General features: G+C 61.2%; 53 protein-coding genes and 1 tRNA gene (2 of these 54 only partly in view). 14 read left to right on the top strand and 40 right to left on the bottom strand.

Translation table 11 applies throughout. The features are described from left to right. From JAB1_RS18610 to JAB1_RS18640, 7 genes are all read right to left on the bottom strand, one after another. Positions 1 to 775: the 5' portion of a sulfate ABC transporter ATP-binding protein gene (locus tag JAB1_RS18610; protein WP_034747519.1), read on the bottom strand. It extends 296 nt beyond the left edge of the window; only the first 775 of its 1,071 coding nucleotides appear in the window; its start codon is at positions 773 to 775; its stop codon lies beyond the left edge, outside the window. A gap of 1 nt (position 776) precedes the next feature. After that, a complete protein-coding gene (gene cysW, locus JAB1_RS18615; protein ID WP_034785420.1) occupies positions 777 to 1,703 on the bottom strand; it encodes a sulfate ABC transporter permease subunit CysW in 927 nt (308 codons plus the stop codon). Then, entirely contained in the window at positions 1,700 to 2,509 is an 810-nt protein-coding gene (cysT, locus tag JAB1_RS18620; protein ID WP_099408869.1) for a sulfate ABC transporter permease subunit CysT, read from the bottom strand. The genes cysW and cysT overlap by 4 nt, the downstream gene beginning before the upstream one ends. A gap of 299 nt (positions 2,510 to 2,808) precedes the next feature. Further along, on the bottom strand, positions 2,809 to 3,447 hold the full coding sequence (locus tag JAB1_RS18625) for a peroxiredoxin (protein ID WP_034785187.1): 639 nt from the start codon (positions 3,445 to 3,447) through the stop codon (positions 2,809 to 2,811). Positions 3,448 to 3,492: 45 nt separating this feature from the next. Then, positions 3,493 to 4,059, bottom strand: a complete 567-nt coding sequence (locus tag JAB1_RS18630; RefSeq protein ID WP_070281336.1) for an alpha/beta hydrolase — start codon at positions 4,057 to 4,059, stop codon at positions 3,493 to 3,495. A gap of 44 nt (positions 4,060 to 4,103) precedes the next feature. Continuing rightward, positions 4,104 to 5,108: a sulfate ABC transporter substrate-binding protein gene (locus JAB1_RS18635; protein ID WP_034785183.1), complete on the bottom strand. Its 1,005-nt coding sequence runs from the start codon at positions 5,106 to 5,108 to the stop codon at positions 4,104 to 4,106. A 260-nt stretch (positions 5,109 to 5,368) separates the two neighbouring features. After that, entirely contained in the window at positions 5,369 to 5,752 is a 384-nt protein-coding gene (locus tag JAB1_RS18640) for a diacylglycerol kinase (RefSeq protein WP_070281337.1), read from the bottom strand. A 151-nt stretch (positions 5,753 to 5,903) separates the two neighbouring features. Here JAB1_RS18640 and JAB1_RS18645 point away from each other — a divergent pair, with 151 nt between their 5' ends. Then, positions 5,904 to 6,683: an IclR family transcriptional regulator gene (locus JAB1_RS18645; protein ID WP_070281338.1), complete on the top strand. Its 780-nt coding sequence runs from the start codon at positions 5,904 to 5,906 to the stop codon at positions 6,681 to 6,683. A 35-nt stretch (positions 6,684 to 6,718) separates the two neighbouring features. Here JAB1_RS18645 and pbpG read toward each other — a convergent pair whose 3' ends face one another. The 3 genes from pbpG to JAB1_RS18660 form a co-directional block, all read right to left on the bottom strand. After that, complete coding sequence (gene pbpG / locus JAB1_RS18650) at positions 6,719 to 7,792, bottom strand: D-alanyl-D-alanine endopeptidase (protein WP_034785177.1); 1,074 nt, start codon at positions 7,790 to 7,792, stop codon at positions 6,719 to 6,721. A gap of 177 nt (positions 7,793 to 7,969) precedes the next feature. Continuing rightward, positions 7,970 to 8,689 carry a nitroreductase gene (locus JAB1_RS18655; RefSeq protein ID WP_070281339.1) on the bottom strand — a complete coding sequence of 240 codons (720 nt, stop codon included), beginning with the start codon at positions 8,687 to 8,689 and terminating at the stop codon, positions 7,970 to 7,972. A 26-nt stretch (positions 8,690 to 8,715) separates the two neighbouring features. Further along, on the bottom strand, positions 8,716 to 9,567 hold the full coding sequence (locus JAB1_RS18660) for a DMT family transporter (RefSeq protein ID WP_254672202.1): 852 nt from the start codon (positions 9,565 to 9,567) through the stop codon (positions 8,716 to 8,718). Positions 9,568 to 9,983: 416 nt separating this feature from the next. Here JAB1_RS18660 and JAB1_RS18665 point away from each other — a divergent pair, with 416 nt between their 5' ends. Beyond that, on the top strand, positions 9,984 to 10,550 hold the full coding sequence (locus JAB1_RS18665) for a phasin family protein (protein WP_034785173.1): 567 nt from the start codon (positions 9,984 to 9,986) through the stop codon (positions 10,548 to 10,550). Between the two features lie 122 nt (positions 10,551 to 10,672). Here JAB1_RS18665 and JAB1_RS18670 read toward each other — a convergent pair whose 3' ends face one another. The 7 genes from JAB1_RS18670 to JAB1_RS18705 form a co-directional block, all read right to left on the bottom strand. Further along, positions 10,673 to 11,392 carry an ABC transporter ATP-binding protein gene (locus JAB1_RS18670; protein WP_070256673.1) on the bottom strand — a complete coding sequence of 240 codons (720 nt, stop codon included), beginning with the start codon at positions 11,390 to 11,392 and terminating at the stop codon, positions 10,673 to 10,675. Continuing rightward, a complete protein-coding gene (locus JAB1_RS18675; protein WP_070281341.1) occupies positions 11,389 to 12,162 on the bottom strand; it encodes an ABC transporter ATP-binding protein in 774 nt (257 codons plus the stop codon). Before JAB1_RS18675 ends, JAB1_RS18670 begins: the two co-directional genes overlap by 4 nt. A 12-nt stretch (positions 12,163 to 12,174) precedes the next feature. Next, complete coding sequence (locus tag JAB1_RS18680; protein ID WP_070281342.1) at positions 12,175 to 13,392, bottom strand: ABC transporter ATP-binding protein; 1,218 nt, start codon at positions 13,390 to 13,392, stop codon at positions 12,175 to 12,177. 22 nt (positions 13,393 to 13,414) lie between these two features. Next, positions 13,415 to 14,344, bottom strand: coding sequence for a branched-chain amino acid ABC transporter permease (locus JAB1_RS18685; protein ID WP_034785168.1), 930 nt, complete (start codon positions 14,342 to 14,344; stop codon positions 13,415 to 13,417). Positions 14,345 to 14,641: 297 nt separating this feature from the next. After that, positions 14,642 to 15,589 (bottom strand): 4-hydroxy-3-methylbut-2-enyl diphosphate reductase, encoded by a 948-nt coding sequence (gene ispH / locus JAB1_RS18695; protein WP_034785166.1) that lies wholly within the window; start codon positions 15,587 to 15,589, stop codon positions 14,642 to 14,644. A 9-nt stretch (positions 15,590 to 15,598) separates the two neighbouring features. After that, the gene (locus JAB1_RS18700) at positions 15,599 to 16,054 is read right to left on the bottom strand and encodes an FKBP-type peptidyl-prolyl cis-trans isomerase (RefSeq protein ID WP_034785165.1); all 456 of its coding nucleotides are present in this window, start codon (positions 16,052 to 16,054) and stop codon (positions 15,599 to 15,601) included. A 134-nt stretch (positions 16,055 to 16,188) separates the two neighbouring features. Continuing rightward, positions 16,189 to 18,060, bottom strand: coding sequence for a LamG-like jellyroll fold domain-containing protein (locus JAB1_RS18705; protein WP_034785163.1), 1,872 nt, complete (start codon positions 18,058 to 18,060; stop codon positions 16,189 to 16,191). Positions 18,061 to 18,305: 245 nt separating this feature from the next. Here JAB1_RS18705 and radC point away from each other — a divergent pair, with 245 nt between their 5' ends. The 3 genes from radC to rpmG all read left to right on the top strand — a co-directional run bounded on the left by radC (position 18,306) and on the right by rpmG (position 19,654). Next, positions 18,306 to 18,980: a DNA repair protein RadC gene (radC, locus tag JAB1_RS18710; RefSeq protein ID WP_070256677.1), complete on the top strand. Its 675-nt coding sequence runs from the start codon at positions 18,306 to 18,308 to the stop codon at positions 18,978 to 18,980. Positions 18,981 to 19,227: 247 nt separating this feature from the next. Then, on the top strand, positions 19,228 to 19,464 hold the full coding sequence (rpmB, locus tag JAB1_RS18715) for a 50S ribosomal protein L28 (RefSeq protein ID WP_010400928.1): 237 nt from the start codon (positions 19,228 to 19,230) through the stop codon (positions 19,462 to 19,464). 22 nt (positions 19,465 to 19,486) lie between these two features. Continuing rightward, positions 19,487 to 19,654, top strand: a complete 168-nt coding sequence (rpmG, locus tag JAB1_RS18720; RefSeq protein ID WP_010400929.1) for a 50S ribosomal protein L33 — start codon at positions 19,487 to 19,489, stop codon at positions 19,652 to 19,654. A gap of 154 nt (positions 19,655 to 19,808) precedes the next feature. On the opposite strand, the gene JAB1_RS18725 is transcribed toward rpmG, so the two are convergent. The 6 genes from JAB1_RS18725 to JAB1_RS18750 all read right to left on the bottom strand — a co-directional run bounded on the left by JAB1_RS18725 (position 19,809) and on the right by JAB1_RS18750 (position 27,439). Beyond that, positions 19,809 to 21,941 (bottom strand): hypothetical protein, encoded by a 2,133-nt coding sequence (locus JAB1_RS18725; protein ID WP_139144604.1) that lies wholly within the window; start codon positions 21,939 to 21,941, stop codon positions 19,809 to 19,811. Between the two features lie 169 nt (positions 21,942 to 22,110). After that, the gene (locus tag JAB1_RS18730; RefSeq protein ID WP_034785142.1) at positions 22,111 to 23,319 is read right to left on the bottom strand and encodes a fatty acid desaturase; all 1,209 of its coding nucleotides are present in this window, start codon (positions 23,317 to 23,319) and stop codon (positions 22,111 to 22,113) included. Positions 23,320 to 23,452: 133 nt separating this feature from the next. Next, on the bottom strand, positions 23,453 to 24,811 hold the full coding sequence (locus tag JAB1_RS18735; RefSeq protein ID WP_034785139.1) for a mechanosensitive ion channel domain-containing protein: 1,359 nt from the start codon (positions 24,809 to 24,811) through the stop codon (positions 23,453 to 23,455). A gap of 123 nt (positions 24,812 to 24,934) precedes the next feature. Next, positions 24,935 to 26,254, bottom strand: a complete 1,320-nt coding sequence (locus tag JAB1_RS18740) for an RsmB/NOP family class I SAM-dependent RNA methyltransferase (RefSeq protein ID WP_070281345.1) — start codon at positions 26,252 to 26,254, stop codon at positions 24,935 to 24,937. 21 nt (positions 26,255 to 26,275) lie between these two features. After that, positions 26,276 to 26,884, bottom strand: a complete 609-nt coding sequence (gene purN, locus JAB1_RS18745) for a phosphoribosylglycinamide formyltransferase (protein ID WP_034785137.1) — start codon at positions 26,882 to 26,884, stop codon at positions 26,276 to 26,278. A gap of 156 nt (positions 26,885 to 27,040) precedes the next feature. Beyond that, positions 27,041 to 27,439, bottom strand: a complete 399-nt coding sequence (locus JAB1_RS18750; RefSeq protein WP_070281346.1) for a barstar family protein — start codon at positions 27,437 to 27,439, stop codon at positions 27,041 to 27,043. 401 nt (positions 27,440 to 27,840) lie between these two features. Between JAB1_RS18750 and JAB1_RS18755 the strand changes: the two genes are divergently transcribed. From JAB1_RS18755 to JAB1_RS18770, 4 genes are all read left to right on the top strand, one after another. Further along, positions 27,841 to 28,353 carry a glycine zipper 2TM domain-containing protein gene (locus JAB1_RS18755; RefSeq protein ID WP_034785134.1) on the top strand — a complete coding sequence of 171 codons (513 nt, stop codon included), beginning with the start codon at positions 27,841 to 27,843 and terminating at the stop codon, positions 28,351 to 28,353. A 130-nt stretch (positions 28,354 to 28,483) separates the two neighbouring features. Continuing rightward, complete coding sequence (locus JAB1_RS18760; protein WP_070281347.1) at positions 28,484 to 29,272, top strand: spermidine synthase; 789 nt, start codon at positions 28,484 to 28,486, stop codon at positions 29,270 to 29,272. Between the two features lie 47 nt (positions 29,273 to 29,319). Continuing rightward, the gene (locus JAB1_RS18765; protein ID WP_070281348.1) at positions 29,320 to 31,074 is read left to right on the top strand and encodes a GspE/PulE family protein; all 1,755 of its coding nucleotides are present in this window, start codon (positions 29,320 to 29,322) and stop codon (positions 31,072 to 31,074) included. A gap of 68 nt (positions 31,075 to 31,142) precedes the next feature. Beyond that, positions 31,143 to 31,218: transfer RNA gene (locus JAB1_RS18770), tRNA-Lys, on the top strand. A 73-nt stretch (positions 31,219 to 31,291) separates the two neighbouring features. Here the strand turns inward: JAB1_RS18770 and JAB1_RS18775 are convergent. Together JAB1_RS18775 and JAB1_RS18780 are read right to left on the bottom strand one after the other, a co-directional pair. Beyond that, a complete protein-coding gene (locus JAB1_RS18775) occupies positions 31,292 to 32,560 on the bottom strand; it encodes a caspase family protein (protein ID WP_070281349.1) in 1,269 nt (422 codons plus the stop codon). A gap of 90 nt (positions 32,561 to 32,650) precedes the next feature. Next, positions 32,651 to 33,490: a hypothetical protein gene (locus JAB1_RS18780; protein WP_139144605.1), complete on the bottom strand. Its 840-nt coding sequence runs from the start codon at positions 33,488 to 33,490 to the stop codon at positions 32,651 to 32,653. 235 nt (positions 33,491 to 33,725) lie between these two features. On the opposite strand from JAB1_RS18780, the gene JAB1_RS18785 reads away from it, so the two are divergent. After that, on the top strand, positions 33,726 to 34,136 hold the full coding sequence (locus tag JAB1_RS18785) for a hypothetical protein (protein ID WP_070281351.1): 411 nt from the start codon (positions 33,726 to 33,728) through the stop codon (positions 34,134 to 34,136). On the opposite strand, the gene JAB1_RS18790 is transcribed toward JAB1_RS18785, so the two are convergent. Together JAB1_RS18790 and JAB1_RS30130 are read right to left on the bottom strand one after the other, a co-directional pair. Beyond that, entirely contained in the window at positions 34,137 to 34,604 is a 468-nt protein-coding gene (locus JAB1_RS18790; RefSeq protein WP_139144606.1) for a hypothetical protein, read from the bottom strand. 39 nt (positions 34,605 to 34,643) lie between these two features. Next, positions 34,644 to 35,690, bottom strand: a complete 1,047-nt coding sequence (locus JAB1_RS30130) for a lysozyme inhibitor LprI family protein (protein ID WP_083299812.1) — start codon at positions 35,688 to 35,690, stop codon at positions 34,644 to 34,646. Positions 35,691 to 35,863: 173 nt separating this feature from the next. On the opposite strand from JAB1_RS30130, the gene JAB1_RS18800 reads away from it, so the two are divergent. Then, entirely contained in the window at positions 35,864 to 38,032 is a 2,169-nt protein-coding gene (locus JAB1_RS18800) for a S9 family peptidase (RefSeq protein WP_070281354.1), read from the top strand. Between the two features lie 157 nt (positions 38,033 to 38,189). Here the strand turns inward: JAB1_RS18800 and JAB1_RS18805 are convergent, their stop codons facing one another. The 3 genes from JAB1_RS18805 to JAB1_RS18815 form a co-directional block, all read right to left on the bottom strand. Then, positions 38,190 to 39,482: an MFS transporter gene (locus tag JAB1_RS18805; protein ID WP_070281355.1), complete on the bottom strand. Its 1,293-nt coding sequence runs from the start codon at positions 39,480 to 39,482 to the stop codon at positions 38,190 to 38,192. A gap of 157 nt (positions 39,483 to 39,639) precedes the next feature. Then, a complete protein-coding gene (locus JAB1_RS18810) occupies positions 39,640 to 40,371 on the bottom strand; it encodes a BON domain-containing protein (protein WP_070281356.1) in 732 nt (243 codons plus the stop codon). Between the two features lie 104 nt (positions 40,372 to 40,475). Beyond that, positions 40,476 to 41,168 carry a hypothetical protein gene (locus JAB1_RS18815; RefSeq protein ID WP_070281357.1) on the bottom strand — a complete coding sequence of 231 codons (693 nt, stop codon included), beginning with the start codon at positions 41,166 to 41,168 and terminating at the stop codon, positions 40,476 to 40,478. Positions 41,169 to 41,361: 193 nt separating this feature from the next. Here JAB1_RS18815 and JAB1_RS18820 point away from each other — a divergent pair, with 193 nt between their 5' ends. Then, positions 41,362 to 42,330 (top strand): IS1595 family transposase, encoded by a 969-nt coding sequence (locus tag JAB1_RS18820; protein ID WP_070281358.1) that lies wholly within the window; start codon positions 41,362 to 41,364, stop codon positions 42,328 to 42,330. Positions 42,331 to 42,387: 57 nt separating this feature from the next. Here the strand turns inward: JAB1_RS18820 and JAB1_RS30360 are convergent, their stop codons facing one another. From JAB1_RS30360 to JAB1_RS18830, 3 genes are all read right to left on the bottom strand, one after another. Continuing rightward, entirely contained in the window at positions 42,388 to 42,582 is a 195-nt protein-coding gene (locus JAB1_RS30360; protein ID WP_254672163.1) for a hypothetical protein, read from the bottom strand. Next, positions 42,563 to 44,125, bottom strand: coding sequence for a hypothetical protein (locus JAB1_RS18825; protein WP_254672164.1), 1,563 nt, complete (start codon positions 44,123 to 44,125; stop codon positions 42,563 to 42,565). Before JAB1_RS18825 ends, JAB1_RS30360 begins: the two co-directional genes overlap by 20 nt. A gap of 111 nt (positions 44,126 to 44,236) precedes the next feature. Beyond that, on the bottom strand, positions 44,237 to 44,836 hold the full coding sequence (locus JAB1_RS18830) for a short chain dehydrogenase (RefSeq protein ID WP_070281359.1): 600 nt from the start codon (positions 44,834 to 44,836) through the stop codon (positions 44,237 to 44,239). A 112-nt stretch (positions 44,837 to 44,948) separates the two neighbouring features. On the opposite strand from JAB1_RS18830, the gene JAB1_RS18835 reads away from it, so the two are divergent. Next, positions 44,949 to 45,866 (top strand): LysR family transcriptional regulator, encoded by a 918-nt coding sequence (locus JAB1_RS18835; protein WP_034786568.1) that lies wholly within the window; start codon positions 44,949 to 44,951, stop codon positions 45,864 to 45,866. Positions 45,867 to 46,032: 166 nt separating this feature from the next. Here the strand turns inward: JAB1_RS18835 and JAB1_RS18840 are convergent, their stop codons facing one another. From JAB1_RS18840 to JAB1_RS18850, 3 genes are read right to left on the bottom strand one after another with little or no spacing between them, the layout of a single operon-like run. Next, positions 46,033 to 47,463: an efflux transporter outer membrane subunit gene (locus JAB1_RS18840; RefSeq protein WP_083299865.1), complete on the bottom strand. Its 1,431-nt coding sequence runs from the start codon at positions 47,461 to 47,463 to the stop codon at positions 46,033 to 46,035. A gap of 40 nt (positions 47,464 to 47,503) precedes the next feature. Then, positions 47,504 to 49,102 carry a DHA2 family efflux MFS transporter permease subunit gene (locus JAB1_RS18845; protein WP_034786566.1) on the bottom strand — a complete coding sequence of 533 codons (1,599 nt, stop codon included), beginning with the start codon at positions 49,100 to 49,102 and terminating at the stop codon, positions 47,504 to 47,506. Positions 49,103 to 49,108: 6 nt separating this feature from the next. Then, positions 49,109 to 50,302, bottom strand: coding sequence for an HlyD family secretion protein (locus JAB1_RS18850; RefSeq protein ID WP_034786565.1), 1,194 nt, complete (start codon positions 50,300 to 50,302; stop codon positions 49,109 to 49,111). 144 nt (positions 50,303 to 50,446) lie between these two features. Between JAB1_RS18850 and JAB1_RS18855 the strand changes: the two genes are divergently transcribed. Beyond that, positions 50,447 to 51,163: a TetR/AcrR family transcriptional regulator gene (locus JAB1_RS18855; RefSeq protein ID WP_070281361.1), complete on the top strand. Its 717-nt coding sequence runs from the start codon at positions 50,447 to 50,449 to the stop codon at positions 51,161 to 51,163. Positions 51,164 to 51,186: 23 nt separating this feature from the next. On the opposite strand, the gene JAB1_RS18860 is transcribed toward JAB1_RS18855, so the two are convergent. From JAB1_RS18860 to aceE, 4 genes are all read right to left on the bottom strand, one after another. Then, positions 51,187 to 52,356 carry a hypothetical protein gene (locus JAB1_RS18860; protein WP_070281362.1) on the bottom strand — a complete coding sequence of 390 codons (1,170 nt, stop codon included), beginning with the start codon at positions 52,354 to 52,356 and terminating at the stop codon, positions 51,187 to 51,189. A 255-nt stretch (positions 52,357 to 52,611) separates the two neighbouring features. Next, the gene (gene lpdA / locus JAB1_RS18865) at positions 52,612 to 54,396 is read right to left on the bottom strand and encodes a dihydrolipoyl dehydrogenase (RefSeq protein ID WP_070281363.1); all 1,785 of its coding nucleotides are present in this window, start codon (positions 54,394 to 54,396) and stop codon (positions 52,612 to 52,614) included. 10 nt (positions 54,397 to 54,406) lie between these two features. Then, positions 54,407 to 56,071: a dihydrolipoyllysine-residue acetyltransferase gene (aceF, locus tag JAB1_RS18870; protein WP_070281364.1), complete on the bottom strand. Its 1,665-nt coding sequence runs from the start codon at positions 56,069 to 56,071 to the stop codon at positions 54,407 to 54,409. Between the two features lie 94 nt (positions 56,072 to 56,165). Further along, positions 56,166 to 56,673: the 3' portion of a pyruvate dehydrogenase (acetyl-transferring), homodimeric type gene (gene aceE / locus JAB1_RS18875; RefSeq protein ID WP_034786560.1), read on the bottom strand. It continues 2,189 nt past the right edge of the window; 508 of the gene's 2,697 nt are visible here — the last part of the coding sequence; its start codon lies beyond the right edge, outside the window — the gene reads right to left on this strand; the stop codon is at positions 56,166 to 56,168.

A 56,673-nucleotide genomic window follows, 5' to 3' on the forward strand; every position in this document is an offset into this window, starting at 1 on the left:
AGCTGGCGTCGCCCGTGGCCATCACACCGTCGTGCACGCGGCCGTGGAACAGGTTGACGTTGCCGAGGAAGCCATACACGAAGGGCGAAGCCGGGTGGTTGTAGACTTGCTCCGGGGAACCGAGTTGCTCGACGGTGCCCTTGTTCATCAGCACCACCTGGTCCGCCACTTCCAGCGCTTCTTCCTGGTCATGCGTGACGAAAATGCTGGTGACGTGCAAGTCGTCATGCAGGCGGCGCAGCCAGCGGCGCAATTCCTTGCGCACCTTGGCATCCAAGGCGCCGAACGGCTCGTCGAGCAGCAGCACGCGGGGTTCGACAGCCAGCGCGCGCGCCAGGGCGATGCGCTGGCGTTGCCCGCCCGACAGCTGCGGCGGATAGCGGTCGGCCAGCCAGTCCAGCTGCACCAATTCCAGCAAATCCTTCACCTTGCGGCGAATCTGGTCTTCCGACGGGCGCTCGCTGCGCGACTTCACGCGCAAGCCGAAGGCGACGTTCTCGAACACCGTCATGTGCTTGAACAGTGCGTAATGCTGGAAGACGAAACCGACTTGCCGCTCGCGCACGTGGCGGTTCGACGCGTCTTCCGCGTCCAGCAGCACCTGGCCGCTGTCCGGATGTTCGAGGCCCGCAATAATGCGTAGCAAGGTGGTCTTGCCGCAACCGGACGGGCCCAGCAGGGCCGTCAATTCGCCGGCGGGAAAGTCCAGCGAGATATTGTCGAGGGCGACGAAATCGCCGAAACGCTTGTGGATGTTTTTAACTGCGATGGTCATATCAGTGCTCCGTAGAACGTAAGGCGGAATCGTCGGCGTCGCTCTCGTTCAAACGCCACTCAATGAAAGCTTTCAAGGCCAGGGTCACCAGCGCTAGCAGGGCCAGCAGGGAGGCGACGGCGAACGCGGCGGCGAAGTTGTACTCGTTGTACAGAATCTCCACCTGCAGCGGCATGGTGTTCGTTTCGCCGCGGATATGGCCGGACACGACGGACACGGCGCCGAACTCGCCCATGGCGCGGGCGTTACACAGGATCACGCCATACAGCAGACCCCACTTGATGTTCGGCAAGGTGACTCGGCGGAAGGTATTCCAGCCCGACGCGCCCAGCACGATGGCGGCCTCTTCCTCTTCGCTGCCCTGCGACTGCATCAGCGGGATCAGTTCACGCGCCACGAACGGGAAGGTAATGAAAATGGTGGCCAGCACGATGCCGGGCACGGCAAACAGTATCTTGATGTCGTGCGCCTGCAGCCACGGGCCGAACCAGCCCTGGGCGCCAAACATCAGCACATAGATCAGGCCGGAAATCACGGGCGAGACGGAAAACGGCAAGTCGATCAGGGTCAGCAAGATGCTCTTGCCGCGGAAGTCGAACTTGGCGATGCACCAGGATGCAGCCACGCCGAACACCAGGTTCAGCGGCACGGCGATGGCTGCCGTGATCAGGGTCAGCTTGATGGCGGAAATCGCGTCCGGGTCGATGATGGCGGCGATATACGCTTCCCAGCCCTTCTTGAACGCTTCCGCAAACACGGCCACCAGGGGCACGATCAAAAAGGTCGTCAGGAACAGCAGGGCGATGGTGATCAGTACCGTGCGCACCCACAATGGCTCCAGCACGACGGGGCCGACATTCGGCTCGAAGCGGCGCGCCGTCGGGCGCGCATTGTCCACGCCAGCGATGGCAGTCGTATTCGTACTCATGATTTCTTCGCCTTTCCGCGCGTCCATGCTTGCAGCAGGTTAATCGTCAACAACAGCAAAAAGGAGACCACCAGCATCACCACGGCGATGGCCGTGGCGCCCGCGTAATCGTATTGCTCCAGCTTGGTAATAATGAACAGCGGCGTGATTTCCGACACCATGGGCATATTGCCGGCGATAAAGATCACGGAACCGTATTCGCCCGTGGCGCGGGCGAAGGCCAGCGCAAAGCCCGTCAGCAAGGATGGCAAAATCGTGGGGAAGATGACGCGGATAAACGTTTGCAGGGAATTGGCGCCCAGGCTGGCGGCGGCTTCTTCCAGTTCCTTTTCCGCGTCTTCCAGCACCGGTTGCACGGTGCGCACGACAAACGGCAAGCCGATGAAGGTCAGCGCCACCACTACGCCCAGCGGCGTGAATGCCACCTTGATGCCCAGCACGCCTTCGATGAACTGGCCGAACCAACCGTTCGACGAATACAAAGCCGTCAGGGTGATGCCGGCCACGGCCGTCGGCAAGGCGAACGGCAAGTCGACCAGCGCGTCGATGATGCGCTTGCCAGGGAATTTATAGCGCACCAGCACCCAGGCCAGGATGCCGCCAAACACCACGTTCAGCAGCGCGGCGATCAGCGAAGCGCCAAACGTCAGGCGGTACGACGCCATCACGCGGTCGGACGTGACGGCGCTGAAGAAGGCGTCCCATGTCATGGTGAAAGTTTTCAGGAACACCGACGACAGCGGAATGAGGACGATCAAGGCCAGGTAAAAGAGCGTGAAGCCCAGTGACAGCTTAAACCCCGGCATGACCCGAAACGGCGCTCCGCGCGCCTTGAGCGGTGCTGCTGATGCTGCAGACATAGAAACTCCTTCTTATTACATTTTTGAGTTATAGGCCGCAATAATCACATGCAATCGTTATAAAAAGAACTAACCATTTCTCATTTGCTTAGATGGATTTTGCATACTTGCCGATGGAAATGCTGGGCGGAAAAAAAGGGGTCGGACCCTGTGGGTCCGACCCCGGCTTTTGGGGTGGGGTTGGGCACACACTTAACCCAACACCTTGACGGCTGAGGTCAGACCCATAGGATCTGACCCCGTTCTTACTTGTTCGGCTGCGGCGTGAGGCGCAAGTATGGTTTCGCGGCCGTAAAGCCCTTCGGATATTTCTGCTTGATCACGTCCGGGTCTTGCACGGTCAATGGAATGATGACGTCGTCGCCATCTTTCCAGTTGCCGGGCGTGGCCACCGTGTAGCCGTCCGTCAGTTGCAGGGCATCGATGACGCGCAGGATTTCATTGAAGTTGCGGCCCGTGCTCAGCGGGTACGTGAGGATCAGGCGCACCTTCTTGTTCGGATCGACGATGAAGACGGAGCGCACGGTGGCCGTGACGGACTGTTCCGGGTGGATCATGTCGTACAGCACCGATACTTTCTTGTCGACGTCGGCGATGATGGGGAAGCCCACCACCGTGTTTTGCGTCTCTTCGATATCCTTGATCCAGCTCTTGTGCGATTCGGCCGCATCCACGGACAGCGCGATAGCCTTCACGTTGCGCTTGTCGAATTCCGGTTTGAGCTTGGCCGTCAGGCCCAGTTCCGTCGTGCACACGGGGGTAAAGTCGGCCGGGTGGGAAAACAGCACCACCCAGGAATTGCCCGCCCACTCGTGGAACTTGAGCGGGCCGATCGAGCTGTCTTGTTCAAAATCAGGGGCGACATCGCCCAAGCGTAAAGTCATCGTGATCTCCTTGTGAGGTTGTGTGGCAATGGGATGTGCGTCGAATCAGGCTGCCTGACGGTGGCGCTTGTCGCTTTGCGCCAGATCAAACAGTGTTTGCAGTTGCGCCTGGCCGTAGACCCAGTCACCGAGGCGCGACTCGGCGTTGATATGACCCAGCGCACCGCCATCAATATACTTGCAATTCCAGCGCCGTGCCCACTGCGCCGCGTGTTCGGCCGTCATCCATGGGTCGGTCTGGCTGGCGATCAATATGCCGGGGCAAGGCAGCCGCTTTTGCGGCAATGCCTTCGCCACGCCAAACTTGTCGGGATCGGCCGGCCCCACCAGCAGCACGCCAGCCACGCCCTGCGGGTCGCGGGCCAGGCTGTGCACCGTCGTCAGGCAGCCGAAGCTGTGGGCCACGATCAGGGTCGGGCGCGCATCCTGCCGCCGTACCTGGTCCAGGCGCGCCGACCAGGTGGCCAGGTCGGGAGCGTTCCAGTCGTCCTGCTCGACCCGCTCGAATTGCGGATACAGGCGCTGCCAGCGGCTCTGCCAGTGCTCGGGACCGCTGTTATGCAAGCCCGGCACGATCAGTACCCGGTAATCGGAAAAGCTGCGCAGCGCCATGGTGGATCCTTTTAGTAACGGTCTGGCAATCGTGCCATCCGATATTATTTAGGCTGGTAGATCTGGTCGAAGATGCCGCCGTCGGCAAAGTGCGCCTTCTGTGCCGCCGTCCAGCCCCCCGCCACTTGCTCGATGGTGAACAGGTTGACCTTGGCAAATTGCGACGCGTATTTCTTCGCCGCCTTGTCCGTTGCCGGACGATAGTAATTCTTCGCGATGATGTCTTGCGCTTCGTCCGTGTACAGGTAGTTCAGGTAAGCCTCGGCCACCTTGCGCGTGCCGTGCTTGTCGGCAAACTTGTCGACGACGGCAACAGGCGGTTCGGCCAGGATGCTGACGGACGGCGTGATGATGTCAAACTTGGTCGGGCCCAGTTCCTTGACGGCCAGGTAAGCCTCGTTTTCCCAGGCGATCAGCACGTCGCCGATGCCGCGCTCAACAAACGTGGTGGTGGCGCCGCGCGCGCCGGAGTCGAGCACGGGCACGTTCTTGTACAGTTTGCCAAGGAAATCCTTGGCCTTCGCTTCGTTGCCGCCCGGCTGGCGCAGCGCGTAACCCCACGCTGCCAGGTGGTTCCAGCGGGCGCCGCCCGAGGTTTTCGGGTTCGGCGTGATGACGGAGACGCCCGGCTTGATCAGGTCATTCCAGTCCTTGATGCCTTTCGGGTTACCCTTGCGCACCAGAAACACGATGGTCGAGGTGTACGGCGAGCTGTTGTGCGTCAAGCGCTTCTGCCAGTCGGCGGCCAGCAGCTTGTGCTCGGCCAGCGCATCGATGTCATAGGCCAGGGCCAAGGTCACGACGTCCGCTTCCAGGCCATCGATAACGCCGCGCGCCTGCTTGCCGGAACCGCCGTGCGATTGCTTGATCTTGACGTTGTCGCCCGTCTTGCCTTTCCACTCCTTGGCAAATGCCGTGTTCACATCCTGGTACAGCTCGCGCGTCGGGTCATACGACACGTTGAGCAGGGTGATATCGGCAGCCTGCGCCGTTTGCAGAATGGCAAACGCGCTGATGGCGGCGGCAATGATGATTTTTTTCGACAGCATCTAAGATCCCCGAGTGGTTGAACTTTCAGAACCACCAGATTACGGCGCTATGGCCGCAAAGAGAACGAAGCGTTTCGCCGTTTGATATGCGATTTTCGCATATGGATGGCGCACAACGGGGATAAAGCAGTTAAAACCAAGGACACCTGACAAAACCGTAGCGAGCGGAAGGGAGAGGCGGTCGAGAAGCGCAACTGTGCTTTAGTACAGTGAGCATCGCAGGCTGCCTATACCGACGCGCAGTAGGTTTTGACAGGTGTTCAATAGAAACGGTTGAACAGGACCACTGCCCAGGTGGCGAAGGCCAGGATGCAGGTCAGCAACACGGCCGCGCTGCCGAAGTCCTTGGCGTTCTTCGACAGCGGATGGCGCTCCAGCGAGATGCGGTCGACCACGGCTTCCAGCGCGGAATTGATCAGCTCGACGATCAGCACCAGCAGCAGCACGCCGATCAGCACCAGCTTCTCAAAGGCGGAGATGCGCAGCAGCAAGGCGATCACCGTGCCGACGACGAACAGGCCCAGTTCCTGGCGGAACGCGTGTTCATGGCGCCAGGCCGCCTTCAAGCCATCGAGCGAGTAGAAAAAAGCGGAAAAGATCCGCTTCAAGCCACTCTTACTTTTGAATTCATTTACAGGTTGCATAGTTTTCCATATGTAAATCAAGTGCAGTGGGCACATTATGGGGGCGACATAGCACTGTGACCATTTATTCGCTGAATATCTCGGAACATTTCACTATTTTTTCACATTATGGTATAAAGAAGCATGAATACTGCATTGCACCAAATCCATCATGAAAATTGAACCGGTCGCGGCCCCCAAGACAACGATACAGGTGATCGAACGCATGGTCGCCCTGCTTGATGCCCTGGCGAAATATTCAGACCCGGTCAGCCTGAAGGAATTGTCGAAGGTTTCCGGCCTGCACCCCTCGACGGCGCACCGCATTCTCAACGACATGGTGCTGACGCGCTTTGTCGACCGCATCGAACCGGGCACGTACCGGCTGGGCATGCGCCTGCTGGAACTGGGCAATGTGGTGAAAAGCCGCCTCAGCGTGCGCGAAGCGGCGCTGGACTTCATGCGCCAGCTGCACAAGAAAACCCAGCAAACCATCAACCTGTCCGTGCGCCAGGGCGACGAGATCGTCTACATCGACCGCGCCTTTTCCGAGCGCTCGGGCATGCAGGTGGTGCGCGCCATCGGCGGCCGCGGCCCGCTGCACCTGACCTCGACGGGCAAGCTGTTCCTGTCGGTGGAGGAGCCGAAAGCCATCCGCGCGTATGCCACGCGCACGGGCCTGGCCGGACACAACAAGAATTCCATCACGGATCTGCAAAAACTCGAGCGCGAACTGAGCCTGGTGCGCGAGCGCGGCTATGCGCGCGACAATGAAGAGCTGGAACTGGGCGTGCGCTGCATGGCCGCCGGCATCCGCGACGACTCCGGCAAGCTGATCGCCGGCCTGTCGATCTCGGCGCCAGCCGACCGCCTGCAGGATGAGTGGCTGGTGGACCTGGTGGAAACGGCGAACCAGATTTCTGTGACCTTGGGATTCATTCCTCAAGAGTAATAAGAATGCAGGGCGGCCATGCCGCCCTGGACACCTTACCCCCCTGGCAGGCTCATGTTGGCAGGTTTCAAAGCTTCCAGCCACTTGCGCATGCGTCCCGCATCGGCCGTACGCGACTGTTTTCCCTTGGAATCGAGGAAGACCATGATCACGGCCCGTCCTTCGATGACCGCCTGCATCATCAAACAACGTCCCGCCTCATTGATGAATCCCGTCTTTTGCAAGCCGATCTCCCAGCCGGGGTTGGCCACCAGGTGATTCGTATTGCCAAACTGCATGGGCTGGCCGCTGGCTTCGACGATGGCTTTCGGGTCCGTCGAGTATTCGCGCAGCAGCGGATGGCGGAAAGCGGCCATGGCCAGCTTGCCCAGGTCGCGCGCGCTGGCCACGTTCATTTTCGACAAGCCGCTGGAATCGACATAATGCGTATCCATCATGCCCAGCTGGCGCGCCTTGCTGTTCATGGCATCGACAAACGCCGGCAAGCCGCCCGGATAGTTACGGCCCAGCGCCGAGGCGGCGCGGTTTTCCGAGCTCATCAAGGCGATGTGCAGCATATTCGCGCGCGTCAATTGCGAACCCACTTTCAGGCGCGAACTGCTGAACTTGGCGCGGTCAACGTCCTCGTCCGTGATCGTCAGCAATTCATCCATGTCCTGGCGCGCTTCGACCACCACCAGGCCCGTCATCATCTTGGTGATGGAGGCGATGGGCAAGGCCACATTGGAATTCTTTTCAAACAGCACTTCCGCATTGGCCTGGTCCAGCACCAGCGCCACGCTGGACTTGAGGTCGAGCGGATCGCGCGTCAGGTTCAGGCCGGCCAGATCGCCCATGGTCGGCATCGGTGCGGCCATGGGCACGGCCACGCTGCTGACTTTTTGATAGATGACTTTGCGCTTGCCGCGCACCATGACGACCCGGCGCACGGTCTTTTCGCGCGGCGCGGCCGTCGCGCCCTTGCGCAGCACGACTTTGACTTTCTTGGTATTTTGTTTCTTGGACGCAGAGGATTTGCCGTTCGCTTCCTTGGCGTGCACGGCAGCAGCCGGCGCCAGCGCAAACAGCAGGGAAGCCAGGATACCCAGCGCAAGTTTAAACTTAGCCATTCGATAATTCCCCGTGAAGCTGTTGCCTTATTGCAGTGTAGCGAAATGCAGAGTAATCGCAAGTCTATTTAACAGTTAGGACAGTATTTATTGCAGCAATGAAATACAAATCGTTGGCGATCAGCAAACAAACTCATCCTTAAGCGCTTGTTTGACCGTGTCCGTCGCCAGTAATGTCTATTTGTCCATGAATTTAACAAAGCCGGCCAGCGGCTCGCGTTCCGTGTTCAGGCGGTTCTCGACCTTGTCCGGGTCGGCATAGCCGAGGGCCATGCCGCACACCACCATTTCGCTGGCCGGCACGCCCAGCTCGTCGCGGATGATGTCATGGTAATGGATGAAGGCCGCTTGCGGGCATGTGTCGAGTCCCCGCGCGCGCGCTGCCAGCATGATGTTTTGCAAGAACATGCCGTAGTCGAGCCAGGAACCCTGTTCCAGCACCCGTTCGATGGTAAAGATCAGGCCCACGGGCGCATCGAAAAACTGGAAATTGCGTCCATGCTGGGCCGCCATGCCGGCCGTGTCGCCACGCTCCAGGCCCAGCAGCTGGTACAGATCCAGGCCGATCTTGCGGCGACGCTCGATGAAGGGCGCCGTCCACTGGCGCGGGTAATAGGTGTACGACGCCGTGCGCGCGGGCGCATCGGCTGCCTTGGGCGCGTCGTAGGCGGCCAGGATGCGGCGCGACAGGCGCAGGCGCGCTTCGCCCGACAGCACATACACTTTCCACGGCTGCATGTTGGCGCCCGATGGCGCGCGCGCCGCCACTTCCAGGATGCGCGCAATATCGTCCTGCGCCACCGGCGTGGGCAAAAAGGCGCGGATCGAACGGCGCGACACGATGACGGCGTCTACGGCTTGCTGCGCCGACTGTGTTTCAGATGCTTGCTTGCTCACTGCCCTGCTCTCCCGCTATATCTAGTCTATTTCTTGACCACGAACACCACGCCGACCACGGCCACCAGCATGCCGGCGATACCCAGCATATTGAACGCTTCGCCAAACATCAGCCAGGCCATCACGGCCGTCGTGGGCGGCGTCAGGTACAGCAGGCCCGTCACTTTTGTCGCATCGCTGCGGCGGATCAGGGCGAACAGCAGGAAGATGGCGCCGATGGACAGCACGAGTACCGACCACAGCAAGGCGCCGATAAAATTCGCCGTCCATTGCACATTACTGAAATGCAAGTCCAGTCCTTCGTAATACAGGGCGAACGGCAAGACCACCACGATGGAGGCGGCAAACTGCACCACTGTGCCGGTGCGCAAGTCGAATTGCGGGCAGTGGCGTTTTTGGTACATGGTGCCGGCCGTCATCGACAGCAGGGCGAACACGCACAGCAGCACGCTTTCCACCGTCAGGCCCACGAGGTTGATCTTCGCATACACGACGAGGGCCACGCCCAGCAAGCCAAAGAACAGGCCCATCCACTGGCGCGGGCGCACGGATTCGCCGATCAGGGGCGCGGCGCAGGCCGTCAGCACGGGTTGCATGCCGACAATTAACGCAGAGAGGCCGGCCGGCATGCCCAGCTTGATGGCGCACCAGACGCCGGCCAGGTAGCCGGCCTGCATCAATATGCCGGCCACGGCGATCTGGCGGAACTGGCCCACGGGCCACGGCGCGCGCAAGAGCAGCACCAGCGGCAGCAGGATCACCAGCACGCCCAGGAAGCGCAGCAGCAAAAAGTTCAGCGGCGGCGCATACGGCAAGCCGAACTTGGCCACGATAAAACCTGTGCTCCATAACAACACGAAGAAGCCGGGCAAGGCCATCGGCGCCAGGGTCGTCAGGAAAGAGGCTTTGCCGCTGGCGCCAGCCGCGGCGGGAAGATTGGACATGGTATCGACTCGGGAAACAGGATCTGCACCGGAGCGCTGCGCCAGTGCGGGAGGCAAAGTCTAGCATGCTGCGCCGCACCCGTCCTGAAAGGCGGGGAAATAATGGTTTAGGGCTAAACCATTAACACTCAGAAATCAAATATTTCCGTTTAGAAACAATGGCTTTTGACGCAAATCTATTCAATTGTTGCATCGCACAAGAATCGCTTGACTTCGTTTTTTTTCGCCGTAGAATAGGGTTTGTTGCGTTGCACAATTCTTGTTCAGCTTGAAAAATTTAGATTCACCTGCTTTCCCAAACGGTACACGCAGCATCAAATTAACCAGATTTCGATTTTTTGGAGATTTATATGTTTTCAATTCCTGAGCAATTTTCGTCCGCTACCAAAGCCAACCTGGAAGCCCAATTCGCCCTGTTCTCGTCGTTGACGGGCAAAGCCTTCGAAGGCATCGAAAAGATCGTCGAACTGAACCTGACCGCTGCCAAGGCAACGCTGGAAGAATCGACCGCCGCCGCCAAGCAATTGCTGTCGGCAAAAGATCCACAAGAATTCTTCTCCCTGACCGCTGCCCAAGCCCAGCCTGGCGCTGAAAAAGCCATCGCTTACGGCCGTCACCTGGCTGCCATCACGTCCGGCACGCAAGCCGAGTTCAGCAAAGCTGCTGAATCGCAAATCGCTGAAACCAACCGCAAAGTGCTGTCGCTGGTGGAAGAAGTCACCAAGAACGCGCCAGCCGGTTCGGAAAACGCCGTCGCCATCCTGAAAAGCGCCATCGGCAACGCCAATGCAGGCTACGAGCAATTCTCGAAAACCAGCAAGCAAGCCGTCGAAGCCATCGAAGCGAACCTGACCTCGGCCGTGAACCAGTTCACGCAAGCGGCTGAAAAAGTCGTGCCGCGCGCTGCCGCCAAGTAATTATCAAGCGACCGCCACGGCGGTCTGCTGTTATCGGCTCCTCCAGGCATCCATCCCGTACTTCCCCGACGGATGCCATTATGCCCCAGCCCAGCTGGGGCATTTTTTATGCCTGATCCCTCTTACTCCCCCAGATACGCCGCCTTCACGCGCGGGTCGTCGAGCATGGCGGCCGCGTTGCCGCCCATGGTGACCAGGCCGGAATCCATCACATAGCCGCGGTGCGCCGCCTGCAGGGCCAGGCGGGCATTTTGTTCGACCAACAGAATCGTGATGCCTTCGGACGACACCTTGCGGATCACCTCGAAAATTTTCTCGACCATGATGGGCGACAGGCCCATCGATGGCTCATCGAGCAGCAGCAGTTTCGGATGGCTCATCAGGGCACGCGCCATGGCCAGCATCTGCTGCTCGCCGCCCGACAGGGTGCCGGCCATCTGCGCCGCCCGTTCCTTCAGGCGGGGAAACACGTCGAACCAGCGGGCGATATCGTCCTCGACGCCCGCCTTGTCCGTGCGCGTGTAGGCGCCCATCATGAGGTTTTCGCGGATCGACATGCGGGTAAACACGCCCCGCCCTTCCGGCACCATGGCCAATTTCCTTTCTACCAGATGAAACGATTTCGTGCCCTTCAGCGATTCGCCCAGGTAGCTGATCGTGCCCTCGATCTTGCAGGCAGGCAAAGTACCCGTGATGGCTTTCAGGGTCGTCGTCTTGCCGGCGCCGTTTGCGCCGATCAGGGCGATCAGCTCGCCCTCGTTCACTTCCAGGTCGATGCCTTTCACCGCCTTGATGCCGCCGTAGGCCACGTGCAGGCCCGCCACCTTCAATATATTACTCATGCGTGCGATCCCCCCAGGTAAGCCTCGATGACGGCCGGGTTTTGTTGTATTTCGGCCGGCAAGCCTTCGGCGATGCGCTTGCCATACTCGAGCACCGTGATGCGGTCGCACAGTCCCATCATCAGTTTCACGTCGTGCTCGATCAACAGCACGGTCTTGCCTTCGGCCTTGATTTTCACCAGCAACTCGCGCAAGGCCAGCTTTTCCGTCGCATTCATGCCCGCCGCCGGCTCGTCGAGGGCCAGCAGGGTCGGATCGGTGGCCAGCGCGCGAGCGATTTCCAGGCGCCGCTGGTCGCCATACGACAGGAAGCGGGCCGTGCGGTTGGCGAACTGGGCGATGCCGACGAAATCGAGCAGCTCCATGGCCCGCTTGCGGATGGACGCCTCTTCCTCGCGCGCCGCCTTGTGGCGGAAGATGGCGCCGAAGACGCCCTGGTGCGAGCGCACATGGCGCCCCACCATGACGTTTTCCAGCGCCGTCATGTCGCCAAACAGGCGGATGTTCTGGAAGGTGCGCGCGATGCCCGCCTTGGCCACCTTGTGCGGCGCGGACGGCGAATACGGCTTGCCGGCCAGTTCGAAGGTGCCCGTATCGGGCTGGTACAGGCCGGTGATCACGTTGAAGAACGTCGTCTTGCCGGCGCCGTTCGGGCCGATCAAGCCGTAGATCTGGCCTTGCCGGATGGTGATGCCCACGTCGGTCAGCGCCTGCAAGCCGCCGAAACGCTTGTTCACGCCGGCAATATTGAGAATGATCTGTTCGCTCATGCTATCCCTCCCTTAAGCGGACACGACGCCGGTGGATTTGTTCGGCTGGTCCACATCGTGGTCGGGCCGGTCTTCGTGCTTCGGCGATGGCCACAGGCCGGCAGGACGGTTGAGCATGATCAACACCATGGCCAGGCCATACAGCAGCTGGCGCAGCACTTCCGCCTCGATCACCACGTGGCCGAACAGCGCCTGCTGGGCCGGTTCCACCACGTGGCGCAGCACTTCCGGTATCGAGGCGAGGATCACGCCACCGAGGATCACGCCGGGGATGTGGCCGATGCCACCCAGCACCACCATGGCCAGCACGGCGATCGACTCCGTCAGCGAGAACGATTCCGGCGAAACAAAACCCTGGAACGAGGCAAACATGGCGCCCGCCACGCCGCCGAACGAGGCGCCCATGGAAAAGGCCAGCAATTTCACGTTGCGCGTATTGATGCCCATGGCCTTGGCGGCGATCTCGTCTTCGCGGATGGCTACCCAGGCGCGGCCCAGGCGCGAATGCTGCAGGCGCTTGGTGACGAACACGACGGCGATGCACAGGAAGAGGAACAAAAAGTAATAGGCGTTCACGGACGGCATGGAAAAACCGGCCACCATGACGGTGCTGTTGGTGCCCGCCTCGCCCGCCAGGTTGACGCCGAAGATGCGGATGGGGTCGATCAGATTGATGCCTTGCGGCCCATTCGTGAAATTGATCGGGTCGTTCAAATTGTTCATGAAGATGCGGATGATCTCGCCAAAGCCCAGGGTCACGATGGCCAGGTAGTCGCCGCGCAGCTTCAACGTGGGCGCGCCCAGCAGTGCGCCGAACAGGCCGGCAACAAAGGCGGCCAGCGGCACGATGATCCAGATCGACAGGTGGATGCCGTTTTCGCGGATTTCCGGACCCATCAGCTGCACCAGGGTTTCGCCCAGCACCGGATACTGGTTCACCACCGATTCGAGCAGGATGGCGAACTGGGGCGAGGCCAGCAAGGCCGTCAGGTAGGCGCCCACGGCATAGAAGGCGATGTAGCCGAGGTCAAGCAGGCCGGCAAAGCCGACGACGATGTTCAGGCCCAGGGCCAGCATGATGTACAGCAAGGCCATGTCGATGATGCGCACCCACGAGTTGCCGAACTGGGCGGCAAAGAACGGGAACACCATCAGCAGCGCGGCCAGGACCAGCATGCCGGCGTAGGCTTTGGTCGGATTTTTCTTAGCGTCAAAATCGAGTAGTGCCATGATTTAATCTCCCAGTTTCACATCAGGCACGGTCGGCCACACGTTCGCCCATGATGCCGGACGGGCGCAGGGTCAGCACGATGATCAGCACGACGAAGGCAAAGATATCCTGGTAGTGGCTGCCCAGGAAACCGCCCGTGATGTCGCCGATATAGCCAGCGCCCAGACTCTCGATAATGCCCAGCAAGATACCGCCCAGCATGGCGCCATAGATATTGCCGATGCCGCCCAGCACGGCCGCACAGAAGGCCTTCAAGCCGGGGATGGCGCCCATGGAGAACTGGATGGACGCATAGTTGGCGCCCCACATCACGCCCGCCACGGCCGCCAGCGCGGCGCCGATGGCAAAGGTGGCAACGATGACCTTGTCGGAATCGACACCCATGAGTCCAGCCACACGGGGATTTTCCGCCGTGGCGCGCATGGCGCGGCCCATTTTCGTTTTTTCCACCAGCAACACCAATCCGCCCATCGACAGCGCGGCCAGGGCCAGCAGCAGCACTTGCGTTTGCGAAATCACGGCGCCGCCTATGTTGATGGGGTCGGTCGACAGCAATTGCGGAAAGGGCAAGGGATTGCGCGTCCAGATCATCATGGCGAAGGTTTGCAGCAGGATGGAGACGCCGATGGCGGTAATCAGGGGGGCGAGGCGGGGGGCGTTGCGCAGGCGGCGGTAGGCGACCCGCTCGATGATGATATTGACCAGAATACAGATGGGAATGGCGCCGAGGATGGCGGTGGCCAGTTTCAGGTAACCGGGCCAGTCCGGCACATAGATGCCCAGCAGCTTGAGGATGGTCAAGCCCACCATGGCGCCGATCATGAGCACGTCGCCGTGGGCGAAGTTGATCAGGTTCAGAACGCCGTACACCATTGTGTAACCGAGGGCGACTAAGGCATACATGCTGCCCAACACCAAGCCGTTAATGATCTGCTGGATGAATGTATCCATGATTGCCCTATCAAATATGCATTTTTCGGGAACAACTTCCGCCAGAACATGGGGCGCTGATACAAAAACGGCACCGGAGGAAGAATTCCTGCAGTGCCATCCCTGGACCGTTCTCACCAGCATGGTGCACGCACTGAAAACGGGCGTGACCTTGCTTAGTCATAACGACAACATATTCAAGCTTGAGGCAATCATAACGATCTTTTGCAAAAACTAAGCTTGGAATAAATCGATCATTTCCGAATTAAATTCGGTTTTGAGGTAACTATTTCATCGATACTCAACAGCCATACAGACTCAGGCGACGTCGCGCTTGATGCCATCGAGGCCTTTCGGCATCGGGAACGTGACGGCTTCCTGCACGCCGTCGAGCGGACGCACGCTACGCACGCCGCACTCTTTCAAGCGGTCGATGACGGCCTGCACCAGCACCTCGGGCGCGGAGGCGCCAGCCGTCACACCCACGCGCAGCTTGCCTTCCAGCCAGGCGGGGTCGATTTGCGAGGCATTGTCGACCATATAGGCAGGCGTGCCCATCTTCTCGGCCACTTCGCGCAAGCGGTTCGAATTCGAGCTGTTCGGGCTGCCGACGACGATCACCACTTCCACTTGCGGCGCCATGAATTTCACGGCTTCCTGGCGGTTCGTGGTGGCGTAGCAGATGTCGCCTTTTTTCGGCTCGGCGATATTCGGATATTTCGCTTTCAAGGCCGCAATAATGTCGCTAGTGTCGTCAACTGACAACGTTGTTTGCGAAACATAGGCCAGGCTCTCCGGATTGGCGACCTGCAGTTTCGCCACATCTTCGAGCGTTTCCACCAAATGCATGCCCATATCGGCCTGGCCCATGGTGCCTTCGACCTCGGGATGGCCATCGTGGCCGATCATGATGATCTCGCGGCCTTCGCGGCGCATCTTGCCCACTTCCATGTGCACCTTGGTGACCAGCGGGCAAGTCGCATCAAAAATGCTCAGGCCACGCGATTCCGCCTCGGCGCGCACGGCTTTCGACACGCCATGGGCGGAAAACACGAGCGTATTACCAGCAGGCACGTCATCGAGGTCGTCGATGAAGATGGCACCCTTGTTGCGCAAGTCGGCCACCACATAGGCGTTGTGGACGATTTCATGGCGCACATAGATCGGTGCGCCAAATTGCTGCAAGGCGCGTTCGACGATTTCGATCGCCCGGTCGACGCCAGCGCAGAAACCGCGGGGCTGGGCCAGTAACAGTTCTTTATCCATCGCTACTCCTTACAGGACCGAAATGAGCTTGACTTCAAAGCGCAGCGGCTGGCCAGCCAGCGGATGGTTGAAGTCGAACAGGGCCGAGTCGTCGCGCATTTCGCGCAGCACGCCGGCAAAGCGGCCGCCGCCCGGGGCGGCGAAGTCGACCAGGTCGCCGATCTTGTAGTCGGCACCGGGCACGGAGTTCTCGTCCAGGGTAGCGCGCGAGACGGACTGCACCAGCTCGGGATTACGCTCGCCAAAGCCTTCGCCGGCCGCCAGCTCGAACGTCTGGTGCGTGCCTTCAGGCAAGCCCAGCAAGCGCTGCTCGAGGAACGGCGCCAGCTGGCCCTGTCCCAGCATCAAGGTCGCGGGATTGCCGCTGAAGGTCGTGACAATGTCAGTACCGTCAACAGTAGCAAGACGATAATGCAGGGTGAGGTAAGCCGCTTCGGTGACGACTGCTGGTTGCTCGTTGGACATAGTAGTTTTCAAGTAACTGGTGCAAAACGATATTGTAAGCCACCCTGAGCCAGCGCGCCCCATGCCATCTCGGCGCGGCCATGCTTTTGTCAAAAAACATGGCCGCGCAACACATCCGACGCCGGATCGGCGAATCAGACGTTGACGTACGTCAACCCGCCCGCCGTGCTGGCGTGATTGCCGAAGCCGGAGCTGTCTTCCAGGTTGCCGTCGAGCTTCCAGCGTCCCACGGGCCGGTGCACGATGCCATACTGGCCATAGTCATACACTTCCTTCGGTGTCAGCACGCGGTCGTACAGGATGACGTCCGACAACTGCCAGGCGGGCGCGCCCTGCTCCAGCGCATGCACGGCGCGGCCGATCACCAGCGGAGTGCCAGTGGCATTCAAGAATGGCGGCGCCATGTTTTGCAAACTCTGATACATGAGGAAATCATCCACATACAGGCTGATGCGTCCATCATGCTTCACAGTATAAGTACAGCGGAACCAGCGGTTGGGAATGTCCACCTTCAAGCCATGCCCATTGCTGTTGGCGCCCAGGCCATTGTCGCCAACGCCATTGAATAAATACAGGAACGTCTTGATATCCTGCGTCAGCAGCCCCCATCCTTTCTTGTTCGCCTGATGCGCGATAAAAGCCTGCGCCAGAGCAACGGTCGAGGAGAAGTCCTGTTGCCGGATGCAATACGAAAGCGAAAAATCCGCGCTCTCGTAGCGCACGGACGACGGCACGGTGAGCAGCAGGCCAGGCTTGAATTGCAAGGTCTTCGTCACGCCGAAACAAGGCTTGGGCGGTGCTGGACGCATGGCATCTTGGCCGCGCAAGGCGTCCCAGACAGCCTTGCGTTTGTTACTGTACCCCGGCGTCTCCACCAGGTTCAAACCGGCGCGCTCCATGGTTTTCCCCGCATTCCAGGCCCAATAGCATGCCAGTTGCACGCCCGTACGGCGTATGGCGCTCAGCAAGGCATGCAGGTTGTCTTGTCGTTCGGTATCTTGCAACGCCGTTTCCTGCTCTTTCGACAGGCAAAAGCTGCCAAGGTAATACGGCTTGCCCAAGGCATGGGCAGCGCGCTGCATCACTTGCAGGTAGGCAAGCGAAGACGAGACGAAGTCGGCCGGCAGATCCGCGTTGCTGTTCATGGCGCTGCTGACATATTCATTATTCAAGAACAGGTTTTCACAAATACAGTCGACGGGATCCGGATTTATCAATGGCAGGGTTTCCGCAATGTATTGTTCGAGGGTACCCTGGTGCGGTATATACGCGGGGATTCCTGCATTACCCGAGGAAATCATCCGCCCCAGGGCATCGTTGTCGCGCAGCGCTTGCGCCGTTTCCTGGATGATTTCGCGGGTGGTAGCCAAGTCTATCTTGGCAATGGCCATCAGTTCCTGTGCAGCCATCCAGGCGGCGATGCCGGCGTGGTTGCTGTAGCGCTGCGCAAACGCCTTGGCAAAGGCACGCATGTAGTGGCGTGTTTTCGATTGTGGATTGGCCAGTGCGGCACGCGCGGCGGCATCGTGCTGGTCCGGCGTAGCTCCCGTAGCGCCCGCTTCCCCCACCAACTCCGGCACGGCAAAGGGATTCCAGAATGGACAGGCGATGATGCCGATGCCATTGGCTAACGCATAGTCAAGCAGCGCCTGCACCGCAGCCCAGTATTCGGGCTTGATATTGAGCGCGGTTAGCGTGTTGTCGGTTGCAAACTTTGGCTCGCCAACAACATAGTCCCAGGTCTGGTAGCCCGTGTCGCTAGCCATTCTTCCGTTGAAGGGCGCCACCATCACTTGGATGTACTTGAAGCCGTTGGCCGCAAGATAAGGCAAATCGGTACTGTAATCAGGATGTTCCACTTCCGGCGCCAGCGGTGCGGTAGCGCTCCATTGACGGCGCTCCAGATACGCGTGCGCATTGAGGCCGATGCCGCTGACCTTGCCCGTGTTGACGCCGGCGGCGTTGAACTCTTGCATGACTCCATTGATAACTTTGATGTACGGCATGACGACTCCTGTAAAACAAGTGGAAGACATTGAGTTCAGGGCCCTGACTCCCCGCCGCTGCAACTTACATGAAGTGCAACGACAGGCAAATCATAGCGCTTGAAAATGGCCAGGCCGGGCATCTTGGTTTTTGTTTTTTTCATATGATTCGCCATGAAGACGAGCTAGCGCAGCATGGCCGCCCGGGGAAGGCGCGACAATCGTTGGCAGGCGCCACGACGAGCCGGGCGCGAACGGGAGGCAAGATGGGCATCAAGGATTGGCCGGCCGGCGAACGGCCGCGCGAACGCCTGATCGAGGATGGCGCGCAGTCGCTGTCGGACGCGGAATTGCTGGCCGTCTTCCTGCGCACGGGCGTGCGCGGCAAGAGCGCCGTGGAGCTGGCGCGCGACACGGTCGAGCACTTCGGCTCGCTGCGTGGCCTGTTTGGCGCCAGTCTCGTGAGTTTTTCCGCCGTGCACGGCATGGGCAGCGCCAAGTTTGCCCAGCTGCAAGCCGTGCTGGAACTGGCGCGGCGCGCCATCATCGAAGACTTGCAAGCGGGCCAGGCCCTCAATTCGCCGCACGCCGTCAAAGATTATTTGCGCCTGACCCTAGGCCACCTGGCGCATGAAGCATTCCACGTGTTGTTTTTGGACGTCAAGAACCGCCTGATCACCACCCAGGAAATGTTTCGCGGCACCCTCACCCACACCAGCGTGTATCCGCGCGAAGTGGTCAAGCAAGCCCTGCTGCACAACGCGGCCAGCGTCATGCTGGCGCACAACCACCCGTCCGGCACGCCGGAGCCCAGCGAATCGGATCTGTTGCTGACGCGCGCGCTGGTGCAAGCCTTGTCGCTGGTGGACGTGCGCATCCTCGACCATTTCGTCGTTGCCGGGCGGCAAGTACATTCCTTCTCGGAACACGGCCAGATCTAGGCCGGGGCTGGCCAGGCAGCAGTTAACCATGTGTAAACAAGGACATACGTGACAGCAGCAAGACGCTTATCTAACAGTAAACAGCACTGTTTACCAGTGCTTCCCCCTATGAGGAAGGGGAAAAGTCAAATTGTTAAATTATTTCAATACAACACGACACAATTGTTTTTCGCAAGTCATTGATAAATCGGCTTATTTTGGATATACTCTCGTTTTTCCAATTTGGAATATCTTTAAGGAGTGCGCCATGGCACGTGTTTGCCAAGTCACTGGGAAGAAGCCGATGGTCGGCAACAATGTTTCCCATGCAAACAACAAAACCAAACGTCGTTTTTTGCCTAACTTGCAGAATCGTCGTATTTTTGTTGAATCTGAAAACCGCTGGGTCTCCCTGCGTTTGTCCAACGCCGGTCTGCGCGTCATCGATAAAGTCGGCATCGACGCCGTATTGGTCGATATGCGCGCTCGTGGCGAAAAAGTCTAATTAGCAGAATAAGGGAGCTATCATGGCAAAATCAGGCCGCGACAAAATCAAGTTAGAATCGACCGCCGGTACGGGTCACTTCTACACGACCACCAAAAACAAGCGTACGACGCCTGCAAAAATGGAGATCATGAAATTTGATCCTAAAGCACGCAAGCACGTAACGTACAAAGAAACCAAAATCAAGTAATTGATATTGTGTTCTCTGATGAAAAAGCCGCTCCGATGAGCGGTTTTTTTATTGCCCAAGCACCCAGGCCTGCAAGCCGACCACCCCGGCAACCCGCCTCGAATCGCCCGACATCGGATTGGGGACATACGCCGTACGCCCCCGCAGCCGGATGCTAGCGAATCTTCATGCCTAGAATATACCGTGGATAGAAACCGACTGGCGTGGTATAGCCGACAGGTACGCCGCTTGGCCGTAACAAGGTATAGAAATAACGCTCGCCCTCCGATACTTCCATGAATGCATAACCATCATAGTCCGGCCCCATTTGCGTTTCATAGCATGCTGCCGGGTTGGACGCTGGTCCATAAAATGTCAGCTTCAGGCGGAACAGGTTGGCCTTCGAATCGGGAGAAATGGGGGCAATACGCCCCTGGACCCGGCAGCCAGCCTCTGTCGTGCCACTGATGCTGCCATCCGGCGCAATGTAACTGGCGCCGTCAGCAACATAGGTGCCAGTGATATCGGCCAGGCTCAACGCCAGCGCATTCTCAATGCCATAAGAATCGAAGGACAACGTCACCGTCTTGCCAGCAGCGGCAGACATTGTGCCCACGATGCGCGTTTTCGGCACGATGGTGCCAGATGCCTGAATGCCCTCAATCGACGTGGAGGTGTGAACCGTGCTCTTGTTTCCAAGTTGCCATGTAGAACCTTCACTGAGAAACTCGCCAAATACATGCACCATTCCGCTTGAAAACGGCGAGCCGGTTTGCCAAGCCGTTTCGCCGCCGGGTAATACCAGCGCGAACTCAGGATAGATTTTTGTCGATGGGCGGCGCCAGACGCCTGCCGCGGCATCGGTTCCGAGGGCAAACGAGCCCGCATCGGGATTTGCCAGCGTCACGCTGCGATAGGGCTGCCGGCCAATATAGCGCGTTGCGGTCCAGGCACCGTTTGCAGCGCTGTTTGGAATACTCCACGTACCCGTCCCGGTCCCGTCCTGCCCGAATACGCCACGAAAGATGGCGGCAGTTTGCGTACTTTCGGGAATATGCGGATTGACCCGCATATTCAGCGTGACGCTTCCAGTTTTTTCCACATCACCACGCAGTGCAAAGTCGCCCAACAGTTTTCCGTTGGAAATACACATACCCGGCGTATAGCTGCTGCCAGAGGGAGAGACAAACAGCACGTCGCAAAAACCGGCATTCGCTCCGGTAAATTCCAGCTTCCAGTAGTCACCATACATGCCGCCATTCGGCGCGCCGCTGACGGCCGGCGTGGTTTGATATGGCGCGTCCAATTGCGCCGTTACTTCAACAATGGCAGTACTCACATAGCGCTCGCCCGGATAATCGACGAGAACACTGAACATGTAGCTTCCGGGCTTATCCGCGACAAAAGTTGGCTTGGCGGTGTTCGCCAGGCTCAGCTCCGCCACACTCGTGGCAGGCTTGCCAATAATAGACCAACGGAAATTTGCCGTGACACCGGGTGCAATCTGGCTGGCGCTCGCATCCAACGAGACTGTCGCCCCAGTTGCTACCGCTTGCGGCTTTCCGGCATGCGCCACCGGTACGGCCTTGAGTTCAACGATGAGCTTTTTGATGTCGTCAACCGTCTGCCCCGATACCAGCGCCTGGTTAATCAATCCGAGCTGAATGGAATTAAAATAGGAACCCAAGCGGTCCAGCAACCTGTCATGGGCATCCCCGCCAGCCTTGTCAGCCGCAGTCGCGGCCTTCAATGGCGTGCCGATAAAGTCTTGCAAGAAGCTGATACTGAACTTTGCCTGCAACAGATTCACGATATCCGACTGTGCGGCAAGCACATTGGCGGCATTGACTGTATTGACCAGCGATGCCGCGTCGATGTCCGGGAACAAGGCACTGAGATCACGGCCAAACAACCGCGAGCTGAGCATGTCGGTCAGGGGCGTGATATTGGCAGTTGCCGAACTCCCCGCTCCGACCACAACGGAATGCAATTTGATGCCACTGACGGGAGTGGTCAATTGCAGGAGACATGGAAATTTCCCTTCGACAATCTCCATTTGATAAGCACCATCCGGTCCGGTGCGCGCCTGTGCACTGCCCACCTGGCATTTCGCCTGAATGGAGGCATCGACAAGGGCCAGGCCGGTCGCCGCTGTGCCGCTGAGCGCGAGGCTGCTTTTTACAACGGGTGGAGAATCGGGAATGCCAGGATTGGGACTCGCCGGTTCTGGCACCGAGGCACCGCCACCGCAGGCAGAGAGCGCCGCCATGACACATCCCATAAACGCACTTCGTATTAACATTGCCATGCAAACTTTCCTATTTTAACTAATTCACAAGGAAAGTATTTCATGAAATTATTATTTTAGCAAATCAACATTCTCGGGAAATGCCACGCGAAGCCCCCATCGCCTTCACGCTCAGGGCAAAAAAAAAAGGCCCCGCAAGCGGAGCCATTTATGTCACCTCACCGTGCGATCAAGCATAGCTGCGCAGGCGCAGGGAGAAATCTTGCAGCGACTTGATGCCCGACGCTTCGGCGCGCGTGCACCAGTCTTGCAGCTTTTGCAGCAATTGCTCGCGCGTAAAGTGCGAACGTTCCCAGATGGCACCCAGCTCCACGCGCATGTGGTGCATGGTTTCCAGCGCCTTGCTGTGCTGGAACAACTCCGACAACTGCTCATGGTGCGCATCGGCCAGCTTGCCCGGCTCGCGCTGCATCAGCTTGCGCGACGATTTCAGGAAGCGCTTTTCCAGCTCGGCCTTGTGCTTCAGGTGTTCCAGCTCTTCCTTCCAGGCATGCTTGATCGATTTCGCATACTTGGCCATCACGTCGTAGCGGTTGGCGATGACGGACTGCAAGGTCTCGAAATCCGCTTCCAGCTTGCCGTGCGAGAACTTCGGCTCCGGCGCCAGCTTTTTCACCTTCGCCAAGCCCAGCATTTCCAGCGCGCGGATATACGCCCAGCCGATATCGATTTCATACCATTTCGACGACAGCTTGGCCGACGTCGCATAGGTATGGTGATTGTTGTGCAACTCTTCGCCGCCGATCAGGATACCGAACGGAATGATGTTGGTGGCCGCGTCCGCGCAGTCGTAGTTGCGGTAGCCCCAGTAGTGGCCGATGCCGTTGATGATGCCGGCTGCCGTGATCGGGATCCACATCATTTGCACGGCCCACACGGAAATGCCGATCACGCCGAACAGGATGAAATTGATGACGAACAGGGACACCACGCCCAGCCAGCTGTATTTGGTGTACAGGTTGCGCTCGATCCAGTCCGTCGGCGTGCCATGGCCGTACTTGGCCATGGTTTCCATGTTCTTCGATTCAGCGCGGTACAGCTCGGCGCCTTCCCAGAAGACTTTCTTGATGCCGCGCGTCACGGGGCTGTGCGGATCTTCTTCCGTATCGCACTTGGCGTGATGCTTGCGGTGGATGGCCGCCCATTCCTTGGTCACCTGGCCCGTCGTCAGCCACAGCCAGAAACGGAAGAAATGGCTGGGGATGGCGTGCAATTCCAGCGCCCGGTGGGCCTGGTGGCGGTGCAGGTAAATCGTGACGCTGGCGATCGTGATATGCGTGACCACCATGGTGTACAGGAAAACTTGCCATGCGGACAGATCGGTAATGCCAGTTGCCATGAACTGCAAAACGTCGTGTAAAACGGAACTCAATGTCATTACTGCTACTCCAAGTGGACAGGGCATGCGCACGGTCGCTCCAGTGATTCTGGAGGTCCGGCAGAGTTAATTTTAGGCGTGATTGTACGCCCTAATGGGTGCGGTCAGGCAAAATCGGAGGCAGGCAGCGAGGTTAAGGCTGGGTGCCGGATGGGGCGGACTCACCCTCTGCCGCGCTGGCGAGCGGGGCAGGAGGCGTACCAACAATACGCAATTCGCGTTGCGGAAACGGTACAGTGACCTTATGTTCCTGCAAGGTGCGCCAGATGGCGCGGTTCACATTCGACTTCACGCCGCCGGTGCCGTTTTCCGGGTCCGCGATCCAGAAGCCGATCTGCACGTCGAGACCATCGGCGCCGAAACGCACGAGGGTGGCCGATGGCGGATTGCTTTGCGACACACGCGGCACCTTGGCCGTCGCCGCTTCCAGCAAGGGGAAGATGACATCGAGATCCGTTTCATAGCCCACCGACACGGCCGTCGACAGCCAGACCATGCGGTTGCTCAGCGACATGTTCTGCACGCCGCCGGAAATCAGCATTTCATTCGGCACGATGGATTCAACGCCATCGCCACCCAATAACACAGTATAGCGCGTATTGATTTGCGTGACCTTGCCCGTGAACTGGCCCACCGTGATCATGTCGCCGATGGTGAGGCTGCGGTCCAGCAGGATGATGAAGCCGGACACGAAGTTCGCGGCGATCTTTTGCAAGCCAAAGCCCAGCGCCACGCCGAAGGCGCCGCCAAACACGGACAGCACCGTCAGGTCGATGCCCACCAGCGACAGGCTGACCAGCACGGAAACGAGGATCAGCACGGCGCGGCCCATGCGCGACATCACCACGCGCAAGGAAGTGTGCAGGCCCTGCATTTTCATCAGGCGCTCGTCGAGCGAGGTGCCGGCCCACATGGCCAGCACCAGCAGCACGGCCACGGAAATAGCGGCTTGCAAGATGGCAGCCACGGACACCTTGTTGCGTCCCAGCGGCACGACGATGCTTTCCAGGAAGGTATGCAATTCCGGCCACAGGCCCGTGATGTACAGGGCCATGCCGGCCCACACCACGACTGTAAATATCTTTTCCAGCAGCAGCATGGTGGGACTGATGTCGCCATGGCGGGCAAAAATGCGGCGCAGCACATAAAACCCGAAGCGCACCAGCGCCATCGAGGTGCACAGGGGGATGGCAATGCTGAGCAGATTGACCGACTGGAACTTGGCCAGGAAATGCTGCGCAATGCCCAGCAGCATGGCCGCCAGCACGGGCGTCAGGATGCGGATAAAACTATCGGTGCGCTGCAAGGTTTCCGGCGTGGCCGGCGTGGCGGCCGCTTCCGCGCGCTGGTGCAGGAACACGCGCAACTGCCGCACCAGCAGCCAGCTCAGCGCCAGGCAGGCGACGATGACCAGCGCCTGCCACAGGATGGCCGGTTGACGGAAATCGTCGACAAAGTCAGTGATCAGGTTGAGCAGCGGGGTTTCGTTCATGGCGGATGGCGTCTGGAAGATGGTGCGGGGGAATAACCGGGCGGAGTGCCCACAGCTTGCGCCAGACAGGCTGGCGCAAGTGCATGGCCACCGCTGCGATGCTGCAGCGGCGGCCCGTGAGCCTTATTCGGCTGGTTCAGCGTCAACGTCGTCGGCCGGCTTTTCATCGGCGTAGACTTTTTTCGGCATGACCTTGCGTTCGAACACGGCGGCGAAGAAGCCATCGGTCTGGTGCAGATGCGGCAACAATTTCAGGTAGTCGCCCATTTCCAGCTCGATCTTCTGTTCGGCCAGCACTTTGCTCATCGGCACCAGGGTGAAGTCCGGATGGGCCGCGAGGAATTGCTCGGCGATAAAGTCGTTTTCTTCGTTCAGGAAGCTGCAGGTGGCATACACCAGGCGGCCGCCGCCCTTGACCAGGCGCGCCGCGCCGGCCAGGATGGCTGCCTGCTTGGCTTGCAATTCCACGATCGAGTTCGGCTGCTGGCGCCATTTCACGTCCGGATTGCGGCGCAGGGTGCCCAGGCCGCTGCACGGGGCATCGACCAGCACGCGGTCGATCTTGCCGGCCAGGCGCTTGATCTTGGCATCGCGCTCATGCGCGATCTGCACCGGATGCACGTTCGACAGGCCGCTGCGGGCCATGCGCGGCTTCAGCTTGGCCAAACGCTTTTCCGACACGTCGAATGCGTACAGACGGCCCGTGTTGCGCATCAGCGCGCCCAATGCGAGGGTCTTGCCGCCCGCGCCGGCACAGAAATCGACCACCATCTCGCCGCGCTTGGCGCCGACGATCTGCGACAGGATCTGGCTGCCTTCATCCTGCACTTCGATGGCACCGCTCTGGAACAATGGCAGGTTTTGCAACGATGGTTTCTTGATCACGCGCAAGCCCAGCGGGGCATACGGCGTCGGCGTGCTGAGGATAGGCGCTTCGGCCAGGGCCAGCATCACGTCCTCACGCGTGGCCTTGAGCGAGTTCACGCGCAAGTCCAGCGGCGCCGGTGCGTTCAGCGCATCGGCCAGCTTCATGGTTTCCGCTTCGCCGAACTGGGCGATCAGCTTGTCGAACAGCCAGGTCGGCATGTTGGCGCGCATATTCGACGGCATCAGGCTGCGGTCGATCTGCGTGATGCGTTCCAGCCATTCCACTTCTTCTTCCGTCAGGCCGCCCAAGGAGTCGGCGCCGACGGCTTCGGCCAGGCCGAGGATGGTCAAACGGCGCATGGTCGGGCCACTGCCCGCTTCGGCGAAGTCCGTGAAGAACGATTTGTTGCGCAGCACGGCATAAATGCCTTCGGCGATGGCGCCGCGTTCGCGCGAACCGAGGCGCGGATGATCGCGGAAATAGCGCGACAGGGTGGTGTCGGCCGGGGCCGTGAAACGTAAAATTTCGCGCAATACTTCTTCAGCATTGGCAAGTATCGCTGGTGGCAATCTCATTGTTATTCTTCCTGTAATATTTTATTGAGGGTCCACGCGGACCTGGCCATGCTCGACTGACAGTTTATCGTCAATGAACAGGCGGATGGCGCGCGGGTAAAGCAGATGTTCCTCTACCAGCACGCGCGCCGATAAGCTCTCTTCTGTGTCGCCTGGCAAGACGGGGACTTTCGCGCTCGCCACGGCCGGGCCATGATCGAGCTCGGCAGTCACGAAATGCACGGTCGCGCCGTGTTCCGTTACGCCCGCCTCGAGCGCCTGGCGGTGCGTCGCCATGCCCGGGAACAGCGGCAACAGCGACGGGTGGATATTGAGCATGCGCCCCGCGTAATGCTCGACGAAGGGCGGCGTCAGGATGCGCATGAAACCGGCCAGCACGACCAGGTCGGGGGCAAAGCCATCGATCACGGCTTGCAGCGCCGCATCGAACTGTTCGCGGCTGGCATAATCCTTGTTGGCAACGACTGCCGTCGCTATCCCGTGTTCCGCGGCAAAAACCAGTCCCTGGGCATCGGCCCGGTTACTGATGACGGCGGCAATACGGGCTGGCCATTGCTCGGCTTGCGCCGCGCGCACGACCGCTTCCATGTTGCTGCCGCGTCCGGAAATGAGGATAACGATATTTTTCATAGCGCGCATTGTACCCGCTATGGCGATGCGAATCTAGAAAGGCCGGTATTATTGTTGCGGCGCAACATGAGCGCCGGCGCGCCGCAGCCGCCCGAAAATGACGATTCTCACCTGCGCGGGAAGCCGGTTTGACGGCGCCGCGGCAAGAGTAAGTATTTACTCGAACGAATAGAAGACGCGGAACGGGACTTTCTTCTCGGCCCAGTAGTCGGCCGCGTCGCGGAACACGTCGAGCAGGATCTCGCGCGCTTCCTTGTCGAATTTTTGCGTATTTGGCAATTGCTCGAGCACCACCAGGAAACCCGTCTGCGTGCCGGCCTTGCACATGGTGTCCGTCAGGCACAGGCGCAGGGCATCAAAATTCTTCGCCAGGTTTTTCGGAAACAGGAATGCTTCTGCAATAATGCCGATGACTTGTTGTTTGGTCTGTCCAGCGTTGCAATGCGCATATAAAAAGTGCTGCCCGAGACGGATCGCCTCGTCTTGTAATTCGGTCACGCGAAAGGCACGGATGGACTGGACAAGGTTGGGCGGCACGGTTAGTAACAAACTCATTTTTCCCTCAAATCGACCTGTTATGTATGGATCTCTTCTAGCTGCTCTTCTTATTGCATCCCCGCACGCGGGTCAATGCGCACGCGGTGATTCGATCTGTATCAACTTTTATGCGATTCAGTGCGATTTTATATAAGCCATACGCGTATTAGGGTAACGTGTTGTCCTGCATGAATCAACCCGAATATGATGTCAAACGCAAGATTTGTTACAAACCGCTGGTTTCAAGTCATTTCAACATCTTGTATCGATTGAAAGTGCATGTTACAGACTGTGGGGCAAGGGGCTTGGGCTGTTACATTTTGTTGCCATGCGAAACACTTGTCCCCGTCTGGCGGGATTACTATAGTCCCAAGTTGTAAAAAATACCCTGAAAGATTCTCTACATAACGAGGTTACAAATGAACTTGCAAGCCAAATTGATGATGTCAGCCCTTTGTATCGGTGCATTGCCACTCGCCCAGGCCGCCGACTTTGAAGATTTCGGCAAGGTCGTGCGCGTCGTGCCGCAAGTGGAACAGATCAACCGTCCACGCCAGGAATGCCGCACGGAATACGTGCAAGTCCAGGCCCCGCCGCAACAGCGCAGCGCTGGCGGCTCCATCGTCGGCGGTATCGCCGGCGCCCTGCTCGGCAGCCAGGTCGGTGGCGGCAATGGCCGCACGGCTGCGGCAGCCGCTGGTGCGATTGCCGGCGCCGTCGTCGGCGACCGTGTCGACAACCAGAACAATTACCAGGGCGGCATGCAGGAACAAGCCGTCAAGCAATGCCGCCAGGTCGACCACTGGGAATCGCGCAACAATGGCTACCAGGTCACCTACGACTACCGCGGCCGCAATTACACGAGCATCATGTCCTACGATCCGGGCGAGCGCATCCGTCTGCGCGTATCCATCGAGCCTGCTCAACAGTAACGCCTGACATAAGCTGCTGCGCGTCGTTGCACAGCAGTTTAAAATGCCGGTCCCAGTCGTTCTCATGGGGCCGGCATTTTTTATGGCACCCCGGCGCGGGCTATAATGCGGCACACTTTCAGGCCGCCTTATGCTTATCAAACGAAAATCCATCGAACAAGTCGAATCCTCGCGCCCTGCGCGCAAGCCCCGCTATGCCCCTGTCACCCTGTCGGAAATGGATGGTGTGCGCTATCTGCATTTCGGCACGGAATGGGTACAGGGCGCCATGCGCATCCGCAAGCCGGACTGGCCGGAGCTCGAATACGCGCAACAGATGATGGCGTGGATGCTGTGGATCGAACAGCCGCAGCGCCTCGCCCAGCTGGGCCTGGGCACGGCCGCGCTGACCAAGTTCTGCTACCGCCAGTTCCCGCAGGCGCAGGTCGATGCCATCGAACTGAATCCGTCCGTCATCACCATCTGCGCCTCGATGTTCAAGCTGCCGCCCAACGACGAGCGCCTGCACGTGCGCGAGATGGATGCGCTCGACTACGTCAACGACGACGCCAACCACGGCACCCTGGACGCCCTGCAGGTGGACCTGTACGACGCCACGGCGCGCGGTCCCGTGCTCGACAGCGCCGATTTCTATTCCGCCTGCTGCGCCTGCCTGGCGCAGCACGGCATCATGACGGTCAACCTGTTCGGCGACCATCCCAGCTACGCGAAGAACATCAAGGCGATGAAGTTTGCGTTTGAACAGGTGATCTGCCTGCCGGAAGTCCATGATGGGAACGTGGTGGCGATCGCTTTCAAGACGAAAGTGGCACTCGATACGGAAGCGCAAGCCGCCTTGCTGGAACGGGCCAAGCAGATCGTCGCCGAGACCAAGCTGCCCGCCAAGACCTGGGTCAAGGGCATCGCCAGCACCCTGTAACCGCCAGCCTACCCACGCATGGCCGGCAGCCTGGAAAGGCACCGGCCATGCCCGCTTCCCCTCCTTCTCCCGATACGCCGCTGCAACTGCCGCAGCTGCTGGCCTGGCTGCAGGAAGACGGCTTGCTCGATGCAGCACAAGCGGCCGCCATCGACGCCCAGGCCGCCCTGCTGCCGGCACCCGCCCTGCATCCGCTGTGCAGCATCGCCCACGGCGCACTCACGCTCGATGCCCTGTGCGCCTGGCTGGCGCAACGCTCCAGCCTGCCGTATGTGCGCATCGATCCCCTGCACATCGATTTCAGCCAGGTGGCCGACGTCATGACGGCCGGCTATGCGGCCCGCTTCAACATCCTGCCCGTGGAAAGCACGCCTGAGCGCATCGTCATCGCCACGGCCCAGCCATATGCGCTCGCTTGGCAGGCACAGCTGGGAAACCTGGCGCCGCGCAAGCTGAGCCTGGTCATCGCCAACCCGCTGCACATCGCTGACGCCATCGCGCAATTTTTCAGCCTGGCCAGTTCCGTCAAGGTGGCCCGGCAAGCCTCCACGCAAGACCTGGCGCTGCGCCACAATTTCGAACAACTGGTGGAGCTGGGGCGCAACAAGAGCAGCCTCGACGCCAACGACCAGCACGTGGTGCGCATTGTCGACTGGCTGTGGCAATACGCGTTTGCCCAGCGCGCTTCCGACATCCATCTGGAACCGAAGCGCGACGCGGGCCTCGTGCGCCTGCGCATCGACGGCCGCCTGCACCAGGCCTATCAGTTGCCGCCCGTGGTATTGCTGGCCATGACGGCGCGCATCAAGTTGCTGGGGCGTATGGACGTGGTGGAGAAGCGCCGCCCCCAGGATGGCCGCATCAAGACGCTCAATGCGCAGGGGCAGGAAATCGAACTGCGCCTGTCGACCTTGCCCACGGCCTTCGGCGAAAAGCTCGTCATGCGCATCTTTGACCCGGAAGTGGCCGTCAAGAGCCTGGCCGAATTGGGCTTTCCGCCTGCGGATGCCGAACGCTGGCGCCAGCTGACGGCACGCACGCACGGCATCGTGCTGGTAACGGGCCCCACCGGTTCGGGCAAGACCAGCACGCTGTACAGCACCTTGAGGGCGCTGGCCGGCAGCGAAGTCAATGTATGCACGGTGGAAGACCCCATCGAAATGGTCGAACCGGCCTTCAACCAGATGCAGGTGCAAACCCAGGCCGGCATCGAACTGTCGTTTGCCGATGGCGTGCGGGCGCTGATGCGGCAAGATCCCGACATCATCATGGTGGGAGAAATCCGCGACCTGGCCACGGCCGAGATGGCCATCCAGGCGGCGCTGACGGGGCACCTGGTGCTGTCGACCCTGCACACCAACGACGCGCCCTCGGCCGTCATGCGCCTGCTGGAACTGGGCTTGCCCGCCTATCTCCTGGAAGCGTGCCTGGCCGGCGTGCTGGCGCAGCGCCTGTTACGCTGCCTGTGCCCCGGCTGCAAGCAGCTGGACACGGCTCCCGGTGCCGCGGCGTGGCAGCGCCTGACAGGCGGCCAGCTGGAGCGGCCGGCCGCCACGTACCGCCCCGTCGGCTGCGCCCTGTGCCGGCACAGCGGCTATCTGGGACGCGCCGGCATCTATGAACTGCTGGGCGTGACGGAAACGTTCGGCCAGCTGGTCAAGGCAGGCGCCGACCTGCATGCCCTGCGCCGCCAGAGCATCCTCGACGGCATGACGCCGCTGCGCATCGCCGGCGCGCGCAAGATCATCGATGGCACGACCAGCATCGACGAAGTGCTGAAGCTCACGGCAGCCCTGCATTAGCTGGCCAGCACTTTCTCACAGGAATGCTTTGCATTCTTTTTCAACTGATATATAATGCGGCCTCTTTCGGGTCGTTAGCTCAGCTGGTAGAGCAGCGGACTTTTAATCCGTTGGTCGCAGGTTCGAATCCCGCACGGCCTACCACGAATACAGCAGTACAGATCAGGGCTACCCGCTTCGGCGCGTAGCCCTTTTTTGCGCTTGCCGCCTACCCAGCTTAGCGCTTGCCGCTGGCATGCTCCAATGCAGCCACATCAGCCCTCCCGTCGGCCAGCCGCCCGCACACGAATGCCGACACATAGTTTTGGGTCGCCTGTCCATTGACGCCGACGCCGCGCTGCGGAAGGAAGTTACCGACCGGATAGGCACTGGCGATCTTGAAGAGCATTTCCCGCTCAAGCGGATACGCCTGGTCGTAGCGCATGATATTGCGATGCACGTTGTAGCCATTGTTATTGTTCATGTCTTGCGACAGGGGCTTGACCATCACGCGCCCCACGCCCAACTCTCTGGCCCGCATGGCAATGTCGCGCGCCAGCGACGTGGCAAAGGCATAGCGCGCCTGCTCGCCATCGCCTTCACACCAGAAGATGTCGAGCGTGACGCCATCGTAGCGATCGCGCACCATCAGGCGCTTGCGGCTGACGGTCGCCGCCACGTCGTGCGGCGCGGCTGACATGCCGGCCTTGAGCGGATTGAACTTCAGGGCGGAGAAGGCAGGGCCAACGTTGGTTTCGGCATAGGTATCGCGCTTGCCGCTGTCGTACAGGCGCCAGACGCGGATGCCGACGGCGGCCATGATATCGCCTATGTCGCCGCCTTTCGACAGTTCGTCGGCCAACACCAGCGCATAGGCGCTATGGCCCTTGCCGTCGTTGTCGGGCGTGCGGTCGCCGGCGGTGGTGGCGTACTGGATCAGCGTGTTCGGCCCGGTGCGGATCGACACGGCCTCGCTGTAGGTGACCTTTTCGTCGACCGGCACGTCGCGGCATTTGTCCAATGCCACGACGAGTGCCACATTCTTATCATCCGGCAATTTCTGCAGCATCTCGGCGACGTTGTTGGCATTCTTTTGCAGCAGTTTGAATTGCTCCAGGTCATCGTCCTTCCTGAATGCGGCATGATCCATCCGGAACAGCACCGGCACCGTGAACGCGTGGCCGTGATACTGCATGCCATGGCCGGAATAAAAGAGGAAGACGATCGATCCCTTGGGCAAGTCCGACAGGCTGCTGGCAAAGTCGGCGACACGGGCGTTGAAGGTCGCCTGGTCCACATTGCAATAGTCATGGATCTCGAACCCGAATTTGGCCAGCTGGCTCTTGACCAGATCCGAATCGCTGCAGGGATTCTTGAGGTCGGCAATGTAATCGCCCGATGGCGTGGGATCGAATTTCCCGTTCTTGTCGTAATCCCAGTTGCCGATCAATAAGGCGACACGCTTGGGCGGGCCGGATTGTGCCTGGCAGGGAAAGGCCAGCAGCATGGACACGGGGATACAGAGCAGGGCTAGGATGCGTTTGATCGGATGCACGATATCACTCCTCGGTTGGCCAGGGTGGATGCCGGGGCGGACCTAAGCGCTTTTCAGGCCACGCTCGAACAGCGCGGCCTCAAGCTCGCGCCGCAGCACGAGGCCGCGCATATTCGGCACGCCTGTCCACAGCCGCGCCATGGACCGCAACTCGGCGGGGATGGCATCGTAGGCTTCGTTGACCATGTGCTGGCGGATCATGCGCATCTCGCGATAGCGCGGGCCATCCTTGCGGAAGCTGGCACCGCGGTTGTAGACCAGCGACACGAGCGCGCCCAGGCTGTCATCGGACAGCTTGTCCGTGTTGGGAAGGCGCGCCAGCGTCAGCGCCACGTAGCGCGGCAACAGGCGCGTACGAAACTGCTGATCGGCGATATCCCAGGAAACCGCTACGTCGCGTACCTGCGCCAAGGCATCGCGGGCCTCTTCCCCCGTCAAACCACAGACCTTGCGTAATGTTGCCAGTTCGCCGTCAGCGAGCCGGGCCTCCCAGTCTTCGTTGAGCCAGTCGGCCGTGACGTATCCCAAATCATAGCCAATGCCTATCGTGACGCCCGACTCGCCGGCAGGCCAGATCGGCTGCTGGAACTTCGCCTCGTAGCGCGCGCGGTCGGTCACTTCGAAGGTGGTAATGAGCGTGATGGCGGCTTCCGAGATTGCCCGCGAAGACAAGGGAGTACGCGGCGCAATGGCCCGCGATTCGTACTGCTCGCCGAAGCCCTCGCGACTAGTGCGCGTCGCCTCAAGCAGCGACGGATCGTTGATGGCTTGCCGCAGCAAAGTATCGAATGCATCCGACTGCGCCAGCACCTTGCCGCCAGCGAGCAGGCCCAAGGCTCCCAGCGCGACCGCCGCGCCAACAAACTCTCGTCTGGAATGCATCGCATGCTCTCCTCTAGTGTCCGGCAAACATGGCGACACGCCACTTGCAGGAAAAACTATGCAGGATGGCGCGCAGCGCGCCATTGATGCACCTCAATATACAGATATTTATTATTTGAAAATACACAGTTTATTGCACTTGTGCTTGCTGTGTCAGTTCATGCTTTTTTGCTGAAGCCTAGCCGCGCATGGCAGTTATACTGGTGCATCCCATGCCGCTCCGGAAAGATACACCGTGAAACTTGCCGCCCTGCTGTCCCCCCATCTCCTGCTGTGCGCACTGCCGCTGCTTGCGCAGGCGCAAACGCCCATCGTGCTCGACGGCCAGTACAGCGCGCGCACGGACGAGATGAGCCTGCAAATCATCGGCAACCGCGTTTGCTTCGCGCCCGACAAGGCGCAGTGGGGCCGTTTGCCCCGCCCTGCCGCCACGCACGATGCGTGGTTCTGCTTTTCCAACGATGGCGAGGCGCGCCGGCTGCTGCGCGTGCCCGCGCGCCAGGCCGACAATTGCGGCTGGCAAGCGCGTGCGCGCATCGTCATCGACACCTATCAACCGTATGTGGAGCAAGGCGATGGCAACGACATGGCGCGCCTGGCGTCGGTGGTGAAGGTGGCGCAGCCAAACGCCATCGCCTGCGAGTAATCAGCCCAGTTCGTATTCCTGCAGATACCGGGCAAACAATTCCCCATCGGACAGCGGACACGCCAACCCTGCGCCCCAGTCGGCCAGCAGGAGCTGCTCTTTCAAGGGCAGCAGCATGAGTTCCGGCATGGCGTCGCTGCACCACAGGTCGCACACGATGCCGTCGTCGTCCAGGCCCGCAAACAGGGTCTCCGTCGTCTCGCCGCCAAAGGCCAGCACATTCTTGCATTCCACCCGGTAGCTGCTGTAGCCCGTGTAGACGGCGTCGTATGGCGGCAAGGCATCGGCCAGCGCCAGGCGCAACTGGTCCGCCGTGAGGCCCAGCACGCGCAGCGGCGATGGCGGCGCCTCGGGCACGTACATCTGCGTCCAGCCGGCGCCGCTGCGGTGCGCGTCGGCAAATGCCTGCTGCTCGCCCATCTGCGTCAGGCAGTGCTGCAAATTATCCAGCGGCAGCAGTTCGATCATGCAAAAATCATCTTCGTGGTAGTACGCTTCCCGCATGCTTCAATTCTCCAGCAAGCCGTGCAGTTGCACATTGCGCCGCGATGTCAGCAGGCCAGCCCAACTGTCGCTCGTCACGGACGGGTAACGCACTGCGCCAAAGTTCATCCACGCATCGCGGTATGCCAGCCACAGGCGCTGGGTGGCGCGGATGCCATCCTTGCCCACGGCGCCCGCATGGGTTTGCGCCGGCTTCTTCATGAGCTTGCCGTAGATGGCGTTGAGTTCCTTGTCGAGCGCCGCCGCCTGTTCTCTGGACATGCTGGCCGGCAGCTTGCCCGCTTCGTACTCGCGCAGATCGTGCGCCAGCAGATCAAGCTCGGCCGTGCGGGCGGCGATGCTCAGGGCGGCGCGGGCCGTGCCACTCAAGTCCGTTTCATTGGCCGCGCGCGCATCGGCAAACTTGCTTGCCGCCGCCTGCAGTTTTTGCAGCGACGCTTGCGCCGCTGCAGGCATGCTTGCGCTGACTTTGCCTGTCGCCTGCGTGCGCACGCGTTGTTTCTGGCGCGCATCGATGGCGCTGCACACGCCCATCATGTAGCCGCTGGTGATGTCGTCGCACAAATCGATCATGCCGCGTCCGCTGGCATTGATCTTCTGCAAGTGTTCGATGCGCCCTTGCATCTCGGCCGGCGCCGCATCGATGCTGCACGCGTACTTCAGCGCCAGCAACGGGTCTTTCTGCACGCCCTGCCCATTCTGGTACAGCATCATCAGGACAGCGCTGTTCTGCGTGGCCATGGCGCAATGGCGCGCAGGACGCCAGTCCGCCGGCTTGGGCGAGGACATACTCTTGGTATCGTAATACAGGTCTGTTGCCTGGCACTGCTGCAGCGATGCCACGGCGGACGGCGCCGGCAAGTCGGCAGGCGGCGGCGCCGCATCCTTGACCTTCAGGCAACCCGCATACCAGGCTGTGCTTTCCGCGTGACCCACGCCCATGGCACTGGTATTCGGGTACGGTGCGGGCGCCGCGGCAAAAACCGGGGCAGCCAGCAGGCAGCTCGCGCCCAGCAATATCGTTTTCAATAAGGGTAGACTAATTTTCATGGCCGGCCACAGGTAGCATCAGTAAAAGAACAAGTTTAACTGATCAGCCATGGCGCGCCCGCCCGATACGTGACCGTCCCACGTGGTAAGTAACGGTACACAGCCTTGGCAGTGCAGGAAACGATGGGCAATAATGTTGCCCGCTGTACTTTTTTCACTACCGGACCACGCCCATGACCTCACCCCGTCTTCGCCGTTCCCTCGGCTCCCTGCTGATCGCAGCGGCCTGCGCCTCGCTGGCAACGACCGTCCACGCCGCCGATACCAAGGCCACCACCCCAGTTGCCGCCACGCAAACCGATGCCAGGCACGCCATCACGCATGAAGACGTGTGGCTGATGAAACGGGTGGGCGCCCCTGTCGCCAGCCCGGACGGCAAGTGGGCCGTGTTTTCCGTGGTCGACAGCGCCTACTCTAGCCAAGACCAATGGTCCGACCTGTGGATCAAGTCCTTGCTTGACGACAGCCCCGCGCGCCGCCTGACGTTCTCCAAGGGCGGCGAAAGCGCCGTGGCCTGGTCGCCGGACAGCCGCCAGCTGGTCTTCGTTGCCAAGCGCGACGGCGACGAAGCGGGACAGATCTATCGCCTCGACGTGGCCGCTGGCGGCGAAGCACAGCGCCTGACCTCGCTCACCCTGGGCGCGCGCATGCCGAAATGGAGCCCGGACGGCAAGCAATTGCTGTTCATCAGCGATATCTATCCAGGCAACAAGACGGAAGCCGACGTCAAGCAAAGCGCGAAAGAGCGAAAGGAGCGCAAATACAGCGCCCGTTCGTATGAAACGACGGCGCCCCGCTATTTCGACAAATGGCTGACCGACAAGCAAGTGCGGCTGCTCATCGTCGACGCCGACGCCGCGGCACGAGGTGACAACACCGCGCGCGACATCCTGTCGGGCACACAACTGGTCACCCTGCCGGGCTTTGGCGGCGGCCAGGGCGACGAGGGACAATCGCTGGATGCCGTCTGGACGCCGGACGGCAAGGCCGTCGTCTTCAACGCGGCCACCAACCGCGATGCGGCCCAGCGCGAAGCCGTCTACTCCCAGCTTTACTTGCTGCCCGTGGCGGGCGGTGAAGCGCAGCGTTTGACGCAGGACAAGCACAGCTATGGCTCCCTGAAATTTGCGGCCGACGGCAAGACCCTGTTCGCCTTGAGCGACGCGCAAACGCCGGGCAAAGTGTATGACGTGAAACGCCTGGCCAGCTTTGCCTGGCCGCTGGTCAAGGCGGAGCCGACCATCCTGACGGCCAAGCTGGACCGTTCAATCTCCCGCTTCGTACTGCCCGAAGGCGGCAAGCGCGTCATCTTCAGCTATGAACATGCTGGCCTGGAAAAGCTGTACTCGATCGACGCCAGGGGTGGCGACGTGCGCGAGGAACCATCCTTGCCGACGGGTACCATCAACTCGCTGAGCAGCGGCGGCAAGGCCCTGGTGGGCGTGTGGGAATCCGCCATCAACCCGCCGGAAATCTACGCCTTCAACGGCAAGCAGCCGAAGCGCCTGACGACATTCAACACGGACAAGGCAAGTAAAATCGACTGGCAGGCGCCCGAGCACTTCTGGTTCACCACGGCCGACGGCCGCCAGATCCACAATATGCTCGTCAAGCCGGCCAACTTTGACCCGAACAAGAAATACCCGCTGTTTACCGTCATCCACGGCGGCGCGGCCAGCATGTGGCGCGACCAGTTCGTGCTGCGCTGGAACTATCATTTGCTGGCCAAGCCCGGCTATGTCGTGCTGCTGACCGACTACAAGGGTTCCACCGGCTATGGCGAGGAATTCTCGCGGGCTATCCAGTTCGATCCGCTGAAAGGCCCTGGCGATGAAGTCAACCAGGGCGTCGATGAAGCCATCAAGAAATATCCATTTATCGACAGCACGAAGCTGGCTGCCGGCGGCGCCAGCTATGGCGGCCACCTGGCCAACTGGCTGCAAGCGACCACCACGCGCTACAAGGCCATCGTCTCGCATGCGGGCGAAATGGACCTGATCATGCAATGGGGTACCAGCGATGGCGGTTTCGGCCGTGAAACCAATGCAGGCGGCCCCGTCTGGTCGAACCTGCCCGTGTGGCGCGACCAAAGCCCCGTCATGCAAGCGGGCAACCACGAAAAAGGCACGGGCTTTACCACGCCGATCCTGATCACCGTGGGTGAACTCGACTATCGCGTGCCGGCCAACAATGCGCTGATGAACTTTGCCGTGCAACAGCGCCTGAACGTGCCGGCGAAACTGCTGGTCTTCCCTGACGAAAACCACTGGATCTTGAAGGGCGAAAACAGCCGCTTCTTCTATAGCGAAGTCGAGGGCTGGCTGGCCAAATACTTAAAATAAGAACACCACAGAACAGTCCATGGCGGCGTTGCATTGCCTAGTCGTACTATTCGTACTGCCTTCGGCAATGCGCCTTGCCCTGAACGTGTTCTGAGGCGTTCTTGAAATCTTGAAAAAATGAAAAAGCCAGGCTCCGCTCACGCGGGCCTGGCTTTTTTCATGCGGGCTGGGCAGAGGCCACGGCCGCCTTCTGTCGCTGGATCGCCAGCACCAGCAGCGCGGCGACGAGGCAGGCGGCACCGGCCGCGAACAGGGCAGGATTGTAGGTCAGCATCAGGGTGCGGATGCGGCCCGCGCCGTAGGCGGCCACGGCGGCGCCCAGCTGGTGGCCGGCGAAGATCCAGCCGAAGACCATGCCCGCCCGCTCCCGGCCAAACGTGGCCCCCACCAGCTTCACCGTCGGCGGCACGGTGGCGATCCAGTCCAGGCCGTAGAACATGGCGAACAGGGACAGACCGTACAAGGTGAATTCCGAATACGGCAGCCAGAACAGCGACAAGCCACGCAAGCCGTAATACCAGAACAGCAGCTTGCGGTTGTCATAGCGGTCCGACAGCCAGCCGGACAGGATGGTGCCAAACAGGTCGAACGCGCCCATCATGGCCAGCACGGATGCGGCCGGCACGGCGGACAGGCCCGAGTCGCCGCACAGCGAAATGAAATGCGTCTGGATCAAGCCATTCGTGCTGAGGCCGCAGATGAAAAACGTGCCGAACAATATCCAGAAGGTGCGGTTCGCCGCCACGCTGCGCAGGATCATGAACGGCGTGGCAAACGTCATTGTCGCCGCCGGCGCCGCCACCAGGGGCGTGGCCGGGTCGGCGCCGTAGGGACGCAAGGCCACGTCCTGCGGGCGGTTGCGCATGCACAGGAAGGCCAGCACGGCGACGATGGCGCAGACGGCAAACACGGGCATGACGGCCGTGCGCCAGCCGTAGTGTTCTATCAGCCAGGCGCCCACGGGCAGGAACAGCAGCTGGCCCGTGGCCGAACTGGCCGTCAGCACGCCCACCACCAGGCCACGGTGCGTCTCGAACCAGCGGTTCGCCACCACGGCGCTCAAGACCAGCGCCGTCATGCCCGAGCCCAGACCCAGCAGGATGCCCCACAGGGCGACCAGGTGCCAGAACTGCGTCATGCGCGTGGCCAGCAGCATGCCCGCTGCGATCAGGCCCAGAGCCACGCAGATGACATTGCGCAAGCCGAAACGCTCCATCAGGATGGCGGCAAACGGGCCCATCAAACCGAACAGCACGAAGCGCACGGCCAGGGCCGAGGAAATCTGCTCGGCATCCCAGCCGAACTCGCGGCTCAAGGGCTGCATCAGCGCGCCCGGCAAACCCAGCGCGGCCGACGACGTCAAGGCGGTGAGGAAAGTAATGGCGACGATGACCCAGGCAAAGTGCACGCCGCGCCGCTCCAGCCATTGCGAAAAAGATAGGGAAAGCATGCCGTCCTCATGAGAAAAAGTGAATGCCGGTCAGCATCAGCCGACTGGATTTTTCCCATGTTATATTATGATCGTAATTTATACAATCAAAAAAAACTGGAGCCACACTGCTGCGTGCGGCTCCAGTCCCGGCTTTAACGCATCGACAGAATGCGGCTTACTTCACTTTCAAGCCATTCTTCACATCCGTCACGCCTTCCACGCCACGGGCCAGGTCGGCGGCTTTTTTCACTTGCGCCTGCGAAGGCACGAAGCCGCTGAGCATGACGACGCCGTTGACCGTTTCCACGTGTACATCGAGTGCCTTCAAGTCGTTGTCCTTGACGAGGTCAGCCTTGATTTTCGTCGTGATGACAGAGTCGGCCACGGCCGTCTTGGTGCTGCCGGCCGCATTGCGCGTCACGCAGGCGGCCTTGGCCGTCGCATCCATGGCATCGCAGTTTTCCTTCGTCGTGGCGGGAGGATTTTGCGCCACATTGGTGCCGGCCCTGGCGCCCGTTTTCGCGTCAGCCAGGGCCGCCGTTTTCGCCGCCTTGGCATCGGTCATGCACGTGGTTTTATCGGCCCCCGTGCGGTCGCCGCACTTGGCCTTGGCCAGGTCATACTCGGCATTGGCGACATCCTTGCGGGCCTTGCCCAGTTCGCGCGGCGTGTTGCGGTATTGCGCCACGGCGTCCGAATCGGCCTTGGCGCGCGCCACCTTGGCTTCCTCCACGCAGACTTTTTTCGCGTTGCCGCTGTGGGCGTCGCAGGCGGCCTTGGCCTGCTTGTAGTCGGCCGATGCCTTGTCCGTCAAACTCTTGTACGAGGCATCCTGCGCATACGCGGGCGTGGCGGCAAGCAGGGCGCTGGCACTGGCGGCCAGCATGAGTGCGATCATTTTGTTCATGATGGTTCCTCTCTGGTTAATTGATGCCCAGATTAGACCCCTGCCGCGCGCAAAGCTCCGTGCGACAGCACACGCTGACAGTCCATTCGCATAAAAATCATCGCTTATTTGTCGCCGCTCAAGCCCTTCCGCCACAATACTTGCGCCTGTTCAAATGGTGAAACGGACTCATCAAATGCACCCGCGCCAGCGGCCAGCGCCAGCCAGGCTTGCGTGGCGTGCGAACCGCCTGCGCCATCGCCGGCCGCGCGCACGCCGCGCATCCAGGCCAGCACATCCTGATACTGCCCGGGGTGGCGTCCATGCATCCACGCCAGGGCCACCAGATCCGCATAGCCCTCTTCGCGGCGCGTCTCGCGCAGTTCCTGCGCCAACGGTGTCAACTTGCTCCGCTGCATGCTGCGCGGTTCGACAAAGCCGCGCGGCAAGGCATGCCAGTCGCCCTGCGCATAGCGCCGGCAATGGCCGATCTCATGCGCCGTCATCGCTTCCATCATCAGGCCGTGGCGCGCAGCCGGCACGCCTTGCAGGACACTGTCCGCCTGCGCATTGCCGCGCAAGGACAGCACCAGCTTGCACCGCCCTGCCGCGTAGCCCAGCGCCAGCGGCACGGCGCCGGGGGCATCCTGCGGCTGCACGATGATATCGATGGGCAAGCCTTGCGCACGCGCAAACGCGATCACGGTTTGGCCCGCCTGCAGCCAGCGGGTTTCCAGGTCGGTGAGCTTGGCGGCAGCCACGGCGGACACAGGAGACAAAACGATGAGCAAGCTCATCAGCAAGAGCGGATTGGGCATGGGATCGGCGGGAAAAAGAGGATATACCGCTGCAGAGTAAGCGGTGAAAATATTTCCACAAGGAAAAACTGGCAACTTTTCATAAATAAAGACGAAAAAAAACGGCTCTGTCACCGGTAAATAGGGGAACTGCCGGAATCTTTCCTGGACTGTGTTGTCTGACTCTGCATAGTCACCATCCAGGGAGCAGCTCATGCAGGCAGCCGAATGGATCAGCTTTATCGCGCAGTTTGCGCGATTGAACCGGCGCCAGCGGCAAGCAGGAATGCTCCTGCTGCGTGGCGACGCGCCACCCGACACGACTATCGCGCTGCTGGAAAGTGTGGCGCAGCCGCGCTTGGCCTGTCCCGCCTGCCACTCGTCTCGCCTGCACCGGCATGGCCATGCGCACAGCCTGCAACGCTACCGCTGCGTGCCTTGCGGGCGCACATTCAATGCCTTGACGGGCACGCCGCTGGCCCGCTTGCGCCACAAGGCGCTGTGGCTCGATTATGCCGATTGCCTGCTGGAGTCCAGATCGGTGCGCCAGGCCGCTCAGCAGCTGGGGTTGCACCGCAACACCACTTTTCGCTGGCGCCACCGCTTTCTCAGCGTAGCCAGGACGGACCGGCCGCACGGTCTGCATGGCATTGCCGAGGCCGATGAGCTGTATGTACTGGAATCGGAAAAGGGATCCAGGCAGATGACGCGTCCGGCCCGCCGCCGAGGCGGACGTGCCCGCCAACGCGGCATTTCCAATGAACAGGTCTGTATCCTGGTGGCGCGCGACCGCACAGGCCAGACCCTCGATTTCGTCACGGGCAAAGGGGCGTTGACGAAGGCGCAGCTGCACCGTTATTTGTTGCCCGTCATCGACAAGGATGTTCTGCTGGTAACGGATGGCCATGCCGCCTACCGGGCGTTTGCCAGGGAGGCGGGCATCAGCCACCAGGCCGTCAACTTGCGCGCCGGCATCCGTGTGCAGGGTGCCGCCCACGTACAGAACGTCAATGCGTATCACAGCCGCTTGCGGCAATGGCTGGGTCCCTTTCACGGCGTGGCGACGCGCTACCTGCCGAACTACCTGGGATGGCGCTGGGTACTCGACGCCAGGCGCATCCGTTCACCAGAAACGTTATTGAAAGCAACGCTGGGAGCATTCCCACATCTGACGGTGACATAGCCAAAAAAACCGGCGCAGAGGCACCGGCTTTTCACACTGATAATACTCAAGGTCAGCTTATTTCTTCGCCGCCTTGTCCAGCGCGCGGGCCGTGACGAATTCCGGGCGGATATCGTTGGGCACGGCCTTCATCTTGTCGAGCGCCACCTGCACTTCGGGGCGGATCACCACGTACTTGGTCATCAGGTCTTTCGCGCGCGCATAGTCGCCCGTCGCCTCGATGGTCAGGAATTCACGGTCCAGGTCGATCACGGCCTGTTTGATCTTGCCAAAAAAATCGACGCCGAAACTTGCCGTCGCCCAGGGACACAAAGCCGCCCTTGTCGAGGATGTAATTCATCTGAATGGCCATGCCGCGCGCATGCGAATCCGTCAAGCCGAAATGCAGGGTGCGGAAACCGGAGGCAAGGAAAGTGTTGTACAGCTTGCGCTCGGCCGCCTCGCCCTGGCCCAGGGTGTCGTTCAGTTGCCCCTTGTCCATCATGTAGCGCAGCGCGAACAATCCCGTGATGTCGGCCTTGGCTTCCTCGATGGTCGAATAGGCTTCCTTCAAGTCCTGGCGCGGTGTCGATGGCTTGCCGTCGACCACGGTCGCATGCGGACCCAGGCCGTGCATGATTTCATGCGCGAGGATGTGCGTGAAGAAGGAATTGAAATCCACGTCCTGCTGCGCTTCGGGCGTCAGCACCAGTTTCGAGATCGGCGTCAGGGTGGCCTTGAACTTGGCCTCCTGCACATTCTTCAACATCACGCGCTTGGAGCCGCGCGCGCTGATGATGCGCTCGTCGTTCGGCAAGTTGTAGGCGGCCGTCTGCACTGCCATGTTGCCGTCGCCGGCGCCATATACCTGGTTGACCACCACCATCGGCGCCAGCGCGCCCACTTTCGGGTTGCGGTACCGGGCGTCGAGCGGCAGGTTGTCTTCCAGCTCCTGCATGTGCCTGGCGAAGAAATTGAGCTTTTGCGTTTCCGCCTGGTCGCGGATGTTCACGTAAGCTTCGAACGCGGCCTTGTAGCCGAACAGCTCGTCGTTATACGTCTCGTACGGGCCGATGGTGATGTCGACGGGCGAATCGAGGTCCATCCAGGCGAAGTCGGACGGCAGATAGTCGTTGTCGAGGAAAGCCTTGGCGCGCAAGGTCAGGAATTTCTTCAGGGATGCATTGTCCGTGGCGGCCGCCGCCTCGTCGAGCAGCTTGGCCAATTGCTTCAGTTCCACCTTGTATTCATCCGAATATTTTACTGTGTGGTATTTGCCGTCCTTGCCCGCGCGAATCGTCGTGAAGAACCATTGCGCCTGCTGCTTGTCGTCCGCCGGCAAGCCGTTCATCCACGTTTCCAGGCTGGCCTTGGTGGCGCCCTGCGGATAGAAATTGCCCGCTTCCGGCTTGTGCGCGGGAATGGCGATGCCGGCATAGCTGGCGGGCATGAACGAGGCATGGGCGTCGAGCACCGACCATGGTCCCTTGTTGATCCAGAAATAGTTCAAACGGGCCTGGCCCAGGGCCGACTTGTCTTTCTTCAGGGCTGCCCACAGCGCTTCATTGCCGGACCAGCGCTGGCGCAACTGCAGCACGTCGACCAGCTTGGCCGCTTCGACCAGCTTGGCGATGGCCTGGCGGTCGCCCGCGGACAGGTGCGCGACATCGGCCGTCAGCGCGACGGGCGCATAGCGCGCGCTCATGGCCGTCAGTTGCGCGGCGGTGGCCGGGGTTGCGGGTGCGGCCGCTTGCGTTGCGGCGCAGGCGCTGCCGACGGCGGCGGCCATCAGCAGGGGAATCAGGATGTTTTTCATGGGGCCTCGGTGTGTGGTTCACAGCAAGCAAGCGCCCCGCACCATCACGGCGCGGCCGCTTCCTTGTTCAGCCTGCGATTGTCCCACCTGCCCCATGGCATGGCAAGCGGCTTACCAGACCTTGTACACCTGCCCCGTCTGCGCCCCTTCCACGCTGCGGCTGTAAGCGAGCGCCACGCGGCTGGCGGCGACCGGTTCGAAGCCGTAGAAGAAGGGGCCATACGCTTCCAGCGATTCGGCCAGCACCGTGGGGCTGACGACATTGATGCGCACGCCGCGCTGCAGCTCGATGGCGGCGCCCCTTACAAAACCTTCCACGGCCGCGTTGGTCATGGTGGCGGCCGTGCCGAAGCGGATCGGCTGCTCGGCCACGATGCCGCTCGTGAGGGTGATCGAGCCGCCGTCGTTCAGGTATTCCTGCGCCACCAGCGCCACGTTGACCTGGCCCATCAGCTTGCTGTCCAGGCCCAGCTGGAACTGCTCGGGCGTGAATTCGGCCAGGGGGCCGAAATGCAGCTTGCCGGCCGTGACGACGACGGCATCGACCTTGCCGATGCGCTTGAACAGGGCGCGCACTTGCGCGATGTCGCCCATGTCGGCCTGGTGCGTGCCGCTGCGGCTGCCCACTTCGATGATTTCATGGCGTTGCGCCAGTTGGGCGGCGACGGCCGTGCCGATGGTGCCGCTGGCGCCGATGATGACGATTTTCATGCTGCTTCCTTGTGTGGGTTGAACGATGGAGCCAGTATGCGCCGCTTACAAAAAGGAATAAATACGCTAGAATTTACAAGATTACCAACCCAAAGTTTGCAATCAAGGCGCCATGGATAAATTGCGCAGCATGGAGATTTTTGTCGCCGTCGTCGATGCGGGCAGTTTCACGGCCGCCGCCGAGGCGTTCCGGATCTCGCCCGTGATGGTGGGCAAGCACATCAAATACCTGGAAGAGCGGCTGGGCACGCGGCTGCTGGCGCGCACCACGCGGCGGCAAAGCCTGACGGAAATCGGCCAGCAGTATGTGGAGCAGTGCCGCCAGATTTTGGCCAGCATCCATGCGGCCGAACGGGGCGCGGAAGCCATGCGCACGGCGCCGCGCGGCAAGCTGAAGATCACGGCGCCCGTGTCCTTCGGCAGCGAGTGCATCGCGCCGCTGCTGGCCGACTACCTCGATGCGTATCCGGAAGTGAGCCTGGAATTGAACCTGAACGACAGGACGGTGGACCTGGTGGAAGAAGGATTCGATGCGGCCATCCGCATCGGCAAGCTGGAAGATTCCGCCATGGTGGCGCGCGCGCTGCGGCCGTATGCGATGGTGATCTGCGCCGCGCCCGCCTACCTGGCCAGACACGGCACACCGCGCACGCCGGCCGATCTGGCGCGCCACGAATGCCTGGACTTCATGCAATGGACGCGCCATGTGCGCTGGCGCCTGGCCAGGAGCGGCGACGACGACGGCAGCCCCGTGCGCGAGAGCCGCTTCCGCTCGAACAATGGGCAGGCGCTGCGCGTAGCGGCCCTGCACGGCTTCGGCATCGTCATGCAGGCGGAAATCCTGATGGCCGGCGATATCGCCGCCGGCAGGCTGGTGCCGCTGCTGGCCGACTACGTGCCGGCGCCGCGCCCCATGCACCTCGTGTATGCGCGCGACCGCCAGCCCACGCCGAAACTGACGACCTTCATCGATTTTCTGCTGGAACGCTACGGGCCGGCGGCGACACCGCCGCCGGCCACGCTCACGTAACTAGTTGAATTGACTTACCATTTTTTGCTCATGGTTGACATTGCGACACCTGAGAAAACCGTAGCGAGCGGCAGTGATTTGTGGCCGAGAAGCGCAACCGTACTTTAGTACGGTGAGCATCGCCGGCCGCAAAGCGCGACGCGCAGTAGGTTTTATCTGGTGTCCTTCAATGCTGCCAGCCGGCACCTAAAGAGCGGGCCACGGCGACGGTCGCCAGCAGGCGCTGGGTCTTGATCTGCGCGGCGGCGCGGTCCGCGGCCAGCGAACTGCGCTGCGCGTCCGTCACGTCCAGGTAGGTCGAGATGCCGCGCTCGTAGCGCGTGCGCGCCACCAGGTAGGCGCGCGCCGCCGCTGCCTGCGACAGGGCCTGGGCGTCGCCCTGCAACTGGCGCTGCTCCACGTCGGACAGCGCATCTTCCACTTCGCGCAAGGCCGTCAGCAGCTTGGTTTCATGGTTCGCCACGGCTTCCGCATAGCGCGCCTTGCTCAAGTCCAGGTTGGCCTGGTTGCGGCCACCGTCGAAGATCGGCAGGGACAGGGCCAGCGGGCCAAAGCTGAACTGGCGCGAACCGCCCTGCGCCAGGTCGCGCAGCTTTTCGGACGCATAGCCGAAATTGCCCGTCAATTGCAGCGTCGGATAAAACGCGCCTTCGGCCACGCCTACTTGCGCATTCGCCGCGCGCAGGCCCGCCACGCTGGAAACCAGGTCAGGACGGTGCGCCAGCAGGCTGGCAGGCAGGCCGACAGGGATACCTGGCGGCAGCGGCAAGATGGATGGATCGGCGGCGACCGGCAATTGCAGCGCCGACGGCGGCTTGCCCGTCAGGGTGGCCAGGCTGTTTTCCAGCTGGTTGCGCTGGCGCTTGACTTCATGCAGGTCGGCCTGCGCGTTCGACAGTTCGACTTTCGCGCGCGCCAGGTCCAGCTCATTCGTCAGGCCCGCGTTGAAGCGCGCCTCGACCAGCTGCGCCGATTCGCGGCGCGTATCGAGCGCACCATTCAGGATCGCCATTTCCGCATCGAGGCCGCGCAGCTGCCAGTAGTTGCTGGCCACTTGCGCCGACAGCATCAGCAGCACGCCGTCGCGGTCGGCCTGCGCCGCCAGCGCCTGCGAATCGGCCGCTTCGACCATGCGCTTGACACGCCCCAGCAAGTCGACCTCGTACGACAGCGTGCCACCCACGGAAAAATTGTTGCCGCTGATGGAGCGGTTGCCCAGGGCCAGGCCCTGCGAGGTGTTGGCCGAGGTGCGCGAGTTCGAGATGCCCGTGCTGACGTTCACGCTGGGCCCCTGGTTCGCACGCGCCGTGCCGCTTTGCGCCAGCGCCTGCAGCAATCGCTCGCCAGCCGCTTTCACGCTCGGGTTGTCGCGCAGCGCGGCTTGTTCCAGCCGGTTCAGGGTGTCGTCGCCGAACACGTTCCACCATTCGGCCGGCAATTGCGCGGCGTCCGCGCTACCCGCGCCATGGCGGAACGTGGCCGTGTCGATGCCGGCCAGATTGGCGGGCGCCTTGAAATCCTGGCCCACGGTGCCGCAGGCGGCAAGCAGCACGGCCAGCGAGGCGGCTGCGGCGATTTTGGTCATAACTGTGTTCATGATGTGTACCTTCTTGTTCTTGAGGTGTTTGCGTACGCGGTCAATGACCGCCGCCACCGCCACCGGGGGCTTTGAGTTTGTCGGCCAGCCACAGGGGCACGATGCAGGCCAGCAGGATGGCGCCGATCAGGAAGAAGCCGTCGTTATAGGCCATCACATACGCTTCGCGGCGCACGATGCCATCGATCGCCTGCAAGGCCTGGTTGCCGGCCGTGACGGCGTCATAGCCCTTGGCCATGAACGAGGACGTCAACTGGTCGATGCGCAGCTGCGTGGCACTGGAATAGGCATTGATCGCTTCACCCAGGCGCTGCGAATGGAAGTGCTCGCGGGTGCTCAGGGCCGTGGCCAGCAGGGCGATGCCGATCGAGCCGCCGAGGTTGCGCGTCATGTTGAACAGGCTCGAAGCGGATGCCATGTCCTTCGGCGCGATCCCCTTCATGGCGAAGTTCGACAGGGTCAGCATGACGAAGGGCTGGCCCAGCGCGCGCACCACCTGCGACCACAGCAGCTGGTCGTAGCCGGTGGAAGCGTCCATGTAGGCATTCATCATGCACGAGCCGCCAAACAGCAGCAGGCCGATCGAACACAGGATGCGGTTATCCACCGTCGATGACAGCTTGGCGACGAAGGGCATGATGAACAGCTGCGGCAAGCCCACCCACATGATGACTTCACCGATCTGCATCGGCGAGTAGCCGGCGATCTGGCCCAGGAACAGCGGCAGCAAAAAGGCCGAGCCATACAGGCCCATGCCCGTCACGGCCGACAGCACGGTGGCGACCAGGAAATTGCGCTGGCCGTACAGGGCCAGGTTGACGAACGGTTCGGCGCGCGTGGCGCTGGTGACGACCCAGCCCAGGATACCCGTCAGGGCCAGCGCGGCAAAGGCGATGATGAAACCCGAGTCGAACCAGTCCTTCGAATTGCCCTCTTCCAGGAAGATGGTCAGGCAACCGAGGCCCAGGGCCATGAAGAAGATGCCCAGCCAGTCGGCCTTCCAGAACAGCTTCAGTTGCAGCGGCTCCTTGTCCAGGCCATAGATCATGCCGACGATCAGCAGCACGCCGGGCACCCAGTTGATGTAGAAGATCGATGGCCAGCCATACAGCTCGGAGAGGTATCCGCCCAGGGTCGGTCCCATGGCCGGCGCCAGGGTCGCCGTCAAGCCAAAGATGGCCATGCCGACGGCGCGCTTCGATGGCGGCAGCTTGAGCATCACCAGGGTGAACGCCATCGGAATCAGGGCGCCACCGGTGAACCCCTGCAGCATGCGGAAGACGATCATGCTTTCCAGGTTCCAGGCCGCCCCGCACAGGGTGGAGAACAGCAGGAAGAAAGCGGTGGTGCCGATCATGTAGGTACGCAGTCCGAACACGCGCGCCAGCAGCGCGGTGAGGGGAATGACGATGATTTCCGCCACCAGGTAGGCCGTGGAAATCCACGAGCCCTCTTCCTGGGTGGCCGACAGCGAGCCAAGGATATCCTTGAGCGAGGAGTTGGTGATCTGGATGTCGAGCACCGCCATAAAGGCGCCCAGCATGCCGGCGGCGACCGCCAGCCAGGTGCGCCCGGAGACTTTTTCGTCGATCACGGGAAACGCTGGCGGCTTCGCCAGCGTGGTGGAGGGGCTGCTCATGGAAGCTTAGCGGGTGGCAGTCTGGGCAGCGGGAGCGGCGGCGTGGCGCGCAGCCGGCTGCGTTTCAGGCTGATTCACTTCCACTTCGGCGATCACCGACATGCCCGGCACCAGGCGGCCATTCATGGCCTTGATGTCTTCCGGCTGGAAGACGATTTTCACGGGCACGCGCTGGACGATCTTGGTGAAATTGCCGGTGGCGTTATCGGCCGGCAGCAGGGCGAATTGCGCGCCCGAGGCAGGCGCGAAGCTGTCCACGGTACCCACCAGTTTCTTGCCCGGCATGGCGTCGATGGTCACGTGCACGCTCTGGCCTCGGTGCAGGTCGGCCAGCTGCGTTTCCTTGAAGTTGGCGGTGACCCAGACGTTGTCCTGCACGATGGCCGTCAGTTGCTGCCCCGGCTGCACGCGCATGCCCGTTTCCACGTTGCGCTTGCCGATGCGGCCGGCGACGGGGGCCAGGATGCGGTTGTATTGCAGCTGTTGTTCCGCGTCCTTCAATTGCACGCGCAGCACGGCCACTTGTGCCTTGGCCACGTCGCGCGCAGCTTGCGCCGCGCCAATCTGCGCCTTGGCGGCCGAAGCGCTGTCGCGGCGGGCGGCCAGGTCGGCCACGGCGCTCGAGCGGGCCGCGTTGGCCGCGTCGAGTTCCGCTTTCGATACGGCTTTCATCTGGCTTGTGTACAGCTGGCCATAACGGTCCGCATCCTGTTTTGCGCGCAGCAATTGCGCATCCGCTTGCGCCACTTGCGCCTGGGCGCCGCTGGCTTGCGCCTGCACTTGCGCGATCTGCGCATCGGCCTGCAGCACTTGCTGCTCGGCGCTGGCGATCTGCGCGGCGATCTGCTCGGTTTTCACGCGCTGGTCGAACGGGTCGAGTTCGGCGATCACGTCGCCCTCTTTCACCATTTGATTGTCGTCGATGAAGACCTTGGTGACGACGCCGGAAATGCGCGCCGAGACGGGATGCACGTGGCCGGCCACGTAGGCGTTTTCCGTTTCCACGAAATAGTGGCTGCGGTACCACATGCGGGCGCCAGCGCCCAGGGCGACCAGGACGATCAGGCCGGCGATGATTTTCACGCGGTTGTTAGGTGGTGCGGAGCTGGCGGAAGCGGCGGGCGCGGAAGGTGCGGCAGGGGCCGCGGGGGGGACGGCACTCAGCACCTTGTGCTCTGCCTGGCCTGGCTGGTTGGACATACTTGCTCCGGAAATGAAATGATGTATGTTCATTATTGGGCAAAGAAAAGCCAAAGTCAAGAAATGAAACGATTGCATTTCATTTTAATTTGCACTACAGTGTGAGCCATCACTTACCTTCCACCTTATAAAGAGACCCAGACCATGTCCGATCCCGGCCTCAGCGATACCTTGCCTACCGATAAAGAATCCGACGACGCCCAGGAGCTTTCCTGCTGCGGCAAGCCAGCCGGCCGGCCGCGCGCGGCCGACATGGAAGCGCGCATGGACAACCTGCTGCACACGGCAGGCTGCCTGTTTCTGGAAAAGGGGTATGGGAAGGTCAGCCTGGAAATGATCGCCCGCGAAGCCCATGTGGCCGTGCGCACGATTTATGTGAAGTTTGGCGGCAAGTCCGGCTTGTTCAATGCCGTGGTGGAATTGCGCCGCGCCGCCTACTTCTCGACCATGCCGGCGCTGGAAACGGATATGCGGCCCCTGCCCACCATCCTGGGCGAGTTCGGCCTGCTGTTCGTGCAACTCGTCACCATGCCGGCGGCGATCCGCCTCAATCGCATGGTGGTGGCGGAAGCGGCCACGCACCCGGAACTGGCGGAAACGTTTTACAAGGTGGGGCCGGGACAGACGCGCGAGATGCTGACCAGGTTTTTCAGCCGCCCCGACATCGCGCCCCTGTTTCGCGCGGAGCTGACGGCGGCCATGCTGTCGCTGCACCTGCTCAATTGCCTGCTGGGCGACCAGATGTCGCGCCTGCTATTTCCGCCACAGGCACAACCGGATGTGGCGCAATTGCGCGCCAAGGTGGCGGTCAGTCTCGACCTGTTCCTGCGTGGCACCCTGCGCCAGCCGCTGGCGGACTGACGCGGGATGGCTGGCGGGGGAATTCAGCCAGGGCGGCTGCAATCTTCCGGCAGCGCCGCTTCGGCGCGTGCATCGCTCAAGCCCAGCGCCCGCAGGAAAGGCTGGGCCGCCGACGCGCCATCAAGACTGAGTGAAGACTCACTTCCATCGTAGCGATCCGGGCCATAGCGCATCAGGTCGAACGAGGTTTCAAAGCGCTGCGCCAGGAAATACGTGCGGAAGTAATCGAAGGAAAACGCCACCTGGCCATCGGCCCGCAACAGCAAGCCATGCGCATACAGCGGCGCCAACCAATCCCCGGCCGCCATGCTCCAGCCCTTCACGCCACAATAGTCGCTGGCAAAACGCTCCAGTTCCGCCTCGCTGAGGAAGACGGTCTTGGCTTCGAACATCACGAACGCCAGTTCGATCAGGAATTCGCGCGCATCGGCAGCCACGCCGGCGTCCACGCGCTGCTGCACGCCCGCCTTGCCCAGCAAGCCATCGAGATAAGCGCGCTCGCCTGCCAGCTGCGGCAGCAAGGTAGCAAACACATACTCGGCATCCATCTGCCCCGTTTCCTGGCCATTCGGCGTGTACAGCACCGACAGGGCGAAGTTCTTGCTCACGTCATCGAACTCGCGCAGGGATACCGTCCACTGCGTGCCAGCCGCGCCGCCATCGGCCGCGCCCGTGCCAAACTCGAGCAAGGCAAACGCCGCCATCTGGCCCTGCGCACTGTACAGGCTACCGGGATTGCTCTTGAACAGGATGCCCAGCGACTTCATCAGCGAACTGGCATCGCCCGTATGCTGGTGGCCATGGAACACGGCGTGGATATTCTTGTAGTACGCGCGCTGCTCGGCGCTGGCGTGCTCGTCGGCGGAGAAAAAGCTGAAGCCAGCATTGCCCAGCGCCGCAGCCGCGACACCCTGCACGCGGCTACCCGGCACCAGATAGAAACGCGCGCCGGGCAAGCTGGCCGCCTGCAGCAAGGGGCGCAGGAAGTATTCGTAGACATACACGGGCGTCGTATCGGCACAGGCGCCCAGCGCCACCAGCTGGCCCGTGAAGAAAATCGCATCGATCTTCTTGCCTGCCGCCAGGATAGCAGCCACATCCTGGTACAAGGCATGCAGCATCACGGCTTGCTCTTGCTCATCGGCCCGGCGCAAACGGACATCGGCAATATGAAGGGCGGTAAATTTTTTCATCGTTGCAAAACTCTCTCAGTACAGCGGAATTTGACCGTATCCCACGCTGGCAACATTCCTGGAAAAATCACACGCTTCCGTTGAAGCAAAAGCAAAACATGGTTACAGACCTCCATTCTGCCACTTTTTCCACACGGCAATACTCACCAATTTTCACAAGACACCGCTGCGCCACGTTTTACTATGCTGCAGGTCAAGGGAAATAAAAAAACCGGGAACATGTCCCGGTTTTTTATACTGAAAGTTAACTCTTTATCAGCGCTTGCGCGGCGGCGGCAAGTCCGTGCACACGCCTTCGTACACTTCCGCAGCCATCCCGATCGACTCGCCCAGGGTTGGATGCGGGTGGATGGTCTTGCCGATGTCGGTGCCGTCGCAACCCATTTCGATGGCCAGCGCGATTTCACCGATCATGTCGCCCGCATGCGTGCCGACGATGGTGCCGCCGATGATGCGGTGCGTTTCCGCGTCGAACAGCAGCTTGGTGAAGCCTTCGGCACGGCCATTGGCCACGGCGCGGCCGGAAGCGGCCCAAGGGAAGTGGCCCTTCTCGACCTTGATGCCCTTGGCTTTCGCTTCGTCTTCCGTGATGCCGGCCCATGCCACTTCCGGATCCGTGTAGGCGACCGACGGGATCACCTTGACGTCGAAGTGCGACTTCTGGCCGGCAGCGGCTTCCGCTGCCACGTGGCCTTCATGCACGGCCTTGTGCGCCAGCATCGGCTGGCCCACCAGGTCGCCGATGGCGAAGATGTTCGGCACGTTGGTGCGCATCTGGCTGTCGACGTTGATGAAACCGCGGTCTGTCACCTGCACGCCGGCCTTGTCGGCGGCAATCTTCTTGCCGTTCGGGCTGCGGCCCACGGCGACGAGCACCAGGTCGTAGACTTGCGGCGCCGGTGCCGTGGCACCCGCTTCGGCTGCTTCGAACGTGACCTTGATGCCTTCCGGCAGCGCCTCGACAGCCACCGTCTTGGTCTTGGTCATGATGTTGTCGAAGCGCTTCTCATTGAACTTCTGCCACACCTTGACGGCGTCGCGGTCCGCGCCCTGCATCAGGCCATCCATCATCTCAACCACGTCGATGCGCGCGCCGAAGGTGGAATACACCGTCGCCATTTCCAGGCCGATGATGCCGCCGCCGATGACCAGCATGCGTTTCGGGATCTGGCGCAATTCCAGCGCGCCCGTCGAATCGACGATGCGCGGGTCTTCCGGCACGAATGGCAGTTTCACCACGGACGAACCGGCCGCGATGATGGCTTGCTTGAACTGCACGACTTTTTTCGAGCCGTCGCCTGCCGTCACTTCGATATGGTTCGCGGAGAGGAACTGGCCCACGCCCGTGACAACTTGCGTCTTGCGCGCCTTGGCCATGCCGGCCAGGCCGCCCGTCATGTTCTTGATCACGCCTTCCTTGTAAGCGCGGACCTGGTCGATGTCGATGGTCGGCTTGGCAAACGTCACGCCCGTGTTGGACATGTGCGCCGTTTCATCGATGACGGAAGCGACGTGCAGCAGCGCCTTGGACGGGATGCAGCCGACGTTCAGGCACACGCCGCCCAGAGTGGCGTAGCGCTCGACGATGACGGTGCTCATGCCCAGGTCGGCCGCGCGGAACGCCGCCGAGTAGCCGCCAGGACCGCCGCCCAATACCATCATGTCGACATCGATGTCGACCTGGCCGCTGTAATTGCCGGCCGGGATGGCGGCAACGGCTGCCGGTGCTGCCGCCGGGGCAGCCGCCGGAGCTGCTGCCGCAGGTGCAGGAGCCGCCGCAGGAGCGGCAGCAGCCGCACCTTCAGCTGCTTCCACCACCAGCAGCGCGCTGCCTTCGGCGATCTTGTCGCCGACCTTGACCTTGACTTCCTTGACGACGCCCGCGTGGGTCGATGGAATCTCCATGCTGGCCTTGTCAGATTCGACCGTGATCAGGGACTGGTCCACCTTGATGGTGTCGCCGACCTTGACCATCAGTTCGATGACTTCGACTTCCTTGAAATCGCCGATATTCGGTACTTTTACCTCTACTGTGCTCATCAATCGCTCCTTACAGCAGAATTTTGCGCATGTCGGCCAGGACTTCGCCGAGGTACACGGAGAATCGCGCGCCCATCGCGCCATCGACCACGCGGTGGTCGTAGGACAGCGAGGTGCCCATCATCAGGCGTGGCTGGAAGGCCTTGCCATCCCATACCGGCTTGATCGAGGCTTTCGACAGGCCCAGGATCGCCACTTCCGGCGCATTGACGATAGGCGTGAAGTGCGTGCCGCCGATGCCGCCCAGGGACGAAATCGTGAAGCTGGCGCCCTGCATGTCGGCCGGTTTCAGCTTGCCTTCGCGCGCCTGCAGCGACAGTTCCGTCATTTCGCGGGCGATCTGCGAAACCGACTTCTGGTCCGCGCCCTTGATCACCGGTACCACCAGGCCATTCGGCGTGTCGGCCGCGAAGCCGATGTTGTAGTACTGCTTGAGGATCAGGTTTTCGCCCTTGGCGTCGAGCGAAGCGTTAAACGCGGGGAATTTCTTCAGCGCGGCGACGGACGCCTTGATAACGAAGGCCAGCATGGTCAGCTTGGCCGCATCCTTGTTCTTCGCATTGGCCGCGTTGGTGTCGACGCGGAACGCTTCCAGGTCCGTCACGTCCGCTTCGTCGAACTGCGTGACGTGCGGGATCATGACCCAGTTGCGGTGCAGGTTCGGACCCGAGATTTTCTTGATGCGCGACAGCGGCAGCAATTCGGTCGTGCCGAACTTGCTGAAGTCCAGCGACGGCCATGGCAGCAGGTCCAGACCCACGCCCGAACCGCCTTTGGCAGCGGCCGGCGCATTTGGCGCGGCGACGGCGCCCGACATCACGCCCTTGACGAAGTTCTGCACGTCTTCCTGGGTGATGCGGCCTTTCGGACCGGAACCGCCCACGCGGGCCAGGTCCACGCCCAGTTCGCGCGCGAACTTGCGGATCGATGGCGACGCGTGCGCCAGCTTGCCATTTGCGGCAGGCGCGGCGGCGGGAGCTGGTGCGGCAGCAGGTGCTGCGGCAGCCACCGGCGCCGAAGCGACGGCGGCCGCTGGTGCGGCGGCAGCTTGCGCGGCAGGTGCAGCAGCGGCAGGAGCAGCGACGCCCGTCGTTTCCACGACCAGTACCAGCGAACCCTTGGCAACCTTGTCGCCGACCTTGACTTTCAATTCCTTGACGATACCGGCATGGCTCGATGGAATTTCCATGCTGGCCTTGTCCGATTCGACCGTCAGCAGCGACTGGTCGACCTTGATGCTGTCGCCGACCTTGACCATCAGTTCGATGACTTCGACTTCCTTGAAGTCGCCGATATCGGGCACGGTCACTTCCACCAGCGCAGGCGCGCCGGAAGCGGCAGGTGCTGGCGCTTCCGCAGGAGCGGCGGCTGGTGCAGCTTCAGCAGCCGGTGCCGGAGCGGCAGCAGCAGGCGCTGGCGCTGGCGCCGAGGCGTCGTCCGCCACTTCCAGCAGCAGGACCAGCGAACCTTCGGCGATCTTGTCGCCCACGTTGACTTTCAATTCCTTGACGACACCGGCGTGGCTCGATGGAATTTCCATGCTGGCCTTGTCCGATTCGACCGTGATCAGGGACTGGTCAACCTTGACCGTATCGCCTGGCTTGACCATCAGTTCAATGATCTCGACTTCCTTGAAATCGCCGATATCCGGGACTTTGACTTCCACAATGCTCATAGCTTGCTCCGTTATTTTATTTGTCAGATGGACCCGCACACACGCCAGGGCGGCACTTTCGCACCGCCCTGGCATCATCGGGTCCGCACAACGATTACTGGGTCACCGGATTCGGTTTGTTCGCGTCGATGCCGTACTTGGCGATCGCCTGCTCCACCACCGACACGTCGATCTTGCCTTCGTCAGCCAGCGATTTGAGCGCGGCCACGGTGACATAATAACGGTTCACTTCGAAGAACTCGCGCAGCTTGGCGCGGCTGTCCGAGCGGCCAAAGCCATCGGTGCCCAGCACTTTATAAGTGCGGCCCTTCGGCATGAAGGCGCGGATCTGTTCTGCAAACGCGCGCATGTAGTCGGTCGTGGCGACGATCGGGCCGTCCGTGTCCTGCATCAGCGACGTCACGTACGGCACGCGCTGCTCTTTCGACGGGTTGACCATGTTCCAGCGTTCCGCATCCTGGCCATCGCGGGCCACCAGGGTCAGCGACGGTGCCGACCACACGTCCGCAGCCACGCCCCAGTCGTTTTGCAACAGCTCGGCGGCGAAGATCGATTCGCGCAGGATGGTGCCGCAACCGATCAGCTGTACGCGCAGCTTGGCG

It is taken from the genome of Janthinobacterium sp. MP5059B (assembly GCF_001758645.1).
Lineage (GTDB): Bacteria > Pseudomonadota > Gammaproteobacteria > Burkholderiales > Burkholderiaceae_D > Janthinobacterium > Janthinobacterium lividum.

Coding starts and splice junctions, on each gene's coding strand:
- cysW (WP_034785420.1), bottom strand. CDS start 1,703: ATGAGTACGAATACGACTGCCATCGCTGGCGTGGACAATGCGCGCCCG.
- cysT (WP_099408869.1), bottom strand. CDS start 2,509: ATGCCGGGGTTTAAGCTGTCACTGGGCTTCACGCTCTTTTACCTGGCC.
- JAB1_RS18625 (WP_034785187.1), bottom strand. CDS start 3,447: ATGACTTTACGCTTGGGCGATGTCGCCCCTGATTTTGAACAAGACAGC.
- JAB1_RS18630 (WP_070281336.1), bottom strand. CDS start 4,059: ATGGCGCTGCGCAGCTTTTCCGATTACCGGGTACTGATCGTGCCGGGC.
- JAB1_RS18635 (WP_034785183.1), bottom strand. CDS start 5,108: ATGCTGTCGAAAAAAATCATCATTGCCGCCGCCATCAGCGCGTTTGCC.
- JAB1_RS18640 (WP_070281337.1), bottom strand. CDS start 5,752: ATGCAACCTGTAAATGAATTCAAAAGTAAGAGTGGCTTGAAGCGGATC.
- JAB1_RS18645 (WP_070281338.1), top strand. CDS start 5,904: ATGAAAATTGAACCGGTCGCGGCCCCCAAGACAACGATACAGGTGATC.
- pbpG (WP_034785177.1), bottom strand. CDS start 7,792: ATGGCTAAGTTTAAACTTGCGCTGGGTATCCTGGCTTCCCTGCTGTTT.
- JAB1_RS18660 (WP_254672202.1), bottom strand. CDS start 9,567: ATGGCCTTGCCCGGCTTCTTCGTGTTGTTATGGAGCACAGGTTTTATC.
- JAB1_RS18665 (WP_034785173.1), top strand. CDS start 9,984: ATGTTTTCAATTCCTGAGCAATTTTCGTCCGCTACCAAAGCCAACCTG.
- JAB1_RS18670 (WP_070256673.1), bottom strand. CDS start 11,392: ATGAGTAATATATTGAAGGTGGCGGGCCTGCACGTGGCCTACGGCGGC.
- JAB1_RS18675 (WP_070281341.1), bottom strand. CDS start 12,162: ATGAGCGAACAGATCATTCTCAATATTGCCGGCGTGAACAAGCGTTTC.
- JAB1_RS18680 (WP_070281342.1), bottom strand. CDS start 13,392: ATGGCACTACTCGATTTTGACGCTAAGAAAAATCCGACCAAAGCCTAC.
- JAB1_RS18685 (WP_034785168.1), bottom strand. CDS start 14,344: ATGGATACATTCATCCAGCAGATCATTAACGGCTTGGTGTTGGGCAGC.
- ispH (WP_034785166.1), bottom strand. CDS start 15,589: ATGGATAAAGAACTGTTACTGGCCCAGCCCCGCGGTTTCTGCGCTGGC.
- JAB1_RS18700 (WP_034785165.1), bottom strand. CDS start 16,054: ATGTCCAACGAGCAACCAGCAGTCGTCACCGAAGCGGCTTACCTCACC.
- JAB1_RS18705 (WP_034785163.1), bottom strand. CDS start 18,060: ATGCCGTACATCAAAGTTATCAATGGAGTCATGCAAGAGTTCAACGCC.
- radC (WP_070256677.1), top strand. CDS start 18,306: ATGGGCATCAAGGATTGGCCGGCCGGCGAACGGCCGCGCGAACGCCTG.
- rpmB (WP_010400928.1), top strand. CDS start 19,228: ATGGCACGTGTTTGCCAAGTCACTGGGAAGAAGCCGATGGTCGGCAAC.
- rpmG (WP_010400929.1), top strand. CDS start 19,487: ATGGCAAAATCAGGCCGCGACAAAATCAAGTTAGAATCGACCGCCGGT.
- JAB1_RS18725 (WP_139144604.1), bottom strand. CDS start 21,941: ATGGCAATGTTAATACGAAGTGCGTTTATGGGATGTGTCATGGCGGCG.
- JAB1_RS18730 (WP_034785142.1), bottom strand. CDS start 23,319: ATGACATTGAGTTCCGTTTTACACGACGTTTTGCAGTTCATGGCAACT.
- JAB1_RS18735 (WP_034785139.1), bottom strand. CDS start 24,811: ATGAACGAAACCCCGCTGCTCAACCTGATCACTGACTTTGTCGACGAT.
- JAB1_RS18740 (WP_070281345.1), bottom strand. CDS start 26,254: ATGAGATTGCCACCAGCGATACTTGCCAATGCTGAAGAAGTATTGCGC.
- purN (WP_034785137.1), bottom strand. CDS start 26,884: ATGAAAAATATCGTTATCCTCATTTCCGGACGCGGCAGCAACATGGAA.
- JAB1_RS18750 (WP_070281346.1), bottom strand. CDS start 27,439: ATGAGTTTGTTACTAACCGTGCCGCCCAACCTTGTCCAGTCCATCCGT.
- JAB1_RS18755 (WP_034785134.1), top strand. CDS start 27,841: ATGAACTTGCAAGCCAAATTGATGATGTCAGCCCTTTGTATCGGTGCA.
- JAB1_RS18760 (WP_070281347.1), top strand. CDS start 28,484: ATGCTTATCAAACGAAAATCCATCGAACAAGTCGAATCCTCGCGCCCT.
- JAB1_RS18765 (WP_070281348.1), top strand. CDS start 29,320: ATGCCCGCTTCCCCTCCTTCTCCCGATACGCCGCTGCAACTGCCGCAG.
- JAB1_RS18775 (WP_070281349.1), bottom strand. CDS start 32,560: ATGCTGCTGGCCTTTCCCTGCCAGGCACAATCCGGCCCGCCCAAGCGT.
- JAB1_RS18780 (WP_139144605.1), bottom strand. CDS start 33,490: ATGCATTCCAGACGAGAGTTTGTTGGCGCGGCGGTCGCGCTGGGAGCC.
- JAB1_RS18790 (WP_139144606.1), bottom strand. CDS start 34,604: ATGATCGAACTGCTGCCGCTGGATAATTTGCAGCACTGCCTGACGCAG.
- JAB1_RS30130 (WP_083299812.1), bottom strand. CDS start 35,690: ATGAAAATTAGTCTACCCTTATTGAAAACGATATTGCTGGGCGCGAGC.
- JAB1_RS18800 (WP_070281354.1), top strand. CDS start 35,864: ATGACCTCACCCCGTCTTCGCCGTTCCCTCGGCTCCCTGCTGATCGCA.
- JAB1_RS18805 (WP_070281355.1), bottom strand. CDS start 39,482: ATGCTTTCCCTATCTTTTTCGCAATGGCTGGAGCGGCGCGGCGTGCAC.
- JAB1_RS18810 (WP_070281356.1), bottom strand. CDS start 40,371: ATGAACAAAATGATCGCACTCATGCTGGCCGCCAGTGCCAGCGCCCTG.
- JAB1_RS18815 (WP_070281357.1), bottom strand. CDS start 41,168: ATGCCCAATCCGCTCTTGCTGATGAGCTTGCTCATCGTTTTGTCTCCT.
- JAB1_RS18820 (WP_070281358.1), top strand. CDS start 41,362: ATGCAGGCAGCCGAATGGATCAGCTTTATCGCGCAGTTTGCGCGATTG.
- JAB1_RS18825 (WP_254672164.1), bottom strand. CDS start 44,125: ATGAAAAACATCCTGATTCCCCTGCTGATGGCCGCCGCCGTCGGCAGC.
- JAB1_RS18830 (WP_070281359.1), bottom strand. CDS start 44,836: ATGAAAATCGTCATCATCGGCGCCAGCGGCACCATCGGCACGGCCGTC.
- JAB1_RS18835 (WP_034786568.1), top strand. CDS start 44,949: ATGGATAAATTGCGCAGCATGGAGATTTTTGTCGCCGTCGTCGATGCG.
- JAB1_RS18840 (WP_083299865.1), bottom strand. CDS start 47,463: ATGAACACAGTTATGACCAAAATCGCCGCAGCCGCCTCGCTGGCCGTG.
- JAB1_RS18845 (WP_034786566.1), bottom strand. CDS start 49,102: ATGAGCAGCCCCTCCACCACGCTGGCGAAGCCGCCAGCGTTTCCCGTG.
- JAB1_RS18850 (WP_034786565.1), bottom strand. CDS start 50,302: ATGTCCAACCAGCCAGGCCAGGCAGAGCACAAGGTGCTGAGTGCCGTC.
- JAB1_RS18855 (WP_070281361.1), top strand. CDS start 50,447: ATGTCCGATCCCGGCCTCAGCGATACCTTGCCTACCGATAAAGAATCC.
- JAB1_RS18860 (WP_070281362.1), bottom strand. CDS start 52,356: ATGAAAAAATTTACCGCCCTTCATATTGCCGATGTCCGTTTGCGCCGG.
- lpdA (WP_070281363.1), bottom strand. CDS start 54,396: ATGAGCACAGTAGAGGTAAAAGTACCGAATATCGGCGATTTCAAGGAA.
- aceF (WP_070281364.1), bottom strand. CDS start 56,071: ATGAGCATTGTGGAAGTCAAAGTCCCGGATATCGGCGATTTCAAGGAA.